The following is a 55,242-nucleotide window of genomic DNA, read 5'->3' as shown; positions in this document are numbered from 1 at the left end:
GGTGYTTSGCCTTGATGAGTTGCCGGGTCTCGTAGACATAGAACTCCATGCGGTCGATCTCGCGCAACAGATCGTTGGGGAACTCGATGTCCGCCTTGTCGATCTCGTCGATGAGCAGCACGACCGGCTCGTCGGCCTCGAAGGCCTGCCACAGCACGCCCTTGACGATGTAGTTCTCGATGTTGCGAACGCGCTCGCTGCCCTCGATGCCGGCGAGCTGGCTGTCGCGCAACCGGCTGACGGCGTCGTACTCGTACAGGCCCTGCTGGGCCTTGGTGGTGCTCTTGATATGCCACTGCAGCAGCGGCATGCCTAAAGCGCCGGCCACTTCCTCGGCCAGCATGGTCTTGCCGGTGCCGGGCTCGCCCTTGATGAGCAGCGGCCGCTGCAGCGTCGCCGCGGCATTGACCGCGAGCATCAGGTCGGCCGTGGCGACGTACTGGTCGGAACCTTGGAATTTCATTGGGAAAACCGGGGCAAAACCCGAACTGAAGAGGGGCCGGACCAGTATAGGAGGCCTCCTATAATCGCCGCCGCTCCGGAACACGACACCAACCCGAACCTCTTGGGACCATGAAAAAACTGCTGCAGATCTCGCTCGCCCTGGCCACCGCCTTTGCTGCCCTCGCAGCCCAGGCCCAGGACGTGAAGGCCGGTGAGACCAAGGTCGCGATGTGTATCGGCTGCCATGGCATCGTCGGCTACCAGGCCAGCTTCCCCGAGATCCACAAGGTGCCGATGATCGCGGGCCAGAACGCCAAGTACATCGTCTCGGCCCTGCAGGCCTATGCCAAGGGCGACCGCAAGCACCCGACGATGCGCGGCATCGCCGGTTCGCTGAGCGAGCAGGACATGAACGACGTGGCCGCTTTCTACGAGCAGCAGGCCAAGCTGCCGGCGGTGGCCGACAGCATTCCGGCCGCGCCGGCCAACGTGGCCGAGCTGCTGACCAAGGGCGCCTGCGTGTCCTGCCACGGCGCCAACTTCAGCAAGCCCATCGACCCGAGCTACCCCAAGCTGGCTGGCCAGCACGCCGACTACCTGACCGTCGCGCTGAAGTCCTACAAGACCGAGAAGAACCCCGGGGTGGGCCGCAGCAACGGCGTCATGGCCGGCCAGGTCAAGCAGTTCAGCAACGCCGAACTGAAGGCCATCGCCAGCTACATCAGCACGCTGCCGACCGAACTGGCCACCGTGCCGCAGGGCAAGTTCCGCTGATCCGGCGCGACCGCCGCCCGACCGAGCCGCCTTCAAGGCGGCTTTTTGTTGCCCGCGGCAAAAGCGTGCAGGGCTGCACGATCGTTGCAAGGCCTTGCCTGCGTCACGCACGGATACTGGTGCGCATAGACGACGCTGTCATGTTGAAGAAGATCTCGACCTCCGACGTGAGGCTGGGCATGTATCTCCAGGCGATGGAGGGGGCCTGGCTCTCCCATCCGTTCTGGAAGACCAAGTTCGTGCTGACCGATGCCGCCGACCTTGCCGCCCTGCAGGCCAGCGGCGTGTCGGCCGTCTGGATCGACGTCAGCAAGGGCGGGGATGTGGCCGCGCCTGCGCCAATCGCCGCCGTGACCGTCGCTTCGCCGCCCACGCCGCCCGCCACAGCCGCCCCTCAGCCGCGCGTCAGCATGGAGTCCGAGCTCGACCGCGCCACCCAGGTGCTGGGCCGGGCCAAGGTGGCCGTCATGGCGCTGTTCAACGAGGCGCGGCTGGGCAAGGCCATCGACACCGAGGTCTGCCTGCCCATCGTCGACGAGGTCACGTCCTCGCTGGCGCGCAACCCGTCGGCCTTCCTCAGCCTCGCTCGGCTCAAGGACAAGGACACCTACACCTATATGCACTCGGTCGCCGTCTGCGGCCTGATGGTGTCTCTGGGCCGGCAGATGGGGCTGTCCGATGCCGAAGTGCGTGAAGCTGGCCTGGCCGGGCTGCTGCACGACGTCGGCAAGATGCAGATGCCCATGGAGGTGCTGAACAAGCCCGGGGCCCTGACGGATGCCGAATTCGACGTCATGCGTGGCCACCCCGAGCGCGGCTTCGACCTGCTCAAGGACGGTGCCAAGGTGCCGCCCTCGGCCCTGGACGTCTGCCTGCACCACCACGAGAAGATGGACGGCAGCGGCTACCCGCACAAGCTGGCCGGCGACCAGATCAGCCTGCTGGCGCGCATGGGCGCCGTCTGCGATGTCTACGACGCCATCACCTCGACCCGGCCCTACAAGAACGCCTGGGACCCGGCCGGCTCGCTGCAGCGCATGTCACAGTGGAAGGGGCAATTCGACCCGGCCGTCTTCCAGGCCTTCGTGAAGAGCGTCGGCATCTACCCGACCGGCACCCTGGTGCGCCTGCAGTCGGGTCGCCTGGCGGTGGTTGTCGAGCAGAACGCCATTTCACTGGTCGCGCCGCGCGTCAAGGTTTTCTACTCGACCAAGTCGAGCATGCCCATCCCGTTGCAAGTCATCGACCTGGCCACGTCCACCGACCGCATCGCCGGCCGCGAGCCGCCCGAGGACTGGAATTTCACCCACCTGGACGAGCTCTGGAACCCGAACGCCAAGCGGTAACGAAGGGGCTTTGACGGCCTCCTAAACTGCCAGCCCTGCAGTTGGGAGATGGCAATGAAGCGATGGCTGGGTGTAGCTCTTTTGGCATGGACCTGCGGTGTGTCCGCGCAGACGCTGCGTTGGGCCAGCCAGGGCGACCCGCAGACCATGGACCCGGACTCGCAGAACGAGAGCCTGACCAACATGGTCAACGGCCAGATCTACGAGCGATTGACCAATCGCGATGCCAAGCTGGGCCTGGTGCCAGGCCTGGCCACGGAATGGAAGCAGACCGGGCCGCTGGCCTGGCGCTTCAAGCTGCGCGCCGGCGTCAAGTTCCATGACGGCACGCCGCTGACGGCGGATGACGTCGTCTTCTCGGTACAGCGCGCCAAGGAGCCCACCTCGCAGATCGCCGTCTGGGCCAATGCCGTTGGCACGGCCAGGAAGGTCGACGACCTGACGGTGGACTTCCAGCTGACCACCTTCAACCCCATCTTCCTGCAGCACATCGACCAGCTGTGGATCATGAGCCGCAAGTGGTGCGAGGCACACAAGGCCACCAAGCCGCTGGACTTCAAGAACAAGGAAGAGAGCTTCACGGCGCTGAACACCAACGGCACCGGCCCCTTCATGCTGGCCAGCCGCCAGCCCGGCATCAAGACCGTGCTCAAGCGCAACCCGAACTGGTGGAACAAGTTCGAGGGCAATGTGCAGGAGGTCGTCTACACGCCCATCGCGACCGACGCGACGCGCCTGGCCGCGCTGGTGTCGGGCGAGGTCGATTTCGTGCTCGACCCCGCGCCGCGCGACATTGCGCGCTTGCGCAACACCGCTGGCGTCAAGGTCATCGAAGGCCCGGAGAACCGCCTCGTCTTCATCGGCATGGACCAGTCGCGCGACAAGCTGCTCTACGGCAACGTGCCGGGTGACAAGAACCCCTTCAAGGACGTGCGCGTGCGCCGGGCGCTGTACCAGGCCATCGACATCGACGCGCTCAGGACCAAGCTGATGAGCGGCCTCTCGGTGCCCACCGGCGCGCTGACTCCGTCCGGCATCGCCTCCTTCGACGACCCGGCCCTGCAGGCCCGCCTGCCGCACGACCTGGCCGGCGCGAAGAAGCTGATGGCCGACGCGGGCTATGCCGATGGCTTCGAGGTGACGCTGGACTGCCCCAACAACCGCTACATCAACGACGAGGAAATCTGCACGGCCCTGGCCTCGATGTGGGCCCAGCTGAAGATCAAGGTCAAGGTCAACGCCATGCCCCGCGTCATCTACTTCCCCAAGCTGGAGAAGTACGACACCAGCCTCTATATGTACGGCTGGGGCGGCTCGGTGACGGATGCCGAGAGCATCCTGACGCCGCTGTATCGCACGCGCGGCGACAAGGGTGTGGGCAACTACAACTTCGGCGGTTTCCGCAACGACAAGGCGGACGCACTGGCGGCGCAGTCCAGCGTCGAGCCCGATCCGAAAAAGCGCGAGCAGCAGATCCGCGGCGCGCTGGCCGAGCTGCGCGAGCAGGTCAACATCATCCCGTTGCACCGCCAGGTGGTGCCGTGGGCGGCGCGTGCGAATGTCACGGCCATCCACCGGCCCGACAACTGGCTGGAGCTGGCCTGGGTGCAGATCAACCGTTGATTTCGGCCCTTTAACGGCCCACCACCCGGTGGGCTGGCGCGGCACACTGGCCCAAGCCCAGATTCACGCCCGCGCCATGCTGTACCGCCTTGCTGCTTTTGCCCTGACCCTGCTGCTCGCCTCCTGCGGAGGCGGCGGTGGCGGTTCGGACACGCCTGTGCTGGACAAGCCGCCCACGTTGCGCGGCGTTGCCGCCACGGGCGCGCCCCTCGTCAATGCGCAGATCAGCGTCGTCGACGGCCAGGGCAAGGCAGTCGGCACGGCCACCACCCATGGCGCCGACGGCAGCTACAGCCTGACGCTGAGCACCAGCAGCCCCGCCGCACCCCTGTTCATCCAGGCGCGCGGCATGGATGCTGCCGGCACCATGCAGGTCCTGCATTCCACGGTGCCAACCATCAGCGCCGCCATGGTCGGCCACGTGACGCCGCTGACCAACGCCGTCGTCGCGCTGTCCCTGGGTACCGAGCCGGCGCCGGTATTCACGGCCGCCGCCACCAGCACTAGCCAGTTGACCCAGATGGCCAGCGCCGCGGCCGCTGCAGGCACCTTCCTGAAGACCCTGGTCAAGACCCAGGTCAGCGACCTGAAGATCACCGACGCCGCGGCTCTGGACCTGCTGGCGGATTCGACCTTTGCCGCCAACAAGGGCGCCCACGACCTGCTCATCGAGAGCGTGCGCATCGACCTCGCACGCTCCAAGCTCAACGTGCCGGTGCTGCAGATCGGCAACAAATTCCTCGCCGCACCGACGGCCGAGGTTGTCGTCGAGCTGCCCACGGCTCAGACCGAGCTGCTCAAGGCCACCGGCACGCCGGCCACCGCCATCACCTCCACGCTGAAGGCCGCGACCAGCGCGACGACGCTGCTCGGCACCTTGTCAGGTCTGGATGACCTCGGCGCGGCGCTGAACCAGCTCATCGCCCAGGGGCGCGACGTCAGCACGCTGCTGAACTCCGTCCTCGTCACCGGCTACGACAAGCACAACGGCCGCAGCAAGGCCGACATCGCCGGCATCCTGTCGACCTACACGACGGGCAACCGCCAATTTGGCCGCTTCCAGCTGCTGGGCTGCGCCGACGATGCACCGACCGCCGGCAACTGCGCCAAGGTGCTGGTGGGCGCCGTCATCAGCGATTCCACCGGTGCAGTCGTCGACCTTTTCAGCGACGCGGTCAGCTACAACAAGTCGGCCACGACGACCAACAAGTGGAACCTGATCGGCAACGGCAAGAAGCTGGCCGTCGGTGTGTATCCGCTGGGCTTCCTGGCGCTGAATGCCGATGGCACGGCCAGCGGTGCCGTGGTGCCCAACCCGGGCATCGGCCTGCAGGTCGAGGTCCAGGCGCAGACGGCCGATCCCGTGCCCGGCATTCCGGCGACGCAGCTGCTCAGCTCGGCCACGGTGCAGTTGCCCGGCGGCTTCAGCATTCCCTTCGGCTATTGCAACCGGCTCCTGCTGTGCGTGTCGTCCACGCCGGGCGCCACCAACCTGATCCCGACGGGCGGCGTGGGCGACATCGCCATCCAACGCTCGGCGGTCGGCTGGATCGGCAGCGCGGACAGCGTGCGTGGTGCCAAGTTCATCGCCAGCTACACGATTTCCGGCGTGGCCGAGACGCGCAACGCCTGGCTGCGCGCCGACGTGCTCGGCGAGCCGGCTGCCACGCGCTTCCCGAGTGTTGACAGCGTGTCTGCAGCCAGCCCGGTGTCCGCCGCCTCGCTGCAGAGCGGCAGCTTGGTGATCAACTGGGCCGCCTGGGCCGCTGCCAACCCCGACCTGCGCCTCATCGAGATCAAGCGCGTCTTCACGCCGACCGCCGGCGGAGCGCCCACGGTGCTGGACACGAGCGTGCCGCTGCCGCCCAAGACGGCGGCGACGCTGAGCACGGCGTACACGCCGGTGGGCAGCGTCACATCGGAGCTGTGGCTGCAGGCCATGGACGCGCAGGGGCGACGTTTCCATACCCGTTACACCGGCAAACCGTGAATTGAGTCGCGGACCGGCTCGCAACCGGCGTTGTTGTGAAATGTGACAGCGACTGCGGACGGGGCCAAAGCTAAGCTTTCGGCACCGTTTCCCATCGCCGCCGGTGTCCGCCGGCGACCGCCCCCGTGAAAAGCCGCCTAATTGCGCTGGCGTGGTTGTCCACGCTGGCCCTGAATCCAGCGGCTCAAGCCGCTCAAGCCTCTTCCGCCGCCTACGCCTCGGATGACCAGGCGCTTGAAGCGCTTCTGAAACGGGAAGTGCAGGGCCCGTCCCGCTATGCCCAGAGCCTGATGGATGCGCCGGCGTCGGTCAGCGTGCTGGAGCGCGGCGTGTCCGATGCCCTTGGCCACCAGACCGTGGGTGACCAGCTGGCCCGCCTGCCTGGCGTTTACCTCGGCAACTCGCGCACCTACAGCAGCCTGGGCCTGCGCGGCTTCAATCGGCCGGGCGACTACAGCGCCCGCCTGCTGATGGCCATCGACGGCCAGCGCGTCAATGACGCCATCTATGACCAGGGCCTGCCGCAGCTGGAACTGCCCATCGTCGCCGAATGGGTCAAGCGGGTGGAACTCGTCCACGGCCCGGGCTCCTCGATCTACGGCAGCAATGCGCTGCTGGGCGTCGTCAATGTCGTGACGCTGAACGGCGCCGACGCGCCGGGCCTGACGGCCCAGGGCAGCGTGGGCGATAACGGCATGCGCCGCGCCGAGATGCATTACGGTGCCGCCGCCGCGGACAGTGATTTGTTCATCGGCCTGAACCTGCAGCGCACCGCCGGCGAGGACCTTTTCCTGCCCGAACTCGGCACGGCCGATGGCTGGGTGCGTGGTCTTGATGGCGAGCGGCAGGTGGCCCTGCTGGCCAAATATCGCAACGGCCCGTGGCGGGTCGCGCTGAACGCGGTGCGCCGCGACAAGGATGCCGCGACCGCCCCCTATGGCACCGAGCCCGGCGCGCCCGGCACCCACTACGTCGACAGCCTGGTGCTGGGCGAGCTCAGCTACGACGAAGGCTGGCAGGGCGATGTACGCCGCTCTGCACGGCTCAGTGTGGCGGGCTATGAATTCCTCGGCAGCTATGTCTTCGGGCCGGTGCCTCAACTCGTCAACAAGGACGAGGCTCGCGCCCAATGGACGACGCTGGAGGCCCGCATGCTGTGGCGAGGCCTGCTCAACCATCAGCTGATGTTCGGCGCCGAGCTGCGCACCTCGCCCCAGGGCCTGCAGCGCAACTACGACGTCGACCCCTATGCGCTGCGCCTGGATTCGCACGTCACCCAGGACGCCGCGGGCGTCTACGCGCAAGACCAGTGGCGGCTTTCATCGGTGCTGCAGCTGACCACCGGCCTGCGCCTGGACCATGTGCGCGGTTTCGCGCCAGCCATGTCGCCGCGCGCCGTGCTGGCGCTGCGGCCCGACGAGCGGGAGTCCTTCAAAGTGATGTGGGCGCAGTCCTTTCGCACGCCCAATCTGTACGAGCGCTTCTACGACGACGGCGGGGTTTCCCAGCTGCGCAGCAACGACCTGAAGCCCGAGCGCCTCAACTCCGTCGAAGCTGCCTGGGAGTACGTGCTCCACAGCGGACATGCGCTCAGCGCCAACGCCTACTACACGCGCATGAACCGCTTGATCGAGCAGCAGCCCGTCGGCAGCGAGAGCGAGGCGGTGGTGCAGTACCGCAATGTCGGCAGCGTCAGGTTGCGGGGCGTGGACGTTGGCGTCGAAAGGCGCGCGACGGACGGCTGGCTCTGGCACATCAGTGCGTCCTGGATGGACGGCCGCGACGACGCCGGCCAGCGCCTGAGCAATTCGCCCTCGTGGATGTTCAAGGGCGACCTCGTCTCACCGGTGTGGCAGCGCTGGCAGCTTGGCACGGAGTGGAACCTGCTCGGCCGCCGCAGCGGCCGCGTCGAGGTGCCGACCAGCGCCCTCGTCAACGCCCATCTGCGCTATCACGTCGATCCGCGCCAGAGCCTGGCCCTGCACCTGAGCAATGCGCTGGACCATCGCAATCTCGACCCGTCGACCCCCGACACGTCGCTGAGCGCCATCCCTCAGCCCCGGCGCGCCTGGCGCCTGGACTGGCGCTTCACGCTCTGAGCCTGGCCATGCGCGGCAGTCGAGCAGCGGTGAAGGGATGGGCGGGCTGGCGTGCCGGCTGCGCGATCCTGCTCGGCCTGCTGTCGGCCCAGCCGGCCGCGGCGCAGAGCGCCAGCCCGGAAACCTTGAAAGCCGAGGTCGTCTACCGCCTGCTGATGTTCGTCACCTGGCCCGCCGACCGCGAGCTGGCGGGGCGGCCGCTGCAGCTGTGCACTGTCGGCGAGGGCCGCATGGACGGCGCGCTTCAGTCCCTGGCGGGTCGACCGATCCGGCACCTCACCGTCGACGTGCGCCATCAGGCCCGTGCTGACCAGCTCGCCGGCTGCCATCTGCTCTACCTGCCCACGCCGCAGCCGGCGCTGCGCCCGGTGTTGGCCGACCTGCCGGTGCTCGTCATATCGGATGTGGCGGTGATGCTGGAGCAGGGTGCCATGATCAACCTGCAGATTGAAGACGGCCGTATCGTCTTCGACGTGGACCTCGACGCCGCGCGCCGTGTCGGCCTGGCCATCAGCACCAAGCTGCTGCGCCTGGCCCGCTACGTTCGCCACCAGACGACATCGCCGTGAAGCCGCAATTTGCCGATGCCTTCGATCGCCTGCGCGAACTCGTGGTCGCGCTGGCCGCCTTGCTGGTCTTCGCACTGCTGCTCAGCGTGCTGCAGTACTGGCGCCTGCATGACCGCCAGCTCGAGGACCTGCGCACCCAGGCCGACATCGTCGCGCAGACGGTCTCGGCGGCGCTGGTCTTCGATAGCCGCAGCGATGCCGGTGAAAGCCTGGCTGCCCTGCAGCAGAGCCCGTCCATCGTCCACGCCCGCCTGCTGAAGAGCGACGGTGCCGTCTTCACGCAGTTCTCGCGCACCGCGGCCGAGGTCACCTGGTTGCACGAGGCCGCCGGCACGGTGAGCGTGCAGGTGCCGGTCATGGCCGACGGCCGGCGAGTCGGCATGCTGGTCGTGGAGGCCAGCCGCCTACCGATGTGGATGGACGTGGCCCAGTTTCTCGCCGCCACCATGGGCACCCTGCTGGCCACCGCCGGGTTGGCCTGGTGGCTGTCCAAGCGGCTGCGGGTGCAGATCAAGGAGGTCGAGCGCCGCACTCGCTATCTCGCGCGCTTCGACGCACTGACCGACCTGCCCAACCGTGAGCACATGCGCGGGCTGCTGGAGCGTGTGCTGCACCACCACGGCCGCACCACCCTGCTGATCCTGGATCTCGACGATTTCAAGCGGATCAACGACCAGCATCGCCACGCCGCCGGCGACGCCGTGCTGCAGGCCATTGGCCAGCGGCTCAGGCTGCTGCGCCGGCCCGGCGACCAGATTGCCCGCCTGTCCGCCGACGAATTCGCACTGCTGTTGGTGCCGGGCCTGGAAGACGAGGCGCTGCGCAGCCATGTCGCCCAGTTGCAGGCTGAACTCACGCAGCCGGTGCTGCACGACGGCCATTGGCTGCGCCTGCATGTCTCCAGTGGCGGCGTCTCATTGCCCGAGCACGCGCGTGATGCGAGCGAGGCCTTGCGCAGTGCCGATGCCGCGCTGCGGCATGCCAAGCAGATCGGCAAGGACAGCTTCCAGCTCTTCACGCCGCAGATCGGCGAGGCCCTGCGCCTGCGGCTGGCGCTGGAGCACGATATACGCGAAGGCCTGGCGCAGGGGCAGTTCTGCCTGGCCTACCAGCCGCAGTACGACGCCGCGCGCCGCATCCACGGCTTCGAGGCGCTGGCGCGCTGGCACCACCCGCAGCGGGGCTGGGTGCCGCCGGCCGAATTCATCCCGGTGGCAGAGAACTCGGGCCTGATCGTCGAGCTCAGCCTGGCGCTGCTGGCCGTGCTGCGCCGCGACCTCGACGGCCTGCGCGCCCGGGGCCTGGCCTGCCCGCCGGTGGCCGTCAACCTGTCATGGGAGCAATGCCGCAAGCCCCAGCACCGCGAGCGCTTCCTGCAGCAGCTCAAGACGCTGCAGCTGGGGCCGGACGAGATCGAATTCGAGCTGACGGAAAGCGCCGGCTTCGAGGACATCGACAAGCCGGATTCCTTCGTCTTCACGTTGCAGGGCCTGGGCTACAACCTGGCCATCGACGACTTCGGCACGGGCTACAGCTCGCTGGCCTATCTGCGCCGCATCCGCTGCCGCAAGCTCAAGATCGACCGCCTCTTCGTGCACGGGCTGTCGGGCAATGCCGACTCCCACATGCTGGTCGAATCCATGGTGCGCGTCGCGCACGCCATGCGCATGGTCGTCGTGGCCGAAGGCGTGGAATTGCCGGCGGACGAGGCGGCTCTGATCGCAATGGGCTGCGACCTGATGCAGGGGTTTGGCTTCTGCAGGCCGGTGCCGCCGGACGAGATGCCAGGATTGCTGTCGGTCGACTGATCCGGCAGGCCGTTGCTCCCATCGGGTCGTCTGTCCGGCCGATCTGCGGTTCGTCGCCTGGCCGTTGTCGATCTCAAGCGTGCTCAACAGAATTGCGCGCACCGCCACCCCTCCGACCTGCAAGGATGCGCAATTGAACAAGCTGCTACGCAACGATCAGGGCCGCCTGCGCAGCGGCTGGTGGATCCTTCTCTTCATGGCCATCTTCCTGGCCAGCCAGTGGATGTACCGGCCGGTGTCTCACGGCTTGCAGCAGATCGGCGTCGCCAAGGCGTGGCTGTCGCCGCTGCCGGTCGTGTTTCTGCTGGGGGTGACGTGGATCTGCATGCGGCTGCGCCGGCAGCGTCTGGCGGGCGTGGGGCTGGCGCTGGATGGGTCGTGGGGGCGGCAGTTGCTGTTGGGCGTGGCTTTCGGGGCCGCGCAGATGGCGGCGGTCACGGCGTTGATCTTGCTCGCGGGCGGCGTGCGCTTCGAGCTGGACCCGGCGCGCAGCCTCGCGGCGCTGGCTTATGGCGCCTGGGTATTCCTGTGTGTGGCCGTGCTGGAGGAGCTGCTGTTCCGCGGCTTCGTGCTGCAGCGCCTGGTGGAGGGCCTGGGGGCGCGCTGGGCGCTGGCGCTGATGGCCGCGCTCTTCGCCGTCGCCCACCTGGGCAACCCAGGCATGGACGGCATCACGGTCGCGACGGCGACGCTGGACAACGCGCTGGGCGCCCTGCTGCTCGGCCTGGCCTGGCTGCGCACCCGCAGCCTTGCCCTGCCCATGGGTATCCACTTCGGCTGGAACTGGATGCAAGGCTCGGTGCTGGGCTTCGAAGTGAGTGGCCTGGCCCAGGCCGGATGGCTGCACCCCCAACTGCTCGACCGGCCGCAATGGCTCAGCGGTGGCACCTTCGGACCGGAGGCGAGCGTCTTCGCCGTGGTGGTTGACCTGGCCGCGGTGCTGTTGCTGTGCCGGTGGAAGGGCATGGCGCGCAGGCCGTCCGCGGTGGCGGCTTGAGCGTCAGCGCTCGGATTTCATCGGCCCCGATGCCGCCAACCCACGCTCGCAGGCAGCCTTCTCACTTGCGCTGCTGATGGCCACGCACCGCGCTGCGCCCTCGTTCACACGACCGGGCACGCTGCCGACAGGCGCCGATGCGGGAATGGCAGCGAGGGGCATGACGTTCTTGTTCCTGAGCGGGATGGAGATCTGCGGAATCACCCGTTCCTCGGGGCGCTGGTTGCCGGGCTCCTTGGCGTTCTCGGACGCCGTGATGGCCGCGTTGCGGGTCGGAACCTGTCTTGAGGCTGCGGTCATGGGCGCCGAAGCCGGTGCAGACGCCGGCAGTGGCGCGGCGGGTTGAGCGCATGCGGCATCCGCGACGACCGTTGCCAGGATGCCGCCGAGGAGGGAGTCGAAGACGAATCTCATGGGGCACCGCACCGGCAGTTGCTATGCGGCAAGTTTGGTTCCGTGGTTGGGCGGCGTATGTAGGAGGCCGCTGCGAAACGCTGTGCGTGACGCCCGGTTGCACGAAATGATGTGTACGGCCCCTCGTGCGGCCCGTTTCCTGGCTAGGCTCATGGGCGCACCGGCTTCCGGATAAATCCAATGAAACGCAGAGACATCCTCCAATGGTCCGCCTCGGCGGGCGGCCTGAGCCTGATTGGCGGCACGCCTTCACCAGCATCGGCGGCGCTGCCCGTTCCCAAGCCCACGCTGCCGCAGAAGGCGGACCTGCTCAGCGCCGCGGCCCGCCGGCTCCAGCTCGTCAGCCAGCAGGCGCTGTACCTCTGGACCGAATCCCACCTCAACCTCGCCGGCGTGCCGATGGCGGCCGTGGTGCCGGCGGGCGAGCTGCCGACGCTGGAACATCAGCTCAAGACGTCGGCGCTGGCGGTGGAGGCGGTCACCAATCTGGCAGCCTCGATGGCGCCCAGCGGGCTCGCTGCCAGCAGCCTGCAGACGCTGGATGGCTTGAGGAGCCGGCTCGCGGCCGCGCAGGCGAGCTTCGACAGCGTCTCAGCTGCCAACGCTGGCGTGCTGAGCCTGCCCGCGGCCGTGCTCACGCTGCTGACCAACCTCACGGCGGCCGTGGGCAACATCGCGACGCAGCTCCGGCAGATCCACTACCAACTCACCGTGCAGGTCACCACGGCGCCGCAGCCCAAGACGGTGGCGCAGTACGACGCGCTGTTCGTGACGCTGGACAAGCCGGCGATAGCGAGCCTGCTGCATGACGACGACACCTTCGCGTACATGCGTGTGGGCGGGCCCAACCCCATGCTGATCCGGCAGGTGGCTGCGCTGCCGGCCAAGTTCCCGCTGAGCGATGCGCAATACCGCCAGGCGATGGGTGGTGAGGGCAACAACGACAGCCTGCTCGACGCCGCCGGCAGTGGCCGGCTCTACCTGCTGGACTATGAAAGCCTGGGCGGCATGGCGCCGGCCGGCCCGGTGAACAAGCCGCTGACGGGCGCCGGCTACGGCTATGCGCCCATCGCGCTGTTCGCGCGCCCCCAGGCCGGCCGCTCGCTGGTGCCGGTCGCCATCCAGTGCGGGCAGGACCCGGCCCTCAGCCCCCTGGTGCTGCGGGCCACCGATCCGGCCAACGCCAACGCCTACTGGGCGTGGCAGTCGGCCAAGACCGCGGTGCAGGTGGCCGACTTCAACTATCACGAGATGTTCGTGCACCTGGGCCGAACGCACCTGATGTCCGAGGCCTTCGCGATGGCCACGCAGCGCCAGCTCGCGGTCGTGCACCCGCTGAACCGGCTGCTCGCGCCCCACCTCGAGGGCACGCTGTTCATCAACGATGCGGCCGCGCTGGTCATCATGGGGCCGCTCACCACGGGCGACACCATCCTGGCCGCGTCCATCGAGACGCTGCAGCGCGAATGCGGGCGGGACCGGCTGGCCTTCGACTTCTACGACAACATGCTGCCGAACGATCTGCGCGCACGCGGCGTGGATGACGCCGGCCGGCTGCCGGACTACCCCTACCGCGACGACGCGCTGCTGGTCTGGAACGCCATCCAGCAATGGGTGAGCGAATACCTCGCCGTGTACTACGCCAGCGACGCCGACGTGACGAGCGACTACGAACTCAAGGCCTGGGCCAGCGAGCTGGCCGTGAGTGGCAAGGTCATGGGCTTCCGGCCCATCACCACGCGCAGCCAGCTTGCCTTGGTGGTGACGGCCATCATCTTCAATGCCAGCGCCCAGCACGCGGCCGTCAACTTCCCGCAGTCCTCGTTGATGACCTACGCCCCGTTCTACGCCGGCGTGGGCGGCGCATGGGCGCCTGCCGGCGCGGTGGGGCAGAGCGAGGCCACCTGGTCGCAGATGCTGCCCAGCCGGCTCGCGGCGCAGGAGCAGATCCTGCTGTTCCACATCCTCGGCGGCGTGTACTACCGCATGCTGGGCGAATACCGCGACAACGCACCCCCGTATCCGCCAGTGCTGCTCGACCCCGCCATCACCCGGCCCGGCGGCCCGCTGGAGCGCTTTCGCAGCGCGCTGGCCGGCGTCGAGAACACCATCCGGCAGCGCAACCTGGCGCGCACGCGGCCGTATGAACACCTCCTGCCGAGCCGCATCCCGTCGAGCACCAACATTTAGCGTGACGCGAGGCGGTCGCGGGCGTCGCGTCAGTTCGACCCGTGCCCGTAGCTGAAGGCGCGCGTGATCGTCCAGGCATTGCCCTGCTGGCGCCACAGCATGGTGAACTCGGCGCGGCCCTCGCAGGGATGCGTCGTGCCGCCCGGCTTGTAGTGGCAGAAGCGATGCTCGCCGCGGGCCAGCGCACCGAAGCCCTTGATCGGCCACACCTTCAGCGTGCCCGGCACGAGCTCGCGCTGGAACTTGCCGCAGACGTTGGCCCGGGTCTGCGCGATCATCACGTCGCGCGTCCACGTGACGCCGCCGAGGTCGTGATAGAACTCGACGGCAGGGTCGAAGAAGCTCGCGTATTTGTCGAGCTGGCCGGCTGCCTCGCAATGGTTGAAGGCCTCAAAGGCCGCGGCGTCGAGCGCGGCGATCGTGGCACTGAGATCGGCCTCGGCCGGCGAGGGCTCCGCCGCGTGGGCGGCCATGGCGACGCCAGCGAGCGCGCAAGCGAGAAAGCGGTGGCGTAGAGAGTTCATCGGTCTGCCTTGGGACGCGTGAAGAAGGCCGCATCCTCGCGATGGCCTGCCGGTGCCGCCATCGTGCTGCGACAGTCGGTGGCAGGGTGCCGACAGGCCGTCGATGGGGCACGACGAAACGTGCCGTGCAACGCTCCATCCGTTCGGCAGCGCCACCAACGCGCCTCGCGCTATGGCTTGGCTCCGAGCACAACCGGCACCGTGTCGATCAAGCGGCGAGACACCACCATGGGCGAGGTCGATTCAAAGAACTTTCTGAAGTGCGCGGTCTGGATGTGCTGTGCGTAAGCTTCTTCGTCTGCATAGATCTCGAAGACGCGTATGTGGTTCGGCCGGTCCCGTTCGGCCACGGCGTAGAGGGCCAGGACTTTGGGCTCGGTCCGCACAGCGGCTTCGACGCCCTCCGCGATGGCTGCCTTGAAAGCCTCGAGTTGCGCCGGATCAATCTCAAGCTCGGCGATTCTGATGAAGGGCATCTTCGACTCCACGGCGTTTGCGACGCTCGAAAGGATCAGCATGGAAAGTGTCGACGCGACGGCAATCGCGACGGCGCGCGTGCTCATGAGTGACGGCTTGCGATTCCACACGGCGTCCATCCCTTCTGTCGGCGTTCTGCCTGCGCGTTCAGCGCTCGGAACTCATGTCAGCGGGCGGCCCGCAGCGGACTGAAATCGTAGGTGGCCACCCGCGAAATCATTGGAGAAGAAAGGTCGCGGCTGATGCGCCGCCACTTCTACAAGGTCTGGGTCTTCAAGCGCTCAAGAGGCGCTAGCCTTCGACGGCGCCCGGAAGCTTGGACACCAGCGTGTCGATCGCCAGGCGAAGACGCAAGGGCATGTGCTGGCTGACTGGCCAAAGCGCATGGCATTCAACCGACGCATGCGGGCGCTCCTCGAAGAGCGCGACGAGGGTGCCGTCATGCAGACCATCCCGAACGAGCCAATGCGGCAGCCAGGCGATCCCGAGCCCGGCGGCAGCCGCGTCGGCAACGACCGCAAGGTCATCAAAACGGAAACGGGAACTCAAGGTGACCTCGATCAACTTGCCTTCGGCGTCCGGCAGCGTCCAGGGCTGCACATAGTCAGCCCGCCAGTACAGCAAGGCGTCATGCCCACCGAACGACTGGGTGTCGGCGGGATGGCCGCGCGCCGCGAGGTAGTGCGGCGAGGCGCACAACACCTTTTTCTGGCTGCTCAGCCGGCGGCTGCGCAGCTGCCCCGTCGCCGGCCCCAACTTGCCGTTGCGGATCGCGAGATCGATGCGCTCGGCAACGATGTCCGTCGGGCGGTCACTGAAGCACAGGTCGAGTTCCAGCTTCGGGTGTTCGCGCGCGAGTTCCAGCAGGATGGGTGCCACGCAAAGCCGACCGAACAGCACGGGCATCGCGACGCGCAGCCGCCCGCTGACCTCTTGCCGGCCGGATTCAAGTAGCGCCTCCGCTTCGCGGAGCTCATCCATGGCGCGAACGCAGCGCTCGTAATAGATCTGGCCGTCTTCGGTCAGGCTCAGCGCCCGCGTCGTGCGGTGAAAGAGCCGCACGCCCAGCCGGGTTTCGAGCCGCGCAATGGCCTTGGCGACGGCGGAACGCGTCAACGCCAGCCGCTCTGCGGCACGCGCAAAGCCACCGGCATCCACCGTTTCCACGAAAACCGCCACGCCGTCGAGTCTGTCCAGCATCGTTCTATTGTCGAATTTTCGGAATCATAACCAAGACGTTAATGCGCCACTGACGAATTAATGGAAACCGTAGCATGCCGCGAGCGTCCCGCCACGGGGACCGGCCTGATCCGTTCTTCTACAAAAGACCACTCATGAAACTGCTTTGCCTCGACATCCCCCAGCCCGGCGCCACGCTGGAACAGTACCAACCGCACCTGCAGGACGAAGCCCGCCACGGCTGGCAGCTCTACAAGAGCGGCATCGTCCGTGACATCTATTTCCGCCAGGACCGCCCGGGCGTCGCCATCCTCGCCGAGGCCGAGTCCGTGGAAGCCGCCAGGAAGGCCCTGGCCGAGTTCCCGCTGGCCAAGGCCGGCCTCATCGGCTGGGACGTCATTCCGCTGGGCCCCTTCCTGAACTGGGAAATGCTTTTCGCCGCCGGCAACGCCTGATTCCTCATGCTCCAAGCCGTCTCGTTTGCGAATCGAGCGATCCAGCTCTCAGGGCACCTTCACCTGCCGGACGACTTCCGGGAAGACAGGCAATACCCCGCCCTCGTCGGCATTCACCCCGCCGGCGGCGTGAAGGAACAGACGATAGGCCTGTATGCCAGGAGGCTGGCGGCGCATGGCTTCGTCGTCATCGTCTTCGACGCCTCCTACCAGGGCGCGAGCGGCGGTGAACCCCGCCTGCTGGAGGACCCGTCGGCGCGCGTGGAAGATGCCCGCGCGGCTGCCGACTTTCTCTCGACGCTGCCCTACGTCGACGTGGAGCGCATGGGGGTCTTCGGCGTTTGCGCCGGCGGCGGATACGCGCTCGCCGTTGCCCAGTCGGAGCGCCGCTTCAAGGCGGTGGGCGTCGTCAGCGCCACGCCGATGGGCGAGGCGGCCAGGACCATCATTGGCAACCCTATCCCTGTTGCTGCCCTGATAGGAACACTGCAAGCGGCGGCGCAGCAGCGCACGGCCGAAGCCAGGGGTGCAGAGCCTCTCTACGCTCCGTTCGTTCCCGAACGGCTGGAAGACATCGACGACAACACGCCGACCTTTCTTCGCGAAGCCTACGACTACTACCGCACACCGCGGGGCCAGCACCCCAACTCCAAGGGCCGCTTCCTGATGACCAGCCTCGACAAGATGCTGGCCTTCACGGTCTTCCACCTGATTCCGGATCTGCTGACCCAGCCGCTGCTGCTGATCGCCGGGAGCATCGCCGACACCAAGGTCTACAGCGAGCAGGCGTTCGCGCTGTCGAAAGGCCCGAAAGAGCTGTTCGTCATCGAAGGCGCCACCCACGTCGCGCTCTACGACCGGCCTGAGTACGTGGATCAGGCGATCGCCAAGCTCGTCTCCTTCTTCAGCAACCTGTGATCACAGCCATCGCCCATGACCCGACAAGCCTCTGAACTCAAGCCCATCCTCTTCGTCGTCACCAGCAACCCGGTCAAAGGGGCGACAGGCATCCCCACCGGCTTCAACCTGGCGGAGGTCACCCACCCGCTGGAGAAGCTGCAGCAAGCCGGCATCCGCGTCGAGATCGCCTCCATCCAGGGCGGCGCCGCGCCGCTCGACGGGCTGGAGGACATGAAGGACCCGGTGGTCGCCCGCTATTGGGCGGATGCCGATTTCCGCCACGCCATTGCCAACACGCTGCGTATCGATGACGCCGACCCTGCACGCTACTCGGCGGTCATGTTCGCGGGCGGCCACGGCACGATGTGGGACTTCCCCGACAGCGCCGGCGCGCAGAAGCTCATCCGCGAGATCGACGCGGCTGGCGGCATCGTCTCCGCCGTGTGCCACGGCCCGGCGGCCCTGGTCAATGCACGCCGTGCCGACGGCAGCCTGCTGGTGGCGGGCAAGCGCGTGGCGGCCTTCACCGATGGCGAGGAAGAGGAGGTCCAGTCCACCCACGTCGTGCCCTTCCTGCTGGCCTCCACGCTCAACGAGCGCGGCGCGTTGCATCAGGACTCACCCAATTGGTCCAACAAGGTGGTGGTTGATGGCCGGTTGATCACGGGCCAGAACCCGCAGTCCGCCGCCAGCCTCGGCGAAGCGCTGCGCGACGCGCTGCTGGCGTGATCGGCGGCCGGGGCGCGACATGAAGCTGATCTGCGTCGAAGAGCACGTGCTGGATGCTGCCATCGGTGCGGCGTCGCAAAGCCTCGTGCGTGCCGAGGCGCCGTATCTCCCCGACTGGGGCAGCCGCGTCATCGACGGCCAACAGGTGGCCGCGCCCGGCCGCCCGCATGTCGTCGCGCCCAGCGAGTCGGCGCGCAAGGCGCTGGACATGGGCGCGGCCCGCCTGGTCGACATGGACGCGGCAGGCATCGCCATGCAAGTCCTCTCCTACGGCGGCTTCCCGCAGCTGCTGCCGGCCGCCCAGGCCATAGCCCTGAACCGCGCTGCCAACGACAAGCTGGCCGCGGCCGCGCAAGCCCATCCCTCGCGATTCGCCGGGTTTGCCACGCTGCCCTGGCAGGCGCCCGAGGCCGCCGCGCGTGAGCTGGAGCGGGCCGTGAAGGAGCTGGGCCTCAAGGGTGCGCTCATCAACGGGCGCCCCGGCGAGACCTTCCTGGACGACCCGCGCTACGCCCCCGTGCTGGCTGCGTTCGACGAGCTGAACGTGCCGCTGTACGTTCACCCCGGCCTGCCGCTGCCGGCCGTGCAGGCGCCGTACTACGGCGGCTTCGAGCGCGAGCTCAGCGCACGCCTGTCGATGTTTGCCTGGGGTTGGCACAACGAGGCCGGCATCCAGGTGGTGCGCATGCTGCTCGCCGGGGTGTTCGACCGCTACCCCCGCTTGCAGGTCATCAGCGGCCACTGGGGCGAGATGGTGCCCTTCTTCCTGCAGAGGCTGGAGGACGCCATCCCTCAGGAAGCCTCCGGCCTGAAGCGCCCCGTCGTGCAGACCTATCGCGAGCACGTCTACGTGTCGCCCAGCGGCATGCTCACCTTGCCGCACTTCCAGTTCATCCATGCGCTGATGGGTGCGAAGCGCATCCTCTACTCCATTGACTACCCCTACCAGAGCCTGGACGGCGCGCGCGCCTTCATCGAGGGCCTGCCCGTCAGCGACGCGGACAAGGCCCTGATCGCCCATGGCAACGCCGAGCGCCTGCTTGGCCTGGAGAGCTAGGCCCAGGACAGTCGAATAAGCGCACGAATCGGCGCGGGGCTCGAAGAGATGGACTGCGTGGTGCCGCGGTAGGAGCTGATGGCGCTGATCAGCCCATTCATAGCCGAAGGTCGACTTGGCCGGCCGGCTGAAGCACCGGCATCATGCCCACAACAAAGTCGATGAAGGCTCTGACCTTGGCCGGGACGTGGGTCCGGCTGGGGTAGTAGACATAGAGGGGAAAGGTCTCGTCAGCCCAGTCCGGCAAGACGGGCTCCAGCGTGCCCGCTCGCAGATGCGAGTCGACCCCGAGGTCGATCACCTGGGTGATCCCGTGGCCTGCGAGGCAGGCCCCAATCTTGATTCCGGCGTCCGTGACCGTCAGGTTGCCGCGAACGGCCACCTTCACTTTCTCATCGCCACGCCAGAACTCCCACTCGAAGGGCCTGCCGGTGGCGGGATCGATGGCGACGATGCACTCATGATCGTCGCCCACCAGATCCTGCGGCGACCTGGGTCGACCGCGGCGCGCCAGATAGGACGGCGCGGCAACGGTCAGAACGCGCGGGCTGTAGAGCCTGCGGCAGACCAGGGTCGAGATGGATGGAGGCCCAAACCTGACGGCGAGATCAAATCCGTCGCTCACCAGGTCCGAGAGACCGTTCTTGGTCTCCAGCCTCAGTTGAAGAGACGGGTGGGCCTTCAGAAACTGCGCCAGCTCCGGTGCCAACACGAGGCCGGCAAACCGGGCATCGCAGGCGACGCGCAGCGTGCCGTTGACGGCCGAGGCCTGGTCAGAGGCGGCGGCCGTCGCATCCTCTATCCCCTGCAGCAGGGGCAGCACCTTGGAGAGCAACGCATGCCCGGCATCCGTCACTTCAACGTGTCGGCTTGTGCGATGCACGAGCTTGGCGCTGAGGCGGTCTTCCAAGCGCTGGATCGAGCGGCTCACCGCGGGCTGCGTCTTGCCCAGCCGAGAGGCGGCACGACCGAAGCTCTTCGATTCGGCGACCGCATTCAGCGCCAGCAGGCCGATGACAAGCGCTCCATCAAGGTCATCCATGGTCGATGTGTTCTGGTAATGGCAGCGATAACCAGTTCGCTGTAGCCGGGCGCGGAAGGATTCCTCACTATACGAATCGTTCGCCCATTGATGAAAGCCAGCGATGACCCAGACCCAAGCCGTAGCCACTCTGATCGAGGACTATTTCAACCTGGCCTATGAGCCCAAGAGCCGTGACTTCAACAAGGTCTTCCACCCGAACTGCTTTGTGCAGTGGCTTGACGGGGGGCGGTTGAACATGCTGTCCTCACAGGACTATGCGGCGCTCATCCATGGAAGGCCGAGCCCCCAGTCGACGGGTGCGCCGAGGGACGAAGCAATCCTCTCGGTCGAGCACATCTCGGACAGCCTTTCAACAGCGAACGTGAGGGTGCGGATCGGCCAGAAGCTGTTCAACGACCACTTCGTCCTGCACAAGGTGGAGGGCAGCTGGCTGATCACGGTCAAGGCATCCTTTGTGGCGGGCACCTTCGACTGAAGCGTCTCTTGACGCTATGCCTGGCTGCTCTGTGCCGAGTCCTGGGCCTCGACGAAGGCGCGGCGGAATACAAGTGGCTCTGCGATGCCGTCGATGGGCGCATGGGATGCGCCGGTGCCCGCAATGACGAGGGTGCCAAAGTTGAGCATTCGGCCCATGAGGGACTGATTGACCTGAATGCTCTCCACCTTGTTGATGTTGATTTCGATCGTGTGGCGACGGATGAATCCGTGTTTGACGATCACTCTCTTGGTGGTTACTGCCAGCTCGGTTGACCTGATGCGAACGTAGGCGGCCACCCAAAGGATGAGCCCAAGGCCAAAGGCGGGCAGCAAGAGCAGGCCGAACAACAGCAAGTGCCAAACCGACCAGAGGCTGGTGCGCCCCAGATGGACGACTCGCTCGCCGGGCACGAGAACCTGATCGACGTAACGTGACATGGCGAGATCCGGTGAGTTGGCATCGCGGATTGGACGCGAGTCCTGCCGATTGACGCAAGGAGGCATTCGGTAAGTTCGCGCACTTGCTGAGGCGCCGGCCTTCCAGCAACCTCTTGGCACTCGACACTAAGCCCTGGCGATGTGCAGGAAATTCGTGCTGCCGGCCACGCCGAAGGGCATGCCCGAGGCCACGATGACGATGTCGCCGGATCGGGCAAAGGACTCGTGCCGCGCCATCGAACAAGCCTGGGACACCATGTCGGGGACATCGGCGATGAGGGCGCTGGAGTGCACCGAATGCACGCCCCAGACCAGGGCCAGGCGTCGCGCGATGTCGAGTTCGGGTGTCATGCTCAGCACCGGTACAGCAGGCCGCTCGCGGGCCGCGCGCAGGGTGGTGGTGCCGGAGCGGGTGTAGGTGACCATGACGGCGACGGGCAGCAGGCTCGCCGTCTGGCGCAGGGCCAGGCAGATGGCGTCGGCCACCACCGGTTGGGGCGCGGTGTGTGAGGCATCGAGGCCCGCGCGGTAGAGGGGGTCGGCTTCCACTTCCGCAATGACCCGCCGCATCATGGCCACGGCCTCGCGGGGGTATTTGCCCGAGGCCGATTCGGCCGAGAGCATCACGGCGTCCGCGCCCTCGTAGACCGCGTTGGCCACGTCCGAGGCCTCGGCGCGGGTGGGCACCGCGGAGCTCACCATGGATTCGAGCATCTGGGTGGCCACGACCACCGGCTTGCCGGCAGCGCGGCAGGCCCGCACGATGCGCTTCTGGATGCGCGGCACCTGCTCGGCCGGCAGTTCAACGCCGAGGTCGCCGCGCGCCACCATGATGGCGTCGGCCGCGTCGATGATGGCTTCCAGCGACTCGATGGCGGCGGGCTTCTCCAGCTTGGCCAGTACCCCCGCGCGCCCTTGAACGATGGCCTTCACCTCGTGCAGGTCCTCGGGGCGCTGCACGAAGGACAGCGCGACCCAGTCCACGCCTAGCGTGAGGCCGAAATCGAGATCGGCGCGGTCCTTGGGCGTCAGGGCCGAAATGGGCAGCAGGACCGAAGGCAGGTTGACACCCTTGCGATCGGACAGGGTGCCGCCGACGATGACTCGCGTGTCGGCGAAGTTCGGGCCGCAGAGCAACACCCTCAGCCTGAGCTTGCCGTCGTCGATCAGCAGGTCGGTGCCGCGCTCCAGGGCCGCGAAGACCTCGGGGTGGGGCAGGGGGGCGCGCGTCGCGTCACCCGGCGTCGGGTCGAGATCGAGGCGGAAGCTCGCACCTGCGATGAGCTCGACCGAGCCTTCAAGGAGGGTGCCGATGCGCAGCTTGGGGCCCTGCAGGTCGAGCAACACGGCGATGGGCCGGCCCTGCTCGGCCTCCAGGCGCCGGATGATGGTCAGCCGCTCGGCATGCTGGGCGTGGCTGCCGTGACTGAAGTTGAGGCGAAAGACATCGGCGCCGGCTTCGAGCAGGCCCCGAATGGTGTCGATGTCGGAGCTGGCAGGGCCCAGGGTGGCGACGATCTTGGCTTGGCGGTGGCTGTTCATGCTGGGCGGGGATTGGCGCGGAGCGCGCCTCTCAAAAAAAGCGCTGACCCCAGGTGGAGCCAGCGCCGAACCGACGCCCGCGCCGCATGCGCTTGGCGTCGGGACGGTGCCGATGCAGTTCCCGCAATCGGCACCCCCAATCGGGCTCAGAAGGCGTGGAACATGCCCAGCGCGTAGCCGGACTTGTTGGTCCCGGCCGGGGCTTTGCTGTCGTTGGCGACGACTGCGAAGACGTTGGTCCGGGCCGAGAAGTTGTACTTGTAGCCCAGCGAGAACAACTGCTCGACGCGCACGCCGCCCTGGTCCTGCACGTCATAGGAACCAATGAAGGCACCTGGCCCCGCCGGTGCGCTGAAGCCCATCAGCAGGTTCTTGCGGCTGACCCGCAGCGCATCCCGACCCGAGCCATAGCCGGCGTAGAGCTTGACCGCGCCGAAGTCGTAGTTGGCGGCCAGGGAAAGCCACCTCTCGTCCTTGCTGCCGTCGTTCGAGACCTCGTAGCCGGCGCCGAGATACAGCGGGCCGTCTGCGTAGCTCAGGCCGACATTGGCCGGCTTCTTGCCGCCGGGCCCCGGGCTTTCGGCGGACATCTGGGCGCCGAAGCTGAAGCCACCGACCGAGTTCTCGTAACTCACCGAGTTGTTGACCCAGAAGGCGCCCAGACAACCGCCCGAGTAACCCGGGCCGCAGCCCACCGAGCCGTAGGTGCCTTGGCCCAGGGTGCCCATGCCGAAGGGGTCGGCGGCGTACTGGGATTTCAGGAAGGCCTGCGACCACCAGCGCCCCAGCTTGAGCGAGCCAAGTGACTCGCTGCTCAGGCCGACCCAGGAGCCGCCCTTCCAGAACGTGGTGCCGCCGCCCACCGTGCCGTCGTCCGGGTTGAGGCGGTGCTCCAGATAGAACGAGGCCTTGAGGCCGCCGCCCAGGTCCTCGGTGCCTTTGAAGCCCAGCCGGCTGCCGCCCATGTCGTACAGCTTGGTGCCCGGCGAATCGTGGGTCTGCCGGCCGGCCTGGGCTTCGATGAAGCCGAACACCGTCACCGACGACTGGGCCCATGCCGTCCCGGCGCAGCACACCAGCGCTGCCGCCCCCGTCATCAATCGCTTGTCCATCATATTTGTCTCCTGAGTGATTTAGTTGAGTCAATTCCGTCAAGAACGTTCTCAGCGATAGGCCGTTGCGTAGCAACGTGTTAGCGCCGAGAAGAAATATTAAATCAATCTAAACACATCAGCAAGACAAAAATATTGCACTACACTACATCAAGAGAGCGACGCGGGCATGGGGCTCCGCAGTCGCCGCCGAGCCACCGGAGACAAACATGCTTTCGAGCCCACTTGATCGCGCCTCCCCCACCCGCAGCGTCGCCCGCCGCATCACCTTGTTCGGTGGCGCCTTCCTGATTGCGGTGCTGGCGCTCATCTGCGGCGTGATGTCTTTCATGCTGGGTAAACGGGCCCAGGAGCGAACGGTGTCCTGGGTGGATGCCAAGGTCGAGGCGGTGGCCCAGGCGGTCGACGCCTACGACGCCACCGCCAAGCTGCTGGTCGAGCGCTTCTTCAAGGTCTTTGGCGACCAGTTCGGCAAGAACTTCACGCTCGACGAGGCCAACGGCCGCCTGCTGCAGCTGGGCATCGCCCAGAACGATTACCACAGCCCCTGCGACAAGTTCACCGAGTTCACCGGCGGGGCCGCCGCGGTGCTGATGAAGCGCGGCAATGGCTTCGTGACCGTGAGCACCTCACTGAAGAACGACCAAGGCGAACGCGCCATGGGCATGCAGGTGGATGCCTCCCACCCCGGCAATGCGGCGCTGCTGGGTGGCCAGCCCTTCGTGGGCCGGGCCAGCCTCTACGGGCGTTCCTTCATCACGCGACTGCAGCCGGTGCGTGATCTGCAGGGCCAGGTCGTCGGCGCCCTGTTCGTCGGCTTCGACCTGACCGACTTCGACCGCTCACTGGAGCGCATGGTGGCCGGCGCCCGCTTCTTCGACAGCGGCGGCGTCTATGTGCTGGACCCGCGCGGCGGCAACGCCGAACAGGCGACGCTGATGCTGCCGCCGCAACTGCGCGGCCGCCGCCTCGCCGAGGTGGCCCAAGGTGCGCCCGAACTCCTGGCCGCCTTGCGCGCCGCGGCCCCGGGGGAGGAACTGAGCGGCGTGCGCCCGGTCCTGCAGCCCGAAGCGAATGACCGCTTTGCCGTGGCCAGGCCCAGCGCCGGCACCGGCTGGATCGTCGTCGGCGAGGCCTCGGCCAGCGAGGCGATGCGCCAGCAATGGGCCACCTTGATCCCGTTTCTCGTCATGTTCGGTGTGGCGGCGGTGGCGCTGTGCGCCGGCCAGTTCCTGCTGATTCGCAGCTGGGTCGCGCGGCCGCTGCAGGCCCTGTTGCAGTCGCTGGACCGGGTGGCCGATGGTGACCTGTCGACGCCGGTGCCGGCAGGCCGCGACGACGAGATCGGCAGCATGACGGACGGGGTCGAGCGGCTGCGGCTGCGCTTCATCGAGATGCTCGGCGCCGTGCGGGCCTCGGCCGATGCAATCTCACTGGCCTCCTCGGAGATCGCCTTGGGCAACCAGGACTTGAGCCAGCGCACGGAGGAGACCGCTGCGCGCCTGCAGCAGACCACCTCCGCCATGGAGCAGGTGCATGGCAATGTGCTGCAGACGGCCGAGGCCACGCGCCTGGCGGACAGCCTGGCCTGCAATGCCTCGGAGGCGGCCGAGCGCGGCGGCGCGGCGATGCGCGACGTGGTGCTGAAGATGGGCAGCATCTCGGCCAGCAGCCAGCGCATCGCCGAGATCACGGGCGTCATCGACGGCATCGCCTTCCGCACCAATATCCTGGCCTTGAATGCGGCCGTGGAGGCGGCGCGCGCCGGCGACAGCGGGCGCGGCTTCGCCGTGGTGGCCACCGAGGTCAGAAACCTCGCTCAGCGTTCGGCGGCGGCGGCCAAGGAAATCAAGGAGCTGATCGCCGGCAGCGTGGACGAGGTGCAGGGCGGCGCCAGGCTGGCCGACGCGGCCAGCGCGCGGGTGCAGGAGATCCTGGTCGGCGTGCGGCGGGTCAATGCGACGCTGGGCACCATCAGCGCCAGCACCCAGGAGCAGTCGCTGGGGTTGGGCGACATCAACCAGGCGGTGTCGACGCTGGATCGCATGACGCAGCAGAACGCCGCGCTGGTGGAGCAGTCGGCCGCCGCCGCCGCGAGCCTGAAGGGGCAGGCGGCCGTGCTGGTCGGCGAGATCGCCCAGTTCCGGCTTGAGGCCGTGCCGCTACCAGCGCAGTGAGGCGGTGGTGACGGGCGCGTCCCACAACGAGGTGAGTTCATCGTCCAGTGCCGTCACCGTGAGCGAGGCGCCGGCCATTTCCAGCGAGGTCGTGTGATTGCCCACCAGCCAGCGCTTGACCTCGAGGCCCTCGGCGCGCAGCCGCTCCGTCGCGATCTTGTTGAGCAGGTGCAGTTCGATCAGGGGCGTGCCGCCAAAGCCGTTGACGTGCAGCAGCACCTGGCGCCCGGCTTTGATGGCCAGGTCCTTGAGGATGGGCTCCAGCAGCATTGAGATGACTTCATCCGCCGGCACCACCGACTGCCGGCGGCGCCCGGGCTCGCCGTGGATGCCGACGCCGACTTCCATCTCGCCGGGGCCGATAGCAAAGGTGGGGCGGCCTTCCCGGGGCACGGTGCAGCTGCTCAGGGCCACGCCCATGGAGGCGGTGGCATTGTTGATGCGCACGCCGAGGGCCTTGCATTCGTACAGGTCGGCGCCGGCCTCCGCGGCTGCGCCCAGCATCTTCTCGACGATCAAGGTGCCGGCGACGCCGCGCCGCCCGACGGTATGCGTCGAATGCTCGACCGCGACATCGTCGTCCACCAGCACGATGGCGCAGTCGTCGTCGAGCATTTCGCTGGCGACCTGGAAGCTCGCGGTGTCGCCGGCGTAGTTCTTCACGATCATCAGCACGCCCTGGCCGGTCGACACCTGGCGTGCCGCGGCGACGATCTGGTCCGGGCTGGGGGCGGTGAACACCTGGCCGGGGCAGGCGGCGTCGAGCATGCCTGGGCCGACATAGCCGGTGTGCAGCGGCTCGTGGCCCGAGCCTCCACCGGCAATCAGGGCGACCCGGCCCTGCTTGGGTGTGCGGCGATGGACGAACAACGGTGACTCGTTGAGCGCCAGCAGATCCTGGTGGGCCAGTACCAGGCCCATGGCGCTGTCCCGCACCAGATCGTCAATCGTGTTGACGAATTTTTTCATCTGCCAGTCCCGTCCTTGGCCCATTATTTACCCCGGTCGCAACGAAGTCACGCCAGGTTTTCCGCCGTGATGATCTCCACCCGCGAGTTGGTGATGGACAGCGCGCCGCGCACGCCGTCGCACAGGGCGCGCAGCACGCGCCCGGCCGAGGTGACGGCGTACTGCACGTCCTGGTGCAGCAGATAGCTCAGCGTGCCGGACAGCAACATGGAGCGGTGCACCTCAAGCAGGTCGTGGGCGGCGAACATGAGGTCGTGCCCATAGCCCTGCTCGGTCAGAGCCCGGCCAATGCCGAAGCTGCAGGGGCCGACGTTGTAGAGCGCGTCGATGCGCTCGCCGGCCGCCTCGGCGACGAGGGCGCTGCGCGCGTATTCGAAGGCCTCGTCCTCGGTTTCCGGCAGGTCGAAGAGCCTGAGCACCTTGGCCTGTGGAAAGCTTTCCTCCAGCACCTGCTGAAAGCCGATGCGGCGGTCCAGTTCGGCGGCGAAGCGCGTGGGCGGGGAGAGCAGGGCACACAGCGTGGGCACGTCGCGCCGCAGTGAGCGGCCCACCAGCAGGCCCGCGGTGCGGCCGGCGGCGCGGTTGTCCGCGCCGATGGCGGTCTCGCGCAGCGAGCCGGGCACGTCGGAGAACAGGGTGACCACGTGCACACCGCCGCGCACCAGCTCATTGATGGCCAGCTTGACCGGCGGCACATCGGGCGCCAGCACGGCGATGCCGTCGAGGTCGGACAGCTTGGCCAGTTCCGCGGCAAAGGCATTGGGGTCGCCGGCCGGGATGCGGTGGGTGATCTCGGTGATGTGCTGATGCCGGAAATCGCCCGCCGCTTGCGCCACGACGCGGTCGACGAGATCGAAGAACCCCAACCGCGCCGCCGGCAGCACGAAGGCGAAGCGATAGCCCGAGGTGGAGCGCGGGCGGCCGCGGATGGGCGTGCCGCCACCCAGCAGGGCCATGGCCTCTCGGACCTTGCGCACGGTGACCGGGTTGACGCCGGGCCGGTTGTTCAGGACCCGGTCGACGGTGGCGGTGCTGACGCCGGCGGCCTCGGCGATCTTGGTGATGGTGACCGGGGTCGACATGGGCGGGTCAGGAAAAGAAGCCAAGAAGTAAATCCATCCCAGTGTCGTCGATTTGTCACCACGGGCCAAGCGGGGTGCGCCGGCCCTCCCTTGGCCACCTCCGCGCGCCAGGCGAGACCCATCTCACGAAGTCTTTGATTGATTTAGTGTTAACCATGAGTGATTTACTTTTTGATGTGCATAAACTAGCTTTCAGGTAGTCACCCAGCGTTCCTGGGTGGCATCCCAAGCCGAGGCCGGCCCCGTGTCGCGCCCCAACTGCAGCCCGCGGCGCATGACCGCGGGTCCTCAAAACAGGAGACATACGATGAGCTACAACAAGAGCAAGCTGGCCGTGGCAGCGAGCGTGTTCATGGCGGCTGCGCTGGTCAGTGGTGGTGCGCAGGCCCAGCAAAAGCAACTGACGCTGTGCTGGGCCGCCTGGGACCCCGCCAATGCCCTGGTTGAACTGTCCAAGGACTTCACCGCCAAGACCGGCATCCAGATGAAGTACGAGTTCGTGCCTTGGCCGAACTTCGCCCAGCGCATGCTCAATGAGCTGAATTCCAAGGGCAAGCTGTGCGACCTGCTGATCGGCGACAGCCAGTGGATCGGCTCCGCAGCCACCGAGGGCCACTACGTCAAGCTCAACGAGTTCTTCGACAAGAACGCCATCAAGATGAGCGACTTCGCGCCCGCCACCGTCGAGGGCTACTCGACCTGGCCCAAGGGCACGAAGAACTACTTCGCGCTGCCGGCCATGGGCGATGCCGTGGCCTTCACCTACCGCAAGGACTGGTTCGCGCGCCCTGAACTGCAGGCCGAGTTCAAGCAGAAGCACGGCCACGACCTCGCGCCGCCCAAGACCTGGGACGAGTTCAAGCTGATCGGCCAGTTCTTCCAGAACCGCGTGATCGACGGCAAGAAGGTCTACGGCGCGGCCCTCTACACCGAGCGCGGCTCCGAGGGCATCACCATGGGCGTGGCCAACACCATGTACGCCTACGGCATGGAGTACGGCAACCCGAAGAAGCCGTATGACATGAAAGGCTTCATCAACTCGGCGGGCGCCGCCAAGGGTCTGAAGCTCTACAAGGACCTGTACGACTGCTGCACGCCGCCGGGCCACTCCAACGCCTACATGAGCGAAGACCTGGACTCCTACAAGTCGGGCCAGGTGGCGATGCAGATGAACTTCATCGCCTTCTTCCCGGGCATCTCCAAGGACCCGCAGGTCGGCGGCGAGAAGACCGGCTTCTTCCCCATCCCCAAGGGCGACAAGCAGTTCGCGCAGCTCGGCGGGCAGGGTATCTCGGTCGTCAAGTACTCCGACAAGAAGGACATGGCGCTCGAGTACATGAAGTGGTTCGCCCAGCCGGCCATCCAGCAGAAATGGTGGGACGGCGGCGGCTTCACCTGCCTGAACGCCATCCTCAACCAGCCGGGCTTCCGCACGAGCACGCCCTATGCCGCGGTCTTCCAGGACTCCATGAAGATCGTCAAGGACTTCTGGGCCGAGCCGACCTATGCCCAGCTGCTGCTGGCCATGCAGAACCGCGTGCATGACTACGTCGTGGCCGGCAAGGGCACGCCGCAGTCGGCGCTGGACGCGCTCGAGAAGGACTGGGAAGAGGTCTTCAAGGAAGACGGCAAGCTGAAGTGACCGCAGCCCTCACGCGGCCGGTGACTTCGTTGACTCCACCGGCCGCGTGACACGCGGACCGGAGGGCGCTGCCCTCCGGCCTCCCTACCCCTCGGAACAGATCATGCAGACCTCACTCTCTGGTCGACAGGGCCTGTCGGACCGCACGCTGGCCTGGTTGTTCGTGGCGCCAACCATCGTGTTGCTGCTGGCGTTCAACATCTTCCCGCTGCTGTGGACGATCTACCTGTCGCTCACCAACTACCGCGCCAATCGGCCCAACGCGGACACGCTCTGGGTCGGCATCAGCAACTACCAGCGCGTCCTCAATGACCCGGCGATCTGGGAAAACATGCGCGCCACGGCGCACTTCCTGGTCAGCTCGATCGCGCTGCAACTGCTGCTCGGCTTTGGCCTGGCGCTGCTACTGAACCGGCGCTTTCGCTCGCACAGCTTCTGGAGCACCGCCATCCTGCTGCCCATGATGCTGGCCCCTGCGGTGGTGGGCACCTTCTGGAAGTATTTCTTCGAGCCGCAGTACGGCATCTTCAACTACATCATCAATTTCTTCGGCGGCCCGGGCACCTTCACCATGCTGGGCGACACCCAGCTCTCGCCCTGGGCCATCGTGCTGGTGGACACCTGGATGTGGACGCCCTACGTGATGCTGCTGCTGCTGGCCGGCCTGCGCTCCATCCCGCCCTATCTCTACGAGGCCGCCGAGATCGACCGCGCCTCGGCCTGGACCAAGTTCTGGCGCATCACCCTGCCCATGGTGATGCCCTTCATCATCCTTGCGCTGCTGTTCCGCACCATCGAGAACTTCAAGATGTTCGACCTGGTCGACCAGCTCACCAGCGGCGGCCCCGGCACGGTGACGGAACTGGCCTCGATCAAGCTCAAGCGCGAGGCCTTCGAGAAGTGGCGCACCGGCTATGCCTCGGCCCTGGCGATCATCATGTTCGTCTCGATCTATGGCCTGTCGCTGGTCGCCGTTCGATTCCTCGAGAAGGTGAAGCAGCGATGAAAACCCTCGCCTCAACAATCCCGAATGTGGGTTCGACCTCGGTCGATCTCGACCTCCTCGCGGCATCGCCCGCCGCGCCGCGCGGCCGCCCCGCGCTGACCTCGCCGCTCGAACCGAGCACGCGGTCCAAGTGGCTGGCCGGCGTGCTGGTGATCGGCTACGCCATCGTTTCTCTGATCCCGCTGGCCTGGATTTTCATGACCAGCCTGCGCACGCCGCAGGATGCGATCGCCTACCCGCCCAAGGTGGTGGCCGAGCAGTCCCTGGTGGGCTATGTCAACCTGTTCACGACCCGCTCGCGGGTCTCGGCGGAGGAGCTCGCCGCGCTCCCCCCGCCCGCGACCTGGTACGAGAGCCTGGTGCGCGACCAGCAGATGATCCTGGCCGGCCCGTCGCGCTTCATCGATCGCTATTCGAACTCGCTGCTGATCGGCTTCGGCTCGACCCTGCTGTCGGTGGTGCTGGGCACCTTGGCCGCCTATGCCTTCTCGCGCTTTCGCGTTCCGGGCAAGGACGACCTGCTGTTCTTCATCCTGTCGACGCGGATGATGCCGCCCATCGCGGTGGCCATCCCGATCTACCTGATGTTCCGCAACGTCGGGCTGAACGACACCCACCTTGGCCTGATCCTGCTGTACACGGTGGTGAACCTGTCGCTGTCGGTCTGGCTGCTCAAGGGCTTCATGGATGAAATCCCTCGCGAGTACGAGGAGGCCGCCATGGTCGACGGCTACACGCGCTGGCAGGCCTTCCTGAAGGTGGTGCTCCCGCAGGCCGCCACGGGCATCGCCACCACGGCCATCTTCTGCCTGATCTTTGCGTGGAACGAGTACGCCTTCGCCCTGCTGCTGACCAGCGGCACGGCCCAGACCTCGCCCCCCTTCATCCCCACCATCATCGGCGAGGGTGGCCTCGACTGGCCTGCCATGGCCGCGGGCACCACGCTCTTCCTGCTGCCGGTGCTGCTGTTCACCGTGCTGCTGCGCAAGCACCTGCTGCGTGGCGTGACCTTCGGAGCGATCCGCAAATGAAGCAACTCTTTCGCCGCGCGCCGTGGGAACACGGCACCACCGCGCTCATCGGCCTGGGCCTCGCGATGCTGATGCAGCCTTGGTCCATCGATATCTACAGCTACGGCTTCACCGTGCTGCTGGCCGGCGTCGTCGGCTACAGCATCGCCGGCAAGCTGCCCCAAGGGTGATCACGATGGCTGAGATCCAGATCAAGCACCTGCAAAAGCGCTTCGCCGACTTCGCCGCGGTGCACGACTCCTCCCTGGTGCTCGAGGACGGCAAGTTCGTCGTGCTGCTGGGCCCCTCCGGCTGCGGCAAGACCACCACCCTGCGCATGATCGCCGGCCTGGAATACCCCACGGGCGGCCAGATCACGCTGGACGGCGTGGACGTCACCTACCGGCGGCCGCGCGAGCGTGACATCGCCATGGTGTTCCAGCTGTTCGCTCTCTATCCGCACATGGGTGTGCGCGACAACCTCGAGTTCCCGCTGCGCAACGAGGGCATCCCGCGCCCCGAGATCGATCGCCGCGTGCGCGAGGTGGCCGGCATCCTGCGCATCGAGCATCTGCTGGGCTCACGCGTGGGTGGGCTGGCCGGCGGCGACCGCCAGCGCGTGGCGCTTGGCCGCGCCATCGTGCGCCAGCCCAAGGCCTTCCTGATGGACGAGCCCCTGGGCACGCTGGACGCCGAGTTCCGCGAACTGATGTGCGTGGAGCTGCGCAAGCTCCACGACCGCCTGCGCACCACCACCGTCTTCGTCACCCACGACCAGAACGAGGCCATGGCCTTGGCCGACCACATCGTCGTGATGAACAAGGGCGAGATCCTGCAGGCCGACGACCCGCAGGGCATCTACAACTTCCCGTCCTGCGTCTTCGTGGCGCGCTTCATTGGCCGCCCGCCGATGAATCTGCTGGACCTCAGCGGCGCCGTCGAAATGGGCAGCACCCAGGTCCGCCTGGATGGCCGCACGGTCGACGTGCCCCAGGTGCTGGCCCCCGCCGCGCGGGCGCTGCTGGGCATACGCCCCGAGCATGTGCGCCTGCTGACGCCGGGCGAAGGCCTGGCCGGCGAGGTCACCGGTGTCGAGTACTTCGGCTCCCACTGGGTGGCCGAGGTCCGCACCGACGCCGGCCCGCTGAAGGCCGTTGTCGACAAGGCCAGGCGGCCCGAGGTGGGTGAGTCCGTCGGCGTGGGCTTCGATGCCCACCGGGTCATCCTCTTCGACGCCGACACCGAGCGGCTGCTGCCCAGCGCCACCACCATCGCCCACCGACCGAGCATGCGCCATGGCTAGCATCACCCTTCAAAGCGTCACCAAGCGATTCGGCGACGTCACCGCCGTCGATCGCCTGGACCTGGACATCGCCAACGGCGAGTTCTTCGTGCTGCTGGGCCCCAGCGGCGCGGGCAAGACGACCACGCTGCGCCTGATTGCCGGCCTCGAGACCCCCGACGCCGGCCGTGTGCGGCTCAACGGCGCCGACATGACCAGCTCGGCACCGGCCCAGCGGGACTGCGCCTTCGTGTTCCAGCAGTATTCGCTCTATCCCCATCTGAGCGTCTACGACAACATGGCCTTCCCCTTGCGGGCGCCGATGCGCCGCATCGACGAGGCCGAGATCCGTCGCCGCATCGAGAGGGTGGCCGCGGTGCTGCACATCGAAGGCAAGCTGCAGCGCAAGTCCACCGCCCTGTCCGGCGGCGAGATGCAGCGGGTGGCGATCGGGCGGGCGCTGGTGCGCGAGCCGCGCGTCTACCTGATGGACGAACCGCTCTCCTCGCTGGACGCCGGCCTGCGCGAGGAACTGCGTGTCGAGCTCAAGCGCCTGCAGCGGGCCAGCGGCGCCACGGTGGTCTACGTCACGCATGACCAGGTCGAGGCCACCACCCTGGCCGACCGCATCGCCATCCTGGAGCGGGGCCGCATCGAGCAGGTGGGCACGCCCGCGCAGATCTACGACCAGCCCGACTCGATAGAGATCGCCCAGCGCCTGGGTTCGCCCGCGGTCAATGTGCTGCCGGTGGCCTGGTTCGCCGGCCGCCCCGACCCGCGCGCCGCCCATGTGGCGATACGCCCGGAAGACGTGCAGATGTCCGTCGCCGACGGCGAGCAGGCTTTCGACGTCATCGAGTGCTCGCTGGTCAAGCACCTGGTGGTGGCGGAGCGCGACGGCGTCGAGATCCGCGCGCGGGCCCTGCTCGACCACGCCGTGCTGCCCGGCTCACGCGTGCAGCTGGCCTTCCCGGGCGAGCGCTGCATGTTCTTTGACGCCGCGGGCCGGCGCCTCGCGGGCTGATCGCCCGCCGCTTGTTCGCTCAAGGAGACCCACCATGAACGAGTCCTACCAGCTGTACTTCCGCTCGCTGTTCAACCCTGGGCACGCCTTCGTCTTTCCCTGCGACGCCGCGGGCCATGTCGACCTGGACGCCCTGAGCGAGCGGGCCCGCGTCAATTACCTGTTTGCCAGAACCGCAGTGGGGCGCGAGTTCACGGCACCCGATGTGCAGCCCCGTGCCATCCATTGAGCCGGCACCCCATCCGAAAGACAAGGAGACAACATGAACACCCTCATGATCACAGAGGCGCTGACAGCGGTTCAGCGCGCCATTCTCGAAAACGAAGCTCAGATCGAATCCCTCGACCGCGCCATCGGTGACGGCGATCACTTCATCAACGTGCGCCGGGGCTGCGAGGTGCTGGTGGCCATGAGCCCCGGCCTCACGGATTTGCTGCCGGGGGCCGCCCTGCACAAGATCGGCATGAAGCTGCTGGGCACCATCGGCGGTGCCTCGGGGCCCCTGATCTCGGGCTTCTTCATGGCCATGGGCCAGTCGCTGGAAGGCGTCGCCGCGCCGGACCGCCGCCAGTTCGCCACCGCCTTCGCCAGTGGGGTCGACGCGATCAAGCAGCGCGGCAAGGCCGACGTCGGCGAGAAGACCATGCTCGACGTGCTGATCCCGGTGTCGCGGCTGCTGCTCAAGCTCACCGACGAGGACACGCCGCTGGCCGAGATCTGCGCCCAGCTGAAGAGCGAGGCGACGCACAACATGCTGGCCACCCGCGACATGGTCGCGAGCAAGGGCCGCGCCTCCTTCCTGGGCGAGCGGGCGCTGGGCCATATCGACCCGGGCTGCAAGACCTGCGAGGTCGCGATCAGCGCCGTCTGCGACACCGTGCTTCAGTGAAGTGCCAACCCCCGGAGACATCATGAAGAAATTCATCAACGACATCGACTCCGTGATGCGCGAGTCGCTCGGCGGCATGGTCGCTGCCCACCCGGAGCTGTTGCGGGTCGAGTTCGAGCCCACCTTTGTCGCGCGCGCCCAGCGGGCCGAGAAGAAGGTGGCCCTGCTGTCGGGCGGGGGCTCAGGCCACGAGCCCCTGCACGCGGGCTTCGTGGGGCTCGGCATGCTGGACGCGGCCTGTGCCGGCCAGGTCTTCACCTCGCCCACGCCCGACCAGATGCTGGCCGCGGCGGCCGCGGTCCACACCGGGCGCGGCGTGCTCTTCATCGTCAAGAACTACGCCGGCGACATGATGAACTTCCAGATCGCCAGCGAGATGCTSGACCTGGAGAACGCCACCGTGCTSGTCAACGACGACGTSGCGRTCGAGGACTCCAMSYACACCACCGGCCGGCGCGGCGTGGCSGGCACSCTGRTGGTCGAGAAGATSGTSGGCGCCGCGGCCGAGGCCGGTGCCTCGCTGCAGGAATGCAAGGCCATCGGCGATCGCGTCAACGCCGCCACGGCGTCGATGGGTGTGGCCTTCACCAGCTGCACCGTGCCCGCGGCCGGGCGTGCCACCTTCGACATCGGCGACGACGAAATGGAGATTGGTGTCGGCATCCACGGTGAGCCGGGCCGGCGGCGCGACAAGATCAAGCCGGCCGGCCTGATCGTCGACGAACTGCTGGGCGCCATCCTGGCCGATCTCAAGCCCGCCCGCGGCCGCGAGGTGCTGCTGCACGTCAACGGCTTCGGTGGCACGCCGCTGATGGAGCTCTACCTGCTCTACCACTGCGCGGCCGAGCGGCTGCTCGCCCAGGGCCTGAAGCCGGTGCGCTCGCTGGTCGGCAACTACACCACCTCGCTCGAAATGGCTGGCGCCTCCCTGACCGTCACCCTGCTCGACGAGGAATTGAAGTCGCTGTGGGATGCGCCCGTGCACACGGCCTCCCTGCGCTGGTGAGATCCCCATGCGCCGCCGCCATCTCTGCCTGGGCCTCCCGGCCGCCGCGCTGCTCTCGCTGCCGGCACGCCGGGCCTGCGCGAGCGAGCTGCCGCCGATTCGGCTGGGCCAGTCGGCGCCCATCACCGGGCCGCTCGCCCAGGTGGGCCTGGCGGTGCGGGACGCGGCGCGCGCGGTGTTTGCCGACGCCAACGCCCACGGTGGCATCGCGGGCCGGGCGATCGAGCTGATCACCCTGGACGACGAGGACCGCGCGGAACGCAGCGCCGTCAACGTCAAGCTGCTGGCCGCCCAGCACCAGGTCATCGCGCTGTTCGGCTTTGTCGGGGCGGGCGCCCATCGGGCCGGCGCGCGCGGTGCGGCGCAGGAGGGCCTGCCCTATGTGGCCGCCTTCAGCGGCTCGCAAGAGCTGCGCTCCGGGGTGCTGCCCCACATCTACAACCTGCGCGCCGGCCATGTCGACGAGGTGGAGTACATCGTGCGGCACACGCGCGAGGTCGGCATCCGGCGCGTCGCGCTGCTGTCCGAGTACAACTCGCAGGGCTGGGAGCTGCGTGACGCCCTGCTGGCGTCCATCGAGGCGCGCGGCGACCAGGTGGCCTCGATCAGCAGCGTGGACCATGAGGGCAGCCGCTACAGCCTGCCCGGTGCCGTCGCCTCGGTGCTGGCCGGCGCCCCCCAGGCCATCCTGCTGGGCTCCGACTACGTGGCCAGCGCCCGCTTTGTCGATGCCGTCCGCGAGGCTGGCTACACGGGCCTGTTCTATACGCTGTCCACGGTCGGCGGCAATGCGCTGATGGAGCTGCTGGGCGCGCGGGCCGTGGGCCTGTCGGTCACCCAGGTGGTGCCCTTCCCGTGGACGTCGTCCTCGGTGATCGGCCACCAGTTCCAGACCTTCTGCACCCGCCACAGGATCGAAGCCTCGTTCGCCAGCATGGAGGCCTACCTGGGTGCGAGCCTGCTGGTCGACGCGCTGCGCCGTGCGCGCGAGCCGAATCCGGCCCGGCTGGCCGAGGCCCTGGACACCCTGCCGCCGCGCGATTTCGGCGGCTTTGTGGGGGCCTTCTACGGCAGGACCCGACGCGCCCCGGCGCAGATCGACCTGGCCGTGTTTTCGCGCAACGGGAGGTTCATCAAATAGGCGGGCGAGATCCAAGACACAGGGGGCAAATATTGGGCAGTGGCTGGGGCTTGCAGACCCCAGCATGAGGAAACAGCGATGTGCATCAAAGTCGAAGCTGACGAGAGGCTGCGGTCGCAGATCCACCCGAGTGTGGAGAGCGGGGCCGCCGAGCCGGCCGGCTCCACCTGGGCGATGGTCGAGCGGGCCCGGCAGGCCGCGGGTGCGGCCGCGGCCCTCATGTGCACCCGCACCGATGGGGTCACGGTCGTGGCCGGCCTGTTGCCGGTATCGGCCCAGGGGCTGGTCGAGGCGCTGGCCATGATGGGGGCGGCCGTCAAGCCCGGTAAACGTGCGGGCATCGAGCTGCGCAAGAGCTGGGGCCATCAGGTCTGCCAGGAGATGTTTGCCTTGAAACGCCGCTTTGGCCTGCTCGACCTGTCGCTGCTGGAATGGCCCGACGACCCGGCACTGCCCGGCGCCTGGATGGCGCTGGTGAACCTGGGCCATGAGGGCGCGGGGTGGGTGGACTGTGCCCAGTTGCGCGCCATCGCGGAGTCGCTGGGCGAGCGCTGCCTGCTGCAGGCTCGCATGCAGGAGGCGACGCGCCAGACGCAGCGCCTGCAGGACGTGGCCCGCGCCTCGGGCGACTGGAGCTGGGAGACCGATGCGGAGCTGCGCTACAGCTGGGTGCAGGGGGCGGTGGCTGGCGATCTGGCCGCCCTGATCCAGGCGCCGGCCGTCGGTGAGTTGATCCCGTCGGGCCTGGTCGTCAACTGGCTGGGTGAGCCCGAGGCGCCCTTGCGCGACTTTCACTCGGTGCTGCGCCAGGGCGAGGCCTTTGTCCGTCTGCTGGTCGCGGAATACGCGCAGGGACGATTGCGCTATGTGTCGCGCAGCGCCGTGCCCATGCGCCATGCCGACGGCCACTTGCTCGGCTTTCGCGGGTCGACGCGCGACGTGACCCAGAGCCTGGAGGCCAAGGTGCAGGTCTGGCGTCGCGACGAAGCCCTGCGTCTGGCCAAGGAGCAAGCCGAAGCCAGCAGCCAGGCCAAGTCACTGCTGGTCTCCAAGGTGAGCCATGAGCTCAGGACACCCCTGAACGCCATCGTCGGCCTGACCCAGTTGATCCAGATGCGGGCCGGGCCCACGGGCAACAGCGCCGTGGAGCAATGGGTGGCCCAGATCGCCAAGACCGGTTGGCATATGGTGGACGTACTGGACATGCTGATGGAGCTCGGGCGCGCGGGGGCGGTCAGCGCGGTGCTGGCGAGCCGGCCGCTGGACCTTGTTGCCGTGGTGCGTGATGCCGTGCAGATCGTGGAGCGCGACGCCCAGGCGCGCGCCATCGACATCGTCTTCGATGCCCCGCAGCCGGTGCCGACCCTGGGTGACCACCGGGCCGTCTGCCAGGTGGTGGTGAACCTGCTGACCAATGCCATCAAGTACAACCGTGAGGGGGGCTGGATCCGGCTGAGCGTGAGCCGAGGGTCGGTGTCACGCCTGCTGATCCAGGACAGCGGGCCGGGCCTGAGCGCCGAGCAGCTGGCGCGCCTGTTCCAGCCCTTCGAACGGCTGGGGGCCGAGACCTCCGATGTGGCCGGCCACGGCATCGGGCTGCTGATCTGCAAGGAGTTCGTGGCGGCGATGCGCGGGACGCTGGAGGTCCAGAGCGCGCTGGGTCAGGGGACCAGCTTCACCTTGCTGCTGCCGGCACCGGAGTCGGGGCCAGCGGGCGTCGTGCCGGAGAGCCTGCCGGAATGCGCCGCGGCGGCAGCTGAAGCGGAATTGCGGGAGGAGGGCGCGCGATCCTGAGTGCGGGTGGGAGGGCCGGCTTGTCCCGGAGCAGCAGTCCTACGGCGAGCAATCGCCACTCGTCAGCCGACATTGACTCCTGGTGAATCCCGCCTGAAGCGACGGGGGTGCATGTGGCACGATCGACGAATGAAGCGAAAAAAACATAAGAAGACCGGCCATCGGAACACAGGCCAGCAACCCGACGAAGTCTTCAACTCAGGTCCCCTTCGCATGATGCGGTTTGGCCGCCACGTCGTCTCGCAAACAAACTGGCTGCCGGGAGAGTTCGATGAGGTTCAGGCACGCCTTGTGGCTGGCTATGACGAGGTCGTACGGGAGATTGACCAAGATGTCGGCGACGCCGCAGCTCTGGTAGCGACGCTGAACCCACTGGCAATTCTGCACCGCGCTTGGTGGGAGCGGAGTGCCGCGCATTTGCTGGTAGAGAGTGAAGTCGAGGTTGGCCCCGAACACGCCCATGCTGCGCGCATGCTCGACTACGTTCAGAGCTTGATTGCTGGCACGCCGCCCACGCCGCCCACGGCGGACTCGCCGAGCGAGCTGACCGATGAAAACTGGGGCAAGCTGCAGCGGCTGATTCAGTCCATCTTTCGGAAACTGAATGCGCGGTACTTCATCTGTGCCACCGCCAAGCATCGTCAAGACAGCGCAGTTGTCGACGCCGACTTTGAAGAGTTCCACTTTCGGATGCAACTGCACTGGTGCAATGTCACCGGAGCGCAGTATCAGAACCATCAGGTCCAAACGCTGCGGGAACTACTTGCACCACAGACCGGTGCCATTCAACAGCTCTATGGGTTCAGCAGCGAGCAACTGTGCGATGAGCTTGCAAAGATATGGCACGCATTGACTAAGGGCATCGGCGATGCTTTTGGCGCCATGGAGACGTTCAGAGAGAAGTCGCTCATGGCGCTGGAAGCAGACATCAAGGCTGGCATTGCGAAGGATGGCGACACAGGAGAGCTGCTGCGCGCGTCTATCGTCCGTCACGGGCTCGAGGTGGAACAGGGCCGCGCATTCGGTCTCTTTCTCCTGTATGACCTCTTCGACCTGCAGAAGGTGACGAACTTGACGCCTGCGTTTCTAGAGGACTTCTCCTGGGCGCCGGGCCAGGATAGCGAGTTCTTCGCCGAGGGCGCCTTCAAGGGGTGGCCGCTGCGCGTCTGGCCAATTTTCAGGCGCCCCTTCATCAAGATGGATGGAAGGTACTACTGCTTTGATCTGCACGGATTGTTCGATCACTTCTATCGACAACTCGAAAAACGAGTCTTTGCCGCGGACCAACGCCTAAAGCAAGCCTGGATCGGCTCCCGAAAAGCAATCACTGAGACTTTGCCGTTCGCGTACCTGCAGCGGCTGCTGCCCGGAGCAACGCACTTCAACGAGATTTACTATTGGCTGTCCGAGGCTGGAGCAGCGGCTGTTCGCTGCGAAGCGGACGGCGTGCTTGCTATTGACGGCCACCTGTTCATTGTCGAGGTGAAGTCAGGCTCGTTCACCTACACGTCGCCCGCCACCGATGTCGACGCACACGTGCAGTCGATCAAGAACCTCGTGTCCGCACCTGCCAAGCAGGGCAACCGGTTTCTGCGATACCTGCAGACCGCCGATGAGGTGCCCCTGCTGGACAATGTCGGAAACGAAACTGGCCGCCTAAGGCTCCGAGACTATCGTCAGGTCACGATCTGTGCTGTCACGCTCGATCCATTCACGGAGATTGCAGCCCAAGTTCAGCACCTGTCGTCCCTCGGAGTCGACGTGGGAGCCGAGCCCGTGTGGTCGCTGTCTCTGGACGATTTGCGCGTTTACGCAGACATCTTTACCAATCCACTCGAGTTCCTGCATTTCGTTCAGATGCGCAGGGAAGCGTTCAAGTCGAAGACCCTGCAGCTCGACGACGAGCTAGATCACCTGGGCCTGTACCTCAAGCACAACGACTACGCCAAGCACGCAGCCGATCTTCGTGGCGGTGGGAAGGCTCATCTGCAGTTCCTTGGATACCGCCAAGAGATTGATAAGTTTTTCACCGCGCGCCTGCTGGATCCGACACTTCCGTCACCCCTCCATCAAAAGGTGCCTGCGGGCTTGGCGGCGTTGCTCGAGTTCTTGCAAATGAGCGGCAAGGACGGTCGATCCGCCATAGCAGCCTACCTGCTGGATGTGAGCGGAGACTGGCGCGATCGGATGTTCGACACGCTGACGCAAGAGCTCGGGCGGGCAGATGCGACACGGCCGCGCCCCTTCTCCACTTTCGGAGAGGTGCGTCTGACAACTTTCGCGTGGAAACCCGGGTGGCTTTGCCCCTCGGTAAACGAGATGCAAGACCATGCGAAGGCGATCATGGTCATGCACGATGAGGCAGATCGAGTGCTTCTTGAACTCTCCTACGATGACTCGGGCGCACTCCTCGATGCCGAATGGCAGTTCTTGCGACGGGCGGACATCACAGCCCTCGAACTCCCTGCGCTCCAAGAGCGGGGTGAAGCTCTGCGCGAAGCACGGCTGCGGAAGGCCATCGCAAAGAGCGGACGCATTGGACGGAACGAGCAATGTCCATGCGGTTCAGGAAAGAAGTTTAAAAAGTGCTGCGGCCCGAAGGTACGGTGACCAAGGCGAAGCCACTCGCGCAACGCAGGACGAACCAGGACAACGGTGCCGTCGGGTGCTTCAATGGAGTGAACCAATCGGGTCCTAGGGGTCGAGAGCCATGCTCGCTGTCGGTGCCCGACACCGCATCGCGTGCTCACTCCTCTTGCATTGGCTTCCGATGACCAGTCTGGAGCGCGAATGCGAATGAACGCTCCTGGAACGAAAGTGGCCGATCGACGGCCCCCTGGGGACTCCTTTCGGCCTGAGGCCACCACTGCCTTCCAGCCGTGGCGACGTTCATCTAGCAAGTGTCACAGCCCGATCTCGGAAAGCACCTCCTGCGTATGCTCACCGATCCGCGGCACCGTCGCGGAGCGAAGGGGAAGGTCCGGCGCCAGACGGAAGCCTGATCCGGTCAGCTGGATCGGGTGGTCGATCCCAGGCACACGCGAGTGCGTCTTGCCCGTGTCTTGTGGCGGAAGCGGTGAGATTCGAACTCACGGAAGGCTCACACCTTCGACGGTTTTCAAGACCGTTGGATTAAACCACTCTCCCACGCTTCCAGCGGGACGCGCATTCTACGGTGCCTTGGCTCAGCCGCCCGGCTGCTGCGCCTGCTCGCAGCCCACCTGAACGATCTCGCGCTGCAGGCCGTCCACCCGCGCCGCCGTCAGCTTGCCACCCCAGACGCAGCCCGTGTCCAGGCCAAGCAGGTGCGGCTGGTCCAGCAGCCCCAGCGTCGACCAATGGCCGAATGCGATGGGCGTGTCGGCGGTCCTGCGGCCTGGCACGTCGAACCAGGGCATGAAGCCTTCAGGTGCCGCGCCGGCGCCGTCCTTGGTCTTGAAGTCCATCTCGCCGTCGGCGCTGCAAAAGCGCAGCCTTGTCAGCGCGTTGACCGTGAAGCGCAGCCGCGCGGTGCCGGCGAGGTCGGGGTCCCAGCGCGCCGGCTCATTGCCGTACATGGCGTGCAGGAAGTCGGGCAGGGCAGGGCCGCGCAGCACGGCCTCGACGTCGGCCGCCAGGGCCAGGGTGTCGTCGCGGCTCCATTGCGGCACGACGCCGGCGTGCACCATCAGCCAGCCGGCCTCGTAGACGGCCATGCGCTGCTGGCGCAGCCAATCCATCAGCGCCTCGCGGTCGGGCGCGGCCAGGATGTCGTCCAGCGTGTCGCCCCGGTGCGGGCGGCGCACGCCGTGGTGGGCGGCAAGCAGATGCAGGTCATGGTTGCCCAGCAGGCAGGTCGCCGTCTCGCCCAGGCCGGCCAGGCGGCGCAGCGTCGTCAGCGAGGCCGGGCCGCGGTTGACGAGGTCACCCAGCAGCCAGAGGCGGTCGCGTGACGGGGAGAAATCGATCTGCTGCAGCAAGCGCTCCAGCGCGTCGCAGCAGCCCTGGAGATCGCCGATCAGGTAGTTCATGTGCGGATTGTCCCGGTCCTGGGGCTCTGCGCGGCAGAGGGCGTGGCCCGCGTTGAGACTGGCAGGGACGCAGGTTAGGCGCGAGGAGGCCGCGGGTGCTGACCCGCAACGACGAGCAACAACACATGCGCCCCTGCCAGTCTCAACCCGGAGGGCCGGGGCGATTTGCGGGGCCATGCATCGTTGCCGGCTCGTAGTGGGGCTCGCCCCACGGCCTCGCCGACGCCTAGCCTGGCCCCGCAACTCGCCCCGGCGCGAGCTACGCCCTCTGCCGCGCAGACCCCAAAGCGAGGGATCGCACGGTGGGTTTGGTCATGGCCTTCTGATAGTCTCCCGGGCTTCGTTTTTGCCTTGCGCCACCTGGGGTTTTCCCCGGGGTCTGGCGCCTTCGATGGATACCGCTCTCGTTCTCTTTCTGATCCTGATCAACGGCCTGTTCGCGATGTCGGAGATGGCGCTGACCGCCAGCCGCAAGGCGCGGTTGCAGGTGATGGTGGAGAGTGGCGAGGGCGGTGCGCAGGCCGCGATGGACCTGCATGACAACCCGACCAAATTCCTGTCGACGGTGCAGATCGGCATCACCGGTATCGGCGTGCTGAACGGCATCGTCGGCGATGCGGCCTTCTCCGGCCCGCTGTCGCGCTGGCTGACTGAGAGCTTCGGCTTGAACCCGCATGCCACCGACATCGCCGCGACGGCGCTGGTCGTCATCATCATCACGCTGCTGACCATCGTCTTCGGCGAGCTGGTGCCCAAGCGCATCGGCCAGATCTACCCCGAGACGGTGGCCCGCCTCGTCGCGCCGACGATGAACTTCATCTCCATGGCCGCGCGCCCGCTGGTGAAGGCGCTGAGCTTCATGACCGAGGCGACGCTGGGCCTGCTGGGCTTGCGCAACAAGGGCCAGCGCGGTGTGACGGAAGAGGAGATCGCCGCCAGCCTGGAAGAAGGCCGCGACGCCGGTGTCATCGAGGAGCATGAGCACCAGATGGTGCGCAACGTGTTCCGCCTGGACGAGCGCCAGGTCGGCTCCATGATGATTCCGCGGGCCGAGATTGCCTGGCTGGAGGTTGATGCGACGCCGGCCGAGGTGCTGGCCGTCTTGCGCGAGCATGGCTTCAACCGCTATCCGGTCTGCCGCGGCGGCCTGGGCGAGGTGCTGGGCGTGGCCAATGCGCCGGCGCTGCTGGCCGGCATGCTGGAGGGCTTGCCGCTGGACCTGATGGCGGGCCTGGAGCCGCCGCTGTTCGTGCCCGAGACGTTGTCGGGCATGGAGCTGCTGGAACATTTCCGCGTGTCGGACGCGCCCCTGGTCTTCGTCGTCGATGAGTACGGCGAGGTGCAGGGCGTGATCGCCGTGCGTGACGTGCTGGAAGCCATTGCCGGGGAGTTCAATGCCCCGAGCGATGGCGACGCCTGGGCGGTGCAGCGCGAGGACGGGAGCTGGCTGATCGACGGCCTGATCCCGGTGCCCGAGCTGAAGGACCGCCTGGAGCTGAAGGAACTGCCCGAAGAGGACCGTGGGCGCTACAACACCCTGGCCGGCATGATCATGCTGTTGCTGGGGCGCTTGCCGCGCACGACCGATGTCGTGGAGTGGGACGCGTGGAGATTCGAGGTCGTGGACCTCGATGGCAAGCGTGTAGACAAAGTGCTGGTCAGTCGTCTGGCCGAGGAAACTGGAGAGAGAGAAACATGAGCAACCCCCCGATGTACGGCGAAATGCAGCCGCTGGATCGTGACGTCCACAAGAACCTGAAGCTGGACACCGACCAGTCCGTCGTGAGCCGCGTGGCCGATCAGAACTCGGTCTTCCTCGCCGCCGTCGAGTTTGCCGACGCCTGCAAGGAATACCCGATCGTCTTCGTGCGCGCCGGCAGCCCCGGCCCGGATGGCAAGCAGCCCGTCGCGCCTCTGGCCGTGCTGGGCCTGCGCGCGGGCTCCAACCTCTTCGTCGAGGGCGACAAGTGGACCGGTGGCTACGTGCCCGCCTATGTGCGCCGTTATCCCTTCGTGATGGCCCGCATGGACGAAAGCTCGAACAGCATGGCCGTCTGCTACGACATGAAGTGGCCGGCCTTCAACGAGACGACCGGCGAGGCCCTGTTCAAGGACGGCCAGCCGACCGAGTTCCTGCTGAACGCCAAGGCCTTCCTGGAAAACTTCGAGCAGGAAGCCGAGCGCACCCGCCTGATCTGCAACCTGCTCGTCGAGATGGACCTGCTGCAGGACATGCGCTTCGAGGCGACCTTGCCCAACGAAGAAAAGCTCGACGTCGAGGGTTTCATGGCCCTGGACGAGAAGAAGTACGCCGAGCTGGCCGACGACAAGGTGCTACAGCTGCATCGCAACGGCCTCATCGCGATGATCGAGATGCACCGCCTGTCGTTGACCAACATGAACCGCCTGGTGGGCAAGTACGTGGTCTGATCCCGCAGCGCCTTCGCTCCCGAGGCCACGCCGCGCGTGGCCTTCTTTCTTGCCGTGGTCCCCGAATACCAGGGCGCGGTCGTTGTCGCATTTCTCGGCGACAGGGAAATCCCTGATCCCCCCGATTTAGATGTATCGGTCTGTGAGCTTCAATGAAATGCGTCATTTCAATCCCTAGACTCCGCCGCTCGGTGCGTTGGGCACCAAGGATGTAGTCGATGACGCCCATGTTCGAAGAAAGCCGCCGCACGCCGCTGAATCCCTTCGGCGGACCGCCGCTGGAGCTCAACAGCGATTTCGGAGCGTTGGAGGGTGACGCCTACGAGCTCGTCGAGCGACGCTATGGCGATCGCGGCCTGGCGGTGAAGCGGGAGACCTACACCAGCCGCAAGGAAGATGGCGACATCATCTGCACGGCGCGCAACGGCGACAACATCATCGGCACGCTGTCGGTGCGTTTTGACGGTGCCGGCGGCCTGCACGCCGACCTGCTCTTCGAATCCGAGCTGGCCGAATGGCGTTCCGCCGGCGTCAAGCTCTGCGAATTCGGCCGGCTGGCTGTGGACAAACATGCCTTCGAGCCCAAGCGGGTGCTGGCCCAGGTGTTTCACCTCGGCTATCTGCACGCCCATCGTCGCGCGCGTTGCGATCGCCTCATCATCGAGGTCAACCCGCGCCACGTCGCCTTCTACCGTCGCTGGCTGGGCCTGCTGCCCTACACGGCGGCCCGGCACAACCCGCGCGTGAACGCGCCGGCTGTGCTGATGAGCATCGATCTGGCGACCGTGCGCGAGCAGATCGCCCTGTGGGGCGGCCGGCCCGAGCTGCTGACCCAGGCCCGTTGCCTTTATCCGTTGGCTTGGGACGAGGCCACCGAGGCCTCCATGCTGGCCAAGTTGAGCTGAGCGGTCAGCAAGGTCCGCCCTGGCGCCATGCCAGCCAGCTGCTCCGCGGCAAGCGGCGCAGTGGCGAATTCCTGCTGCAGGCGCTGCAGCAGATCATCACGATCCGGCGGCGGCGCACCGCAGGACGTGCGTGCCGCGATGGCACGATCCAACGCCCCTTCCAGACCATTGCATTGCACCGAGAACGAGGTGTGGTGAGGCTGACCATGCTGGTCGGTCCAGGTGGCCACGACGCGCAGCACCGGTCCGATCGTGCGTGTCACCCATTCAAAGCGTATGCCGGCGGTGCGTGTGCGGCTGCGCCGCATCAGCCGGCCCGTGCTGCTACCGCCCGGCCGGCGTGCGCGCTCCAGGCGCATGTCGTTCAGGAAGCGCCCGGCCGCGCCCATGGCGGTGGCTTCGGTCATGGAGGAAGTGCCCATGAGGTCAATCGTCATCGCAGAACTCCGAGTTGCTGAATAAACCCGCCGGTCTGTGGCAAACGGGATGCCAGCTCAAAGCAATGGCTCCACCAGGCGGGCAAAGCCCTGCAGCAGGCGCTGGCCCAGGCCGCGCTTGGCCCATTGCGTCGCGTCGATGTGCTGAGATACCTGCAGGTCGCGGGCGAACAGCGCCTGCATCTGCTGGCCGAAGTCGTCGCCGAGGACGATGACGTCGACCTCGTTGTTGCCGACGATGCTGCGCCAGTCGAGGTTGCTGGAGCCGACGCTGGAATAGACGCCGTCCACGACGGCCGTCTTGGCGTGCATGACGGACTCCGTCATTTCGTGGATCTGCACGCCGGCTTCCAGTAGCTGGGCATAGCGCGAACGCGCGGCGTGCAGCACCATGGCGACGTCGCTGCGGCCCGGCAACACGAGGGAGACAGCCACGCCGCGGCGGGCCGCGTCGCACAGGGCCCGGATGAGCTCGGGCCCGGGTGCGAAATAGGCCATGGTCAGCTGCACGCTGCGCTGCGAGGCATCGATGGCGTGCAGCAGCGCCGTGTAGCTTGGGTTGATGCCGTTCGCCGGATCGCCCGCCACCAGCTTGACGACGCGCTGCCCGGGTGTGGCCACGCGGGGCGGCGGGGCGGGCGCCAGTTCGCCGGGGCAACCCTGCAGGGCCCAGGATTCGCGGAACAGCACGGCCAGGGCCGACACCACGGGGCCGCGCAGCTCCACCTGGGTGTCGCGCCAGCCCTGCTTGTCGGCGTCGGCCGGCGGCTGTATTGGCGCACCCTTCGCGCTGCGCGCTGTCCCGCCAGGCGGGAGCGGAGCCCCTTCGGGCGGCCGGGCGGGGCCCCTGCGCCGGGCGCTGCTGAAGGAGCCTTCGGCGTAGACGTTGCTGAGGTTGATGCCGCCGGTGAAGGCCACGTCGCTGTCGGCGGCCAGCATCTTGCGGTGGTTGCGCTGCAGCACGCCCCAGTGGCCCGGTCGCTCCAGCGGATTGATCGGGTTGAAGGCGCACACTGCGACGCCGCCCTTGCGCAGGCGGTCGAAGAAGGCGCCGTCCGTGCCCATCGAGCCCAGGCTGTCGTACATCAGTGCCACGCTGACGCCCTCGGCGGCCTTGCGCAGCAGCAGCTCACCGATCTCGGCGGCCACGCCCTCGTCCTCGATGATGTAGAACTCCACCAGCAGGCGGTGGCGGGCGGCGGCGATGGCCGCCTTCATCGCTGCAAAGGTGGCGGGGCCGTCGACCAGCAGCTTGGCCGTGTTGCCGCGCAGCAGCTGGGTGTCGCCCCTGGCTGCCAGCGCGCCGAGATGGCGTTCCAGCAGCGCGCCATTGCCCTCGTCGCGCACCCGGGCCAGGTCCCTGGCCTCGACGGCATCGGAGACGGGGCCGTCACGGCCCTGCAGGGTGACGCGGTCTGCGGTCAGGCGCGCCGACGCTGGCTGCACCTGACGTTCCTGTTCCAGCAAGGTGCCGCAGGCCACCGTGCCCGCCAGGGAGAACACCACCGCGAGGGCCCAAGCCCAGCCGCCGAGGTGCCAGCCGCGAGATTGCTTCATGAGGCCCGCCAATGCACCAATGTTGAGCTTGCAGGGCAGGCGGTGTGCCCGCCCAGGCCCAGCTTGCAGAAGCCGGTGAGGTCAAGCGGCTGCAGGGGGCGGAGCAACCGGTAGAAGTTGCAGCAATGCTGGCGGCACGACCTCAGGCGTCGGTGGGCGTCGGGCGACCGCCTTCGCCTTCCCAGGTTTGCACGGCGACCGGTGCTCGCGCCGAATGGGCCCTGCGACGGCGGTGGTGGTGGCCATGGCAGGCTCGCCAGGCCAGCACGAGCACGGCACCCAGTGCCAGCGCGTCCAGCAACCGCGTCAACGAGAGACCGGCGGGATCATGGCAATCAGCGTCTTGTAACAAGGGGTTGCTCATGGGCGGGCATAACGTTACGGTGGGCGGCCAGCTGAGGGCAGCTGGCATGCCTGACGGGGATTACTGGTGGATACACGCCCCGGCCGGGCAAAGTTTTTCTGACGGGGGTGGAATGTGTTGAAAATGACTGCTCCCGTAGCGCCTGGGTCACCGTAACAAAGCTGGAAGGAAACGATGCCGCATGCCCTGGTAGTGGACGATGACCACGATTCAGCCGCCTCCCTGCGCGAGTTGATCGCGGGCGAGCAGTTCACCGTGGCGGTCGCTCACAACTTGCGCGATGCGCGCAAGCAGCTCTCGCTGCAGCAGCCCGACATCCTGCTGTTGGACCTGCGCCTGCCCGACGGCAATGGCATGGACCTGCTGGCCGACCCCAAGCTGGTGGCCAATTCGGAGGTCGTGCTTTGCACTGGCCACGCCAATCTGGAGACCTCCATCCAGGCGCTGCGCCTGGGGGCGGCCGACTATCTCGTCAAGCCCGTCAACCTCAAGCAGTTGCAAGGGGTGCTGTCGCGCATCATGAAGCCGGCGACCCTGCAGGCCGAGGTGGAGGATCTGACTGCCAATCTGGACGAGTCCGGTCATTTCGGCCATCTCTGGGGCCGCAGCGCGCCGATGAAGCGCATCTACGAGCAGATCTCGCGCGTGGCGGGTACCAGCGTGTCGGTCTTCATCACGGGCGAGTCGGGTACCGGCAAGGAGGTGGTGGCGCAAACCGTGCACGACCTCAGCCGCCGTCGCAAGCGCCCCTTCCTGGCCGTGAACTGCGGGGCCATCAGCCCCAACCTGATCGAGAGCGAGATCTTCGGCCACGAGAAGGGCAGCTTCACCGGTGCCGAGCGCCAGCACCAGGGCTTCTTCGAGCGCGCCAGCGGTGGCACTCTCTTCCTGGACGAGATCACCGAGATGCCGCTGGAGCTGCAGGTCAAGCTGCTGCGCGTGCTGGAGACCGGGCGCTTCATGCGCGTGGGCAGCACCACCAGCCAGGAGACCGACGTGCGCATCGTCGCGGCCACCAACCGCCTGCCCTACCAGGCGGTGGCCTCGGGCAAGTTGCGCGAAGACCTGCTCTACCGCCTGAACATCTTCCCGATCGCGCTGCCGCCGCTGCGGGACCGCATCGCCGACATCCCGCTGCTGGCCAACCATTTCCTGGCCGCCATCAGTGAGCAGGAGGGCACGGTGCGCCGCTTCTCGCCCGAGGCGCTGGCGACCTTGGTGGGTTACCCCTGGCCGGGCAATGTGCGCGAGCTGCGCAATGTCGTGCAGCGCGCTTATGTGATGGCCCAGGGCGAGCTGATCGATGAGACCTGGCTGCCCGGCAGCGAAGAGACGGGAGTCACTTCGACTTGGGGAGGCCAGGGGCCGCAAGACCTGCCAGTGGCGCCGCCGGTCGGTATCCCGCCGTCGCCAGCGCGGCTGCCCGAGATGCTGAACGCCGATGCCGACATGCCCTTCATCACCCTGCCCATCGGCTCCAGCGTGGCGCAGGCCGAACGCGCGCTGATGCTGGCCACGCTGCGCCACTTCAACCACCACAAGGAACGCACAGCTGCGGTGCTGGGGATCAGCCTGAAGACGCTGTACAACCGGCTGAAGGAATATGCAGCCGAAGGCAGCGCGGCTGCGGATCTCGGCGGCCCCCCGCAGCGCGACTGAGCGCGGGCACGGCGCGCGGATTGCCCCAACTGCATTCCGACACTCTGATGAAGGAAGCACCATGGGTCACGCAGATTGGGTTGACGATGCGGCCGATGCTTCGCGGCATGGCCTGCAGAAGGCGCAGAACGCCGCGCGGCGCGGCCTGGACCATCTGGCCGACGGCGTGAGCGAAGCGCGCGACGCCATGGCGCCGGTACTGCGCAACATGCGCTCCGGCGTCTCGCAGGTCCGCGAGCGGACCGTGGGCTATGTGCGCGACGAGCCGGTGCGCTCCGCCCTCGTTGCGGCGGCGGTCGGCACACTGGTGTTTGCGCTGTGGCACCTATTGAGCTCGCGCAGCAGCTCCCGCTGATGCCCCGCTAGCACCCGCGCCATCTGCGCCGCCTCGGCCAGGCGCAGCGGCGTGCGCGTGCGCAGGGCCTCGTCGAGCAGCCGCGTCCAGCAGCGCACCACGGCGCGGTGATCCGCGTCGCCCGGATGCAGCTCCAGGCGCAGCAGCGGCGCCTCGCGGGCGCGGCGCGCCTGCAGGCTGTTCCAGGCCAATGACAGCCCGCGGCGCCAGGCCGTGCGTGTGCTGAACACCAGGCTGGGCGCCGGCAGCACATGCCGGTGTGGCAGGGCGATGACCTCGGTCAGCGTGCAGGTGTGGCGAAAGCCTGCGTCGGCAACGGCTTGCAGCGCAGGTGGGGCGAGCAGCCAGGCCGGCGCGACGAAGCCGTCCATGGGCAGACCGTGGTCGCCGGCCCAGGTACGGCCCTCGCGCAGCCGTTGCATGGCCTGCGCGTGGGACAGGGCGGCAAACTCGCCCTCGCCCGCCGTGTAGTGGCGGCGTAGCAGATAGTCGCCCAGGCCGCGCAGCGGCGGGCCTTCGTCGCTGTGGGTGAGGCCGTGCAGCAGCAGTTCATGGCCGGCGCCGGCCATGCCGCGCAACCAGCGCAGATAGCGCGGCGGTGCCTCCGCATCACCGTGCATGCGAGGCACCACGAGCAGGGACAGCGGCAGCCGCACGCCGGCATGGCTGGCACAACGGCGCAGTTCAGCCAGCACGCGCAGGCAGCCGTCCCAGCGCGCCGGTGACACGTCGTGCAGCACGACGCACACGGCGCCGGCCGCTCGGGTCGGCGCCGTCAACGCTGGCGTGCCAGCCGATTGGCCAGCGGCAGAGCCGGGTTGCGGGCCGGCGCAACCAGTGTGGGCTGGCGGCCGAGCAGGGCGGTGTAGCGCCGCGTCATCTGCGCCATCACGTGCGGCCAGTCCTGCGCTTGGGCGCGCGCCAGGGCGTTGCGGCGCTGAACCGCCTGGTTGCCGTCCAGGCTGGCGTCCATCGCTTCGGCCCAGGAGCCGGCCCGCGGCCGGTCCACCAGCAGTCCCGCGTCGCGCGCCAGTTCGGCCAGGCCGCCGGCACTGGCGACCACCACCGGCGTGCCGCAGGCCATGGCCTCGAGCACACCCAGGCCGAAGGTCTCCTGGTCGCCGGCGTGCACGTAAGCATCGCAGCTGGCCACCATGCGGGCCAGTTGCCGGCTGTCGTGTTCCGGCGGCAGCACCAGCACCTGTTCGCCAAGCGGCGGCGCCGGCCCGTCGCCCACGGCCAGCAGCACATGGCCGCGGCCCAGCAGGGCGACCGCATCGGCCAGCAGCTGCAGGTTCTTCTCCAATGCGAAGCGGCCGGTGTAGATGAACAGGCGCGTATCCGGCGCCAGGCCGTGGTCGCTGCAAAACTGCACCCGCCAGGCGGCGTCGCGCGCGCAGGGCGTGAAGGCCGAGCAGTCCACGCCCAGGGGCTGCAGCGTCACGCGCGGCACGCCCCAGGACTGCAGCAGCTGCACCATGCCGCTGCTGGGGGCCATGACGAGATCGAAATGGCGGTAGAGGTTGACCAGATAGCGCCGGGCCCAGCGCTCGGCGCCGCGCCCCAGGCGCGTGCCTTCGGGGCCGCCCGCCAGGCGCGCCGCCAGCTGGGGCAGGTTGCTGTGGCAGAAGGCCACGGCCGGGATGCGCAACTGCTCCGCCGCGGCCAGCGACGCCCAGGCCAGTACATAGGGGTCGGCGGATTCGACGATGTCGGGCGCGACGAATTCGATCTGCCGCAGCGCACGGCCCCGGCCCAGCACCATGCGGTAGCCGCCGCTGCGGGGCAGGGGCATGCCGCCGCAGTCCACCATGCCGGGGCCCTGGGCGCCGGGCGCGATGACCGTGTGCCGCCAGCCCAGCGGGCGCAACCGCTCATGCTTGGCCGTCAATACGCGCCGCACGCCGCCCGTGGCGCCCCAGAACATCGATACATCCAGCAGATGGGGGCCCGCACCAGGACGCGTCTCCTGGACCTGCTGCTCGGGCACGGCGTGGTTCGCATGCATTGCGGCGCGGAGGCAATCGGCATGCCTGGCACGTCGCCTGCCTGGGCACGGCATGCCCAACCCGCCGTCATCCCGGGCCCCGGAGGTTCGCCAGGCGCGCCAGGCCGGCCTGCGCTGGCTCAGCGATACGGGTCCCGGCATCCGCCGCGAGCCGGTGACTTCCGGCGGCTTCCAATACCGGGACGCCCGCGGCCGGCGTGTCCGTGACGACGCCACGCTCGCGCGCATCCGCAAGCTGGCCATTCCACCGGCCTGGCAGCAGGTCTGGATCAGCCCGCATGCCGACAGCCATCTGCAGGCCACCGGCCGCGATGCGCGCGGGCGCAAGCAATATCGTTATCACGCCGACTGGATGGCCGGCCGCGGCCAGACCAAGTTCGACGGCCTGCTGCGCTTTGGCGCCGTGCTGCCACGGCTGCGCCGACGCGTGCAGCGCGCGCTGGCGGGGCAGGGCGAGCCCACCCGCGAGCGCGTGCTGGCCACTTTGGTGCGCCTGCTGGACACCACCTGGCTGCGCATCGGCAACAGTGCCTATGCGCGCGAGAACGGCTCCTACGGCCTGTCGACGCTGCGCAACCGCCATGCCGGCGTGCAGGGTGACGCCATCCGGCTGTCCTTTGTCGGCAAAAGCGGCGTGCGCCACTCGGTCAGCGTGAGCGACCGCCGTGTCGCCCGCATCGTGCGTCGCTGCCGCGAGCTGCCCGGCCAGGAGCTGTTCCGCTATCTCGACGAGGGCGGCCAGACCCATGCCGTCGACTCCGCGGACGTCAATACCTGGCTGGCCGAGGCCGCCGGCCGACGCGTGACGGCCAAGGACTTTCGCACCTGGCATGGCAGCGTGCTGGCCCTGCAGTTGACGCTGCAGGCCTGTGCCGAGGGCGCCGAGCCCTGCCGGCCGCAGCAACTGCTGGCCGCCGTGGCCAAGCGCCTGGGCAACACCCCAGCGGTTTGCCGCAAGGCTTACATCCACCCCCGCGTGCTGGCCCTGGGCGACGCGCTGAGCGATGAGGCGGCCCGCGCCGCGCTGCGCGCCCAGCCGTGGGCGGCGGCGCCTTCGGCCCGGTCCGGCCTGAGCGCCGCCGAGCGCCAGTTGATGGCCCTGCTGCGCTCCCGGGCGGCCGCTCGGTCGACCTGAGCAGCAAGGGCCAGGAAGGGGCGGGCATTCCACTTGCCATGACGGCGGAATGCAACAGCCGGAGTGAAGCGTCGTGCGCATCGCCTATGTCACCGAGACCTTCCCGCCGGAGATCAACGGCGTGGCCCTGACGGCCGAGCGCGCCCTGCGGCATCTGCGCGACGTCGGGCACGAGGTGCAGCTGATCCGGCCGCGCCAGCCGGGTGAAGCGGCCCGCCGTGACGAGCGCGAATGGCGCTGCGGCGGCGGTCCCATCCCGATGTATCCCGAGCTGCGCTACGGCTTGGCCACGTCGGCGGGGCTGCGTGCGCTGTGGCGCGAATGCGGCGGTCCGCCCGATGTCGTGCATGTGACGACCCCCGGCCCGCTGGGCTGGGCCGCGCTGCGCGCTGCGCACGCCGAGGGCGTTCCCCGCAGCGCCGACTTCCGCACCAACTTCCACGCCTATTGCGGCCACTACGGCCTGGGCTGGCTGGAGACCGTCGTGCTGGGCTATCTGAAGCGCCTGCACGGCATGGCCGACCTCAACTTCGTGCCGACCACGGAGCTGCAGCGTGAACTCGCCGCCCACGGCTTCGAGCGCCTGCGGGTGCTTGGCCGGGGCGTCGACGCCAAGCTGTTCTCGCCTGATCGCCGCGACCTGCGGTTGCGCCGCGAATGGCGCATCGGCAACGATCACCGCGTCATGCTCTATGTCGGCCGGCTGGCGCCGGAGAAGAACGCGAGCCTGGCGTTGCAGACCTTCGAGCGCCTGAGCGCCCGCCGTCCGGGGCTGCGCATGGTGGTGGTCGGCGACGGCCCGCTGCGCGCGAAGCTTGAGCGCACTCACTCGACGGCGCGCTTCGTCGGCATGCAGACGGGCCTCGCGCTGGCCCGCCACTACGCCAGCGCCGACGTCTTCCTCTTTCCCAGCCAGACCGAGACCTTCGGCAATGTGACGCTCGAAGCCCTGGCCAGCGGCCTGGCCGTCGCCGCGTTCGACACCGGCGCCGCCGCCCAGCATGTGCGCGACGGTGTCAGTGGCTGCCTGGCACCGGTCTGCCAGGGCCTGGACGCCGCCGATGCCTTCCTGGATGCGGCCACCCGCGCCCTGGATGCCTCCGCGCCCGACGGCCTGCTGCGCATGGAAGCGCGGCTGGACGCCCTCCAGGCCGACTGGGGCAGCGTGCAG

General features: G+C 67.5%; 51 protein-coding genes and 1 tRNA gene (2 of these 52 only partly in view). 34 read left to right on the top strand and 18 right to left on the bottom strand.

The window, feature by feature from the left end; genetic code table 11:
- A protein-coding gene (locus ACXJKM_RS19570; RefSeq protein WP_457354504.1) for an AAA family ATPase crosses the window boundary here: on the bottom strand, positions 1–463 show its 5' portion. Its footprint begins 392 nt before the window's first position; 463 of the gene's 855 nt are visible here — the first part of the coding sequence; the start codon lies at positions 461–463; its stop codon lies off the left edge, out of view.
- Between the two features lie 110 nt (positions 464–573).
- Here ACXJKM_RS19570 and ACXJKM_RS19565 point away from each other — a divergent pair, with 110 nt between their 5' ends.
- The 8 genes from ACXJKM_RS19565 (at position 574) to ACXJKM_RS19530 (ending at position 11,650) form a co-directional block, all read left to right on the top strand.
- A complete protein-coding gene (locus ACXJKM_RS19565) occupies positions 574–1,218 on the top strand; it encodes a c-type cytochrome (RefSeq protein WP_056198843.1) in 645 nt (214 codons plus the stop codon).
- A gap of 140 nt (positions 1,219–1,358) precedes the next feature.
- Positions 1,359–2,564, top strand: coding sequence for an HD-GYP domain-containing protein (locus ACXJKM_RS19560; RefSeq protein ID WP_457354502.1), 1,206 nt, complete (start codon positions 1,359–1,361; stop codon positions 2,562–2,564).
- Positions 2,565–2,618: 54 nt separating this feature from the next.
- A complete protein-coding gene (locus tag ACXJKM_RS19555) occupies positions 2,619–4,187 on the top strand; it encodes an ABC transporter substrate-binding protein (protein WP_457354500.1) in 1,569 nt (522 codons plus the stop codon).
- 76 nt (positions 4,188–4,263) lie between these two features.
- Complete coding sequence (locus ACXJKM_RS19550) at positions 4,264–6,177, top strand: hypothetical protein (RefSeq protein WP_457354498.1); 1,914 nt, start codon at positions 4,264–4,266, stop codon at positions 6,175–6,177.
- Between the two features lie 125 nt (positions 6,178–6,302).
- The gene (locus tag ACXJKM_RS19545) at positions 6,303–8,276 is read left to right on the top strand and encodes a TonB-dependent receptor plug domain-containing protein (protein WP_457354496.1); all 1,974 of its coding nucleotides are present in this window, start codon (positions 6,303–6,305) and stop codon (positions 8,274–8,276) included.
- A gap of 8 nt (positions 8,277–8,284) precedes the next feature.
- Entirely contained in the window at positions 8,285–8,845 is a 561-nt protein-coding gene (locus tag ACXJKM_RS19540; RefSeq protein ID WP_457325368.1) for a YfiR family protein, read from the top strand.
- On the top strand, positions 8,842–10,653 hold the full coding sequence (locus ACXJKM_RS19535; RefSeq protein WP_457354494.1) for a putative bifunctional diguanylate cyclase/phosphodiesterase: 1,812 nt from the start codon (positions 8,842–8,844) through the stop codon (positions 10,651–10,653). Before ACXJKM_RS19540 ends, ACXJKM_RS19535 begins: the two co-directional genes overlap by 4 nt.
- A gap of 133 nt (positions 10,654–10,786) precedes the next feature.
- Complete coding sequence (locus ACXJKM_RS19530) at positions 10,787–11,650, top strand: CPBP family intramembrane glutamic endopeptidase (protein ID WP_457354492.1); 864 nt, start codon at positions 10,787–10,789, stop codon at positions 11,648–11,650.
- A 3-nt stretch (positions 11,651–11,653) separates the two neighbouring features.
- Here ACXJKM_RS19530 and ACXJKM_RS19525 read toward each other — a convergent pair whose 3' ends face one another.
- Positions 11,654–12,064 (bottom strand): hypothetical protein, encoded by a 411-nt coding sequence (locus tag ACXJKM_RS19525; protein WP_457354490.1) that lies wholly within the window; start codon positions 12,062–12,064, stop codon positions 11,654–11,656.
- A gap of 180 nt (positions 12,065–12,244) precedes the next feature.
- Here ACXJKM_RS19525 and ACXJKM_RS19520 point away from each other — a divergent pair, with 180 nt between their 5' ends.
- Positions 12,245–14,254: a lipoxygenase family protein gene (locus tag ACXJKM_RS19520; RefSeq protein ID WP_457354488.1), complete on the top strand. Its 2,010-nt coding sequence runs from the start codon at positions 12,245–12,247 to the stop codon at positions 14,252–14,254.
- A gap of 29 nt (positions 14,255–14,283) precedes the next feature.
- On the opposite strand, the gene ACXJKM_RS19515 is transcribed toward ACXJKM_RS19520, so the two are convergent.
- From ACXJKM_RS19515 to ACXJKM_RS19505, 3 genes are all read right to left on the bottom strand, one after another.
- A complete protein-coding gene (locus ACXJKM_RS19515) occupies positions 14,284–14,778 on the bottom strand; it encodes a nuclear transport factor 2 family protein (RefSeq protein WP_457354486.1) in 495 nt (164 codons plus the stop codon).
- A gap of 170 nt (positions 14,779–14,948) precedes the next feature.
- The gene (locus ACXJKM_RS19510) at positions 14,949–15,341 is read right to left on the bottom strand and encodes a putative quinol monooxygenase (RefSeq protein WP_457354484.1); all 393 of its coding nucleotides are present in this window, start codon (positions 15,339–15,341) and stop codon (positions 14,949–14,951) included.
- A 205-nt stretch (positions 15,342–15,546) separates the two neighbouring features.
- A complete protein-coding gene (locus ACXJKM_RS19505; protein WP_457354482.1) occupies positions 15,547–16,455 on the bottom strand; it encodes a LysR family transcriptional regulator in 909 nt (302 codons plus the stop codon).
- Positions 16,456–16,589: 134 nt separating this feature from the next.
- Here ACXJKM_RS19505 and ACXJKM_RS19500 point away from each other — a divergent pair, with 134 nt between their 5' ends.
- Genes ACXJKM_RS19500 through ACXJKM_RS19485 form a run of 4 tightly spaced genes read left to right on the top strand, consistent with a single transcriptional unit; the run spans position 16,590 to position 19,575 of the window.
- Positions 16,590–16,889, top strand: a complete 300-nt coding sequence (locus ACXJKM_RS19500; protein ID WP_457324435.1) for a superoxide dismutase — start codon at positions 16,590–16,592, stop codon at positions 16,887–16,889.
- 6 nt (positions 16,890–16,895) lie between these two features.
- Positions 16,896–17,807, top strand: a complete 912-nt coding sequence (locus tag ACXJKM_RS19495; protein WP_457354480.1) for an alpha/beta hydrolase — start codon at positions 16,896–16,898, stop codon at positions 17,805–17,807.
- A gap of 15 nt (positions 17,808–17,822) precedes the next feature.
- Complete coding sequence (locus tag ACXJKM_RS19490; protein ID WP_457354478.1) at positions 17,823–18,518, top strand: type 1 glutamine amidotransferase domain-containing protein; 696 nt, start codon at positions 17,823–17,825, stop codon at positions 18,516–18,518.
- Between the two features lie 19 nt (positions 18,519–18,537).
- The gene (locus ACXJKM_RS19485; protein WP_457354476.1) at positions 18,538–19,575 is read left to right on the top strand and encodes an amidohydrolase family protein; all 1,038 of its coding nucleotides are present in this window, start codon (positions 18,538–18,540) and stop codon (positions 19,573–19,575) included.
- 97 nt (positions 19,576–19,672) lie between these two features.
- On the opposite strand, the gene ACXJKM_RS19480 is transcribed toward ACXJKM_RS19485, so the two are convergent.
- Positions 19,673–20,617 (bottom strand): LysR substrate-binding domain-containing protein, encoded by a 945-nt coding sequence (locus ACXJKM_RS19480; protein ID WP_457354474.1) that lies wholly within the window; start codon positions 20,615–20,617, stop codon positions 19,673–19,675.
- Positions 20,618–20,720: 103 nt separating this feature from the next.
- On the opposite strand from ACXJKM_RS19480, the gene ACXJKM_RS19475 reads away from it, so the two are divergent.
- The gene (locus ACXJKM_RS19475; protein WP_056198791.1) at positions 20,721–21,095 is read left to right on the top strand and encodes a nuclear transport factor 2 family protein; all 375 of its coding nucleotides are present in this window, start codon (positions 20,721–20,723) and stop codon (positions 21,093–21,095) included.
- Positions 21,096–21,109: 14 nt separating this feature from the next.
- Here the strand turns inward: ACXJKM_RS19475 and ACXJKM_RS19470 are convergent, their stop codons facing one another.
- The 3 genes from ACXJKM_RS19470 to ACXJKM_RS19460 form a co-directional block, all read right to left on the bottom strand.
- On the bottom strand, positions 21,110–21,535 hold the full coding sequence (locus ACXJKM_RS19470) for a PH domain-containing protein (RefSeq protein WP_056198788.1): 426 nt from the start codon (positions 21,533–21,535) through the stop codon (positions 21,110–21,112).
- 126 nt (positions 21,536–21,661) lie between these two features.
- A complete protein-coding gene (gene pyk / locus ACXJKM_RS19465) occupies positions 21,662–23,077 on the bottom strand; it encodes a pyruvate kinase (RefSeq protein ID WP_457354472.1) in 1,416 nt (471 codons plus the stop codon).
- A gap of 146 nt (positions 23,078–23,223) precedes the next feature.
- Positions 23,224–24,192, bottom strand: coding sequence for a porin (locus ACXJKM_RS19460; protein ID WP_457354470.1), 969 nt, complete (start codon positions 24,190–24,192; stop codon positions 23,224–23,226).
- Between the two features lie 206 nt (positions 24,193–24,398).
- On the opposite strand from ACXJKM_RS19460, the gene ACXJKM_RS19455 reads away from it, so the two are divergent.
- On the top strand, positions 24,399–26,366 hold the full coding sequence (locus ACXJKM_RS19455) for a methyl-accepting chemotaxis protein (RefSeq protein ID WP_457354468.1): 1,968 nt from the start codon (positions 24,399–24,401) through the stop codon (positions 26,364–26,366).
- Here ACXJKM_RS19455 and dhaK (ACXJKM_RS19450) read toward each other — a convergent pair.
- Both dhaK (ACXJKM_RS19450) and ACXJKM_RS19445 read right to left on the bottom strand, forming a co-directional pair.
- The gene (gene dhaK / locus ACXJKM_RS19450) at positions 26,352–27,335 is read right to left on the bottom strand and encodes a dihydroxyacetone kinase subunit DhaK (protein WP_457354466.1); all 984 of its coding nucleotides are present in this window, start codon (positions 27,333–27,335) and stop codon (positions 26,352–26,354) included. The two genes, ACXJKM_RS19455 and dhaK (ACXJKM_RS19450), sit on opposite strands and share 15 nt — an antisense overlap.
- Positions 27,336–27,382: 47 nt before the next feature.
- The gene (locus ACXJKM_RS19445; RefSeq protein ID WP_457354464.1) at positions 27,383–28,417 is read right to left on the bottom strand and encodes a LacI family DNA-binding transcriptional regulator; all 1,035 of its coding nucleotides are present in this window, start codon (positions 28,415–28,417) and stop codon (positions 27,383–27,385) included.
- Positions 28,418–28,724: 307 nt separating this feature from the next.
- Between ACXJKM_RS19445 and ACXJKM_RS19440 the strand changes: the two genes are divergently transcribed.
- The 12 genes from ACXJKM_RS19440 (at position 28,725) to ACXJKM_RS19385 (ending at position 41,821) form a co-directional block, all read left to right on the top strand.
- Complete coding sequence (locus ACXJKM_RS19440; RefSeq protein WP_457354462.1) at positions 28,725–30,059, top strand: ABC transporter substrate-binding protein; 1,335 nt, start codon at positions 28,725–28,727, stop codon at positions 30,057–30,059.
- Positions 30,060–30,162: 103 nt separating this feature from the next.
- The gene (locus ACXJKM_RS19435; protein ID WP_457322105.1) at positions 30,163–31,065 is read left to right on the top strand and encodes a carbohydrate ABC transporter permease; all 903 of its coding nucleotides are present in this window, start codon (positions 30,163–30,165) and stop codon (positions 31,063–31,065) included.
- A complete protein-coding gene (locus ACXJKM_RS19430) occupies positions 31,062–32,096 on the top strand; it encodes a carbohydrate ABC transporter permease (protein WP_457322108.1) in 1,035 nt (344 codons plus the stop codon). The genes ACXJKM_RS19435 and ACXJKM_RS19430 overlap by 4 nt, the downstream gene beginning before the upstream one ends.
- Positions 32,093–32,266, top strand: a complete 174-nt coding sequence (locus tag ACXJKM_RS19425; RefSeq protein ID WP_457354460.1) for a hypothetical protein — start codon at positions 32,093–32,095, stop codon at positions 32,264–32,266. Before ACXJKM_RS19430 ends, ACXJKM_RS19425 begins: the two co-directional genes overlap by 4 nt.
- Positions 32,267–32,271: 5 nt before the next feature.
- Positions 32,272–33,378: an ABC transporter ATP-binding protein gene (locus ACXJKM_RS19420; RefSeq protein WP_457354458.1), complete on the top strand. Its 1,107-nt coding sequence runs from the start codon at positions 32,272–32,274 to the stop codon at positions 33,376–33,378.
- On the top strand, positions 33,371–34,381 hold the full coding sequence (locus ACXJKM_RS19415; protein ID WP_457354456.1) for an ABC transporter ATP-binding protein: 1,011 nt from the start codon (positions 33,371–33,373) through the stop codon (positions 34,379–34,381). The genes ACXJKM_RS19420 and ACXJKM_RS19415 overlap by 8 nt, the downstream gene beginning before the upstream one ends.
- Positions 34,382–34,415: 34 nt before the next feature.
- Positions 34,416–34,610 carry a hypothetical protein gene (locus ACXJKM_RS19410; protein WP_457322116.1) on the top strand — a complete coding sequence of 65 codons (195 nt, stop codon included), beginning with the start codon at positions 34,416–34,418 and terminating at the stop codon, positions 34,608–34,610.
- Between the two features lie 33 nt (positions 34,611–34,643).
- Positions 34,644–35,270, top strand: a complete 627-nt coding sequence (dhaL, locus tag ACXJKM_RS19405) for a dihydroxyacetone kinase subunit DhaL (protein WP_457354454.1) — start codon at positions 34,644–34,646, stop codon at positions 35,268–35,270.
- A gap of 22 nt (positions 35,271–35,292) precedes the next feature.
- Positions 35,293–36,276: a dihydroxyacetone kinase subunit DhaK gene (gene dhaK / locus ACXJKM_RS19400; RefSeq protein WP_457354452.1), complete on the top strand. Its 984-nt coding sequence runs from the start codon at positions 35,293–35,295 to the stop codon at positions 36,274–36,276.
- A 7-nt stretch (positions 36,277–36,283) separates the two neighbouring features.
- Positions 36,284–37,417 carry an ABC transporter substrate-binding protein gene (locus ACXJKM_RS19395; RefSeq protein WP_457354450.1) on the top strand — a complete coding sequence of 378 codons (1,134 nt, stop codon included), beginning with the start codon at positions 36,284–36,286 and terminating at the stop codon, positions 37,415–37,417.
- Between the two features lie 78 nt (positions 37,418–37,495).
- A complete protein-coding gene (locus ACXJKM_RS19390; protein ID WP_457354448.1) occupies positions 37,496–39,211 on the top strand; it encodes a sensor histidine kinase in 1,716 nt (571 codons plus the stop codon).
- A gap of 129 nt (positions 39,212–39,340) precedes the next feature.
- A complete protein-coding gene (locus tag ACXJKM_RS19385) occupies positions 39,341–41,821 on the top strand; it encodes an SEC-C metal-binding domain-containing protein (RefSeq protein ID WP_457354446.1) in 2,481 nt (826 codons plus the stop codon).
- Positions 41,822–42,276: 455 nt separating this feature from the next.
- On the opposite strand, the gene ACXJKM_RS19380 is transcribed toward ACXJKM_RS19385, so the two are convergent.
- Together ACXJKM_RS19380 and ACXJKM_RS19375 are read right to left on the bottom strand one after the other, a co-directional pair.
- Positions 42,277–42,366, bottom strand: a tRNA-Ser gene (locus ACXJKM_RS19380).
- Between the two features lie 30 nt (positions 42,367–42,396).
- On the bottom strand, positions 42,397–43,221 hold the full coding sequence (locus ACXJKM_RS19375) for a symmetrical bis(5'-nucleosyl)-tetraphosphatase (RefSeq protein WP_457354443.1): 825 nt from the start codon (positions 43,219–43,221) through the stop codon (positions 42,397–42,399).
- 391 nt (positions 43,222–43,612) lie between these two features.
- Here ACXJKM_RS19375 and ACXJKM_RS19370 point away from each other — a divergent pair, with 391 nt between their 5' ends.
- From ACXJKM_RS19370 to ACXJKM_RS19360, 3 genes are all read left to right on the top strand, one after another.
- Positions 43,613–44,920 carry a hemolysin family protein gene (locus tag ACXJKM_RS19370; RefSeq protein WP_056198781.1) on the top strand — a complete coding sequence of 436 codons (1,308 nt, stop codon included), beginning with the start codon at positions 43,613–43,615 and terminating at the stop codon, positions 44,918–44,920.
- Positions 44,917–45,651 carry a SapC family protein gene (locus tag ACXJKM_RS19365; protein WP_457354441.1) on the top strand — a complete coding sequence of 245 codons (735 nt, stop codon included), beginning with the start codon at positions 44,917–44,919 and terminating at the stop codon, positions 45,649–45,651. Before ACXJKM_RS19370 ends, ACXJKM_RS19365 begins: the two co-directional genes overlap by 4 nt.
- A 218-nt stretch (positions 45,652–45,869) precedes the next feature.
- On the top strand, positions 45,870–46,556 hold the full coding sequence (locus tag ACXJKM_RS19360; RefSeq protein WP_457354439.1) for an N-acyl amino acid synthase FeeM domain-containing protein: 687 nt from the start codon (positions 45,870–45,872) through the stop codon (positions 46,554–46,556).
- Here the strand turns inward: ACXJKM_RS19360 and ACXJKM_RS19355 are convergent.
- The 3 genes from ACXJKM_RS19355 to ACXJKM_RS19345 all read right to left on the bottom strand — a co-directional run bounded on the left by ACXJKM_RS19355 (position 46,499) and on the right by ACXJKM_RS19345 (position 48,914).
- On the bottom strand, positions 46,499–46,993 hold the full coding sequence (locus ACXJKM_RS19355; protein ID WP_056198770.1) for a hypothetical protein: 495 nt from the start codon (positions 46,991–46,993) through the stop codon (positions 46,499–46,501). The genes ACXJKM_RS19360 and ACXJKM_RS19355 overlap by 58 nt on opposite strands.
- A 57-nt stretch (positions 46,994–47,050) precedes the next feature.
- On the bottom strand, positions 47,051–48,550 hold the full coding sequence (locus ACXJKM_RS19350) for a phospholipase D-like domain-containing protein (RefSeq protein WP_457354437.1): 1,500 nt from the start codon (positions 48,548–48,550) through the stop codon (positions 47,051–47,053).
- 142 nt (positions 48,551–48,692) lie between these two features.
- A complete protein-coding gene (locus ACXJKM_RS19345) occupies positions 48,693–48,914 on the bottom strand; it encodes a hypothetical protein (protein WP_157281688.1) in 222 nt (73 codons plus the stop codon).
- A gap of 174 nt (positions 48,915–49,088) precedes the next feature.
- Between ACXJKM_RS19345 and ACXJKM_RS19340 the strand changes: the two genes are divergently transcribed.
- Complete coding sequence (locus ACXJKM_RS19340) at positions 49,089–50,573, top strand: sigma-54-dependent transcriptional regulator (RefSeq protein WP_457354435.1); 1,485 nt, start codon at positions 49,089–49,091, stop codon at positions 50,571–50,573.
- A gap of 61 nt (positions 50,574–50,634) precedes the next feature.
- Complete coding sequence (locus tag ACXJKM_RS19335; RefSeq protein WP_157281686.1) at positions 50,635–50,928, top strand: hypothetical protein; 294 nt, start codon at positions 50,635–50,637, stop codon at positions 50,926–50,928.
- Here ACXJKM_RS19335 and ACXJKM_RS19330 read toward each other — a convergent pair.
- Both ACXJKM_RS19330 and ACXJKM_RS19325 read right to left on the bottom strand, forming a co-directional pair.
- Positions 50,823–51,707 carry a DUF2334 domain-containing protein gene (locus ACXJKM_RS19330; RefSeq protein WP_457354432.1) on the bottom strand — a complete coding sequence of 295 codons (885 nt, stop codon included), beginning with the start codon at positions 51,705–51,707 and terminating at the stop codon, positions 50,823–50,825. The two genes, ACXJKM_RS19335 and ACXJKM_RS19330, sit on opposite strands and share 106 nt — an antisense overlap.
- Positions 51,704–52,936, bottom strand: a complete 1,233-nt coding sequence (locus ACXJKM_RS19325; protein ID WP_457354431.1) for a glycosyltransferase — start codon at positions 52,934–52,936, stop codon at positions 51,704–51,706. The genes ACXJKM_RS19330 and ACXJKM_RS19325 overlap by 4 nt, the downstream gene beginning before the upstream one ends.
- A gap of 52 nt (positions 52,937–52,988) precedes the next feature.
- Here ACXJKM_RS19325 and ACXJKM_RS19320 point away from each other — a divergent pair, with 52 nt between their 5' ends.
- Positions 52,989–54,071 carry a DNA topoisomerase IB gene (locus tag ACXJKM_RS19320; RefSeq protein WP_457354429.1) on the top strand — a complete coding sequence of 361 codons (1,083 nt, stop codon included), beginning with the start codon at positions 52,989–52,991 and terminating at the stop codon, positions 54,069–54,071.
- 73 nt (positions 54,072–54,144) lie between these two features.
- A protein-coding gene (locus tag ACXJKM_RS19315; protein ID WP_457354427.1) for a glycosyltransferase family 4 protein crosses the window boundary here: on the top strand, positions 54,145–55,242 show its 5' portion. 75 nt of this gene lie beyond the right edge of the window; the window shows 1,098 of its 1,173 coding nt (coding positions 1–1,098); the start codon lies at positions 54,145–54,147; its stop codon lies beyond the right edge, outside the window.

The organism is Roseateles sp. P5_D6 (genome assembly GCF_054049415.1).
Note: the sequence above shows the minus strand (reverse complement) of the source record. Positions and strands in the feature narration are given on the sequence as shown.

Bases quoted from the DNA above. Each gene is read 5' to 3' on its own strand.
- ACXJKM_RS19565 (WP_056198843.1), top strand. From the start codon at position 574: ATGAAAAAACTGCTGCAGATCTCGCTCGCCCTGGCCACCGCCTTTGCT.
- ACXJKM_RS19560 (WP_457354502.1), top strand. From the start codon at position 1,359: ATGTTGAAGAAGATCTCGACCTCCGACGTGAGGCTGGGCATGTATCTC.
- ACXJKM_RS19555 (WP_457354500.1), top strand. From the start codon at position 2,619: ATGAAGCGATGGCTGGGTGTAGCTCTTTTGGCATGGACCTGCGGTGTG.
- ACXJKM_RS19550 (WP_457354498.1), top strand. From the start codon at position 4,264: ATGCTGTACCGCCTTGCTGCTTTTGCCCTGACCCTGCTGCTCGCCTCC.
- ACXJKM_RS19540 (WP_457325368.1), top strand. From the start codon at position 8,285: ATGCGCGGCAGTCGAGCAGCGGTGAAGGGATGGGCGGGCTGGCGTGCC.
- ACXJKM_RS19525 (WP_457354490.1), bottom strand. From the start codon at position 12,064: ATGAGATTCGTCTTCGACTCCCTCCTCGGCGGCATCCTGGCAACGGTC.
- ACXJKM_RS19520 (WP_457354488.1), top strand. From the start codon at position 12,245: ATGAAACGCAGAGACATCCTCCAATGGTCCGCCTCGGCGGGCGGCCTG.
- ACXJKM_RS19515 (WP_457354486.1), bottom strand. From the start codon at position 14,778: ATGAACTCTCTACGCCACCGCTTTCTCGCTTGCGCGCTCGCTGGCGTC.
- ACXJKM_RS19510 (WP_457354484.1), bottom strand. From the start codon at position 15,341: ATGAGCACGCGCGCCGTCGCGATTGCCGTCGCGTCGACACTTTCCATG.
- ACXJKM_RS19505 (WP_457354482.1), bottom strand. From the start codon at position 16,455: ATGCTGGACAGACTCGACGGCGTGGCGGTTTTCGTGGAAACGGTGGAT.
- ACXJKM_RS19500 (WP_457324435.1), top strand. From the start codon at position 16,590: ATGAAACTGCTTTGCCTCGACATCCCCCAGCCCGGCGCCACGCTGGAA.
- ACXJKM_RS19495 (WP_457354480.1), top strand. From the start codon at position 16,896: ATGCTCCAAGCCGTCTCGTTTGCGAATCGAGCGATCCAGCTCTCAGGG.
- ACXJKM_RS19490 (WP_457354478.1), top strand. From the start codon at position 17,823: ATGACCCGACAAGCCTCTGAACTCAAGCCCATCCTCTTCGTCGTCACC.
- ACXJKM_RS19485 (WP_457354476.1), top strand. From the start codon at position 18,538: ATGAAGCTGATCTGCGTCGAAGAGCACGTGCTGGATGCTGCCATCGGT.
- ACXJKM_RS19480 (WP_457354474.1), bottom strand. From the start codon at position 20,617: ATGGATGACCTTGATGGAGCGCTTGTCATCGGCCTGCTGGCGCTGAAT.
- ACXJKM_RS19475 (WP_056198791.1), top strand. From the start codon at position 20,721: ATGACCCAGACCCAAGCCGTAGCCACTCTGATCGAGGACTATTTCAAC.
- ACXJKM_RS19470 (WP_056198788.1), bottom strand. From the start codon at position 21,535: ATGTCACGTTACGTCGATCAGGTTCTCGTGCCCGGCGAGCGAGTCGTC.
- pyk (WP_457354472.1), bottom strand. From the start codon at position 23,077: ATGAACAGCCACCGCCAAGCCAAGATCGTCGCCACCCTGGGCCCTGCC.
- ACXJKM_RS19460 (WP_457354470.1), bottom strand. From the start codon at position 24,192: ATGATGGACAAGCGATTGATGACGGGGGCGGCAGCGCTGGTGTGCTGC.
- ACXJKM_RS19455 (WP_457354468.1), top strand. From the start codon at position 24,399: ATGCTTTCGAGCCCACTTGATCGCGCCTCCCCCACCCGCAGCGTCGCC.
- dhaK (WP_457354466.1), bottom strand. From the start codon at position 27,335: ATGAAAAAATTCGTCAACACGATTGACGATCTGGTGCGGGACAGCGCC.
- ACXJKM_RS19445 (WP_457354464.1), bottom strand. From the start codon at position 28,417: ATGTCGACCCCGGTCACCATCACCAAGATCGCCGAGGCCGCCGGCGTC.
- ACXJKM_RS19440 (WP_457354462.1), top strand. From the start codon at position 28,725: ATGAGCTACAACAAGAGCAAGCTGGCCGTGGCAGCGAGCGTGTTCATG.
- ACXJKM_RS19435 (WP_457322105.1), top strand. From the start codon at position 30,163: ATGCAGACCTCACTCTCTGGTCGACAGGGCCTGTCGGACCGCACGCTG.
- ACXJKM_RS19430 (WP_457322108.1), top strand. From the start codon at position 31,062: ATGAAAACCCTCGCCTCAACAATCCCGAATGTGGGTTCGACCTCGGTC.
- ACXJKM_RS19425 (WP_457354460.1), top strand. From the start codon at position 32,093: ATGAAGCAACTCTTTCGCCGCGCGCCGTGGGAACACGGCACCACCGCG.
- ACXJKM_RS19420 (WP_457354458.1), top strand. From the start codon at position 32,272: ATGGCTGAGATCCAGATCAAGCACCTGCAAAAGCGCTTCGCCGACTTC.
- ACXJKM_RS19415 (WP_457354456.1), top strand. From the start codon at position 33,371: ATGGCTAGCATCACCCTTCAAAGCGTCACCAAGCGATTCGGCGACGTC.
- ACXJKM_RS19410 (WP_457322116.1), top strand. From the start codon at position 34,416: ATGAACGAGTCCTACCAGCTGTACTTCCGCTCGCTGTTCAACCCTGGG.
- dhaL (WP_457354454.1), top strand. From the start codon at position 34,644: ATGAACACCCTCATGATCACAGAGGCGCTGACAGCGGTTCAGCGCGCC.
- ACXJKM_RS19395 (WP_457354450.1), top strand. From the start codon at position 36,284: ATGCGCCGCCGCCATCTCTGCCTGGGCCTCCCGGCCGCCGCGCTGCTC.
- ACXJKM_RS19390 (WP_457354448.1), top strand. From the start codon at position 37,496: ATGTGCATCAAAGTCGAAGCTGACGAGAGGCTGCGGTCGCAGATCCAC.
- ACXJKM_RS19385 (WP_457354446.1), top strand. From the start codon at position 39,341: ATGAAGCGAAAAAAACATAAGAAGACCGGCCATCGGAACACAGGCCAG.
- ACXJKM_RS19375 (WP_457354443.1), bottom strand. From the start codon at position 43,221: ATGAACTACCTGATCGGCGATCTCCAGGGCTGCTGCGACGCGCTGGAG.
- ACXJKM_RS19370 (WP_056198781.1), top strand. From the start codon at position 43,613: ATGGATACCGCTCTCGTTCTCTTTCTGATCCTGATCAACGGCCTGTTC.
- ACXJKM_RS19365 (WP_457354441.1), top strand. From the start codon at position 44,917: ATGAGCAACCCCCCGATGTACGGCGAAATGCAGCCGCTGGATCGTGAC.
- ACXJKM_RS19360 (WP_457354439.1), top strand. From the start codon at position 45,870: ATGACGCCCATGTTCGAAGAAAGCCGCCGCACGCCGCTGAATCCCTTC.
- ACXJKM_RS19355 (WP_056198770.1), bottom strand. From the start codon at position 46,993: ATGACGATTGACCTCATGGGCACTTCCTCCATGACCGAAGCCACCGCC.
- ACXJKM_RS19350 (WP_457354437.1), bottom strand. From the start codon at position 48,550: ATGAAGCAATCTCGCGGCTGGCACCTCGGCGGCTGGGCTTGGGCCCTC.
- ACXJKM_RS19345 (WP_157281688.1), bottom strand. From the start codon at position 48,914: ATGAGCAACCCCTTGTTACAAGACGCTGATTGCCATGATCCCGCCGGT.
- ACXJKM_RS19340 (WP_457354435.1), top strand. From the start codon at position 49,089: ATGCCGCATGCCCTGGTAGTGGACGATGACCACGATTCAGCCGCCTCC.
- ACXJKM_RS19335 (WP_157281686.1), top strand. From the start codon at position 50,635: ATGGGTCACGCAGATTGGGTTGACGATGCGGCCGATGCTTCGCGGCAT.
- ACXJKM_RS19325 (WP_457354431.1), bottom strand. From the start codon at position 52,936: ATGCATGCGAACCACGCCGTGCCCGAGCAGCAGGTCCAGGAGACGCGT.
- ACXJKM_RS19320 (WP_457354429.1), top strand. From the start codon at position 52,989: ATGCCCAACCCGCCGTCATCCCGGGCCCCGGAGGTTCGCCAGGCGCGC.